Consider the following 57,450-nt stretch of genomic DNA (forward strand, 5'->3'; position numbering starts at 1 on the left):
GGCGATCAAACAGGTGCAGCCCGCTTCGACCGTGCTCGTCGGTGGGATGGCACCGTCCGAGGACACGAACGGCAACATCGCGGGCACGTCGTTCCTGTCGAAGATGTACGCGCAAGGATCCAACAAGTACTTCGACGCCTTCAACGTGCATCCCTACACGTGGCCGTTCCTACCCAACGACCCCAGCACAGCGTCATGGAACACCGCCATGAAGATGTGGTCGATGCGAGACACCATGGTTGCCGGCGGTGACAGTGGCAAACAGATCTGGATCACCGAATTCGGCGCACCGACCGGGACCAACCCCAACAGCGTCAGCGAGCAGGTGCAATCGGACAGCATCGGGATCGTCCTCGACGCCGTCCTCGGCAACGATTGGCTCGGACCGGCTTACGTCTACAGTCTCCGAGACGCCGGGTCCGACACCGCCGACACCGAACAGAACTTCGGCTTGGTTCGCAGAGACTGGACCCCCAAGATCGCCTACGGTCGCGTCGATGCCTACGCCGCGGAACATTCGGCACCGTAGAACGATCGATTCCGCTGCCGGTGTTCGTGGGCTATTGTTCGCCCATGAATTCGCAGCCGGGGGGCGCGGTCCCTGATCGCAAGGACATCACGTTCGACTCGAACGGCGTCGACTGTGCGGCATGGCTGTACCTGCCCGACGGCACCGAGCCGGCCCCGGTGATCGTCATGGCGCACGGTCTCGGCGGAACCCGGGGAATGCGACTCGACGCCTACGCAGAACGATTTCGCGCCGAGGGCTACGCGTGCCTGGTGTTCGACTATCGGTACTTCGGAGACAGTGGCGGGCGACCGCGACAATTGCTCGATATCGAGTCCCAGTTGCAGGACTGGGCGGCAGCGATCGCGTGCGCCCGGGGTCGGCAGGACGTGGACGGTTCGCGAATCGTGTTGTGGGGCTCGTCGTTCGGCGGTGGTCACGTCATCGTCGCGGCAGCACGGGATCAGCGTGTCGCCGCGGTGGTCGCGCAGTGTCCGTTCACCGACGGCATCGCCTCCGGGCTCGCATCGAACACATGGACCTCGGTCAAACTGTCCGTGCGGGCCGTGCGCGATCTGCTGGGATCGGTGATCGGGCGGCCGCCGGTGATGGTGGCGACCGCCGGGCGACCGGGGACTACCGCATTGATGACGTCACCCGACAGTTACGACGGGTACCTCGCGCTCGCTCCGGACTCCGACGAGTCGTTCCACAATCGGGTGGCCGCCCGCTTCGCGCTGCAGATCGTGCGCCATCGGCCCGGACGTCGAGCGAAGGACGTCCGCTGCCCGATACTCTTCGTCGTCTGCAACACAGATTCTGTGGCACCGGCGAAGGCCACACTGCGATACGCCCGGACAGCCCCGCTCGGGGAGATCGAAACCTACGACGCAGGCCATTTCGACATCTATCTCGGTGCTGACTTCGAGCAGGTGGTCGCAGACCAAATCGCCTTCCTTCTGCGTACCGTCCCGCCGATGGTGGCTGCGGATCAGTAGACGTCGCGCACGTACCGCTTCTCAGCAGCGAGAGCCTTGACGTACGCCTCGGCACTGCTCGGGGCCAGTTTCCCGTGCTGTGCGACCACGCCTTTCAGGGCCGCATCCACGTCTTTGGCCATTCTCGACGCGTCGCCACAGACATAGAAGTGGGCACCGCGGTGAATCCAGTTCCACAGCTCGCTGCCGTGTTCACGCATGCGATCCTGCACGTAGACCTTGTCCTTCTGATCCCGGGAAAAGGCGACGTCGAGACGGTCGAGCGACCCGTCGCTCAGCATCGCGGTGAGTTCGTCGCGGTAGTAGAAGTCGGTGTCCGCGTGCTGTTCGCCGAAGAAGAGCCAGTTCGGGCCGGTGTGCCCGAGCGCGCGCCGCTCGTGCAGGAACGCCCGGAACGGTGCAATGCCGGTGCCGGGACCGACCATGATCATCGGCGTGGTGGGATCCTCGGGCGGTTTGAAATGGGTCGATTTCTGTACGAATATCCCGATGTCATGGTTGGCGGCATGGTCGGCCAGATACGTCGAGCACACCCCGCGTCGAGCGACACCGTGCACGTTGTATCGCACAGCCGAGACGGTCACCTGCACCTCCTCGGGATTCTCCTTCGGGCTCGACGAGATGGAATACAGACGCGGCTGCAACGGCTTGAGAACGCCGAGCCAATCGTCCACCGACGCGCGAACCGGATGTGCGGCAAGTACATCGATCGATTGCCGTCCCCACATCCAGTCGGTGAGCGTGTGTCTGTTGTCCGGATGCAACATGGCCTCGAGGTCGTCGTCCGCGGTACGCCGGTGCACGAACTTCAACAGATCCGGTGTGGCACGGGCGATCTCGAGGTGCCGACCCAACGCCGTACGGAGCGGCATTTCTCCGTGGTCGGCCAGGTCGACGACGGCGTCGCCGTCGAGTCCGGTGGCACCGAGCCACTCCTGCACGTACTTCTCGCTGTTGCGCGGCCAGACCCCGAGTGCGTCACCCACCTCGTATTCGAGGGTGCCCGCAGGAAGGTGGAATCCGAGTTGACGGACGTCCTTGAGCGATCCGCGTGCGGTGAGCACTCGATTCCGAACGAGGGTGGTCACGAGGGGCGACTTCTTGCTGTACCGCGGTTCTACGTCAGCGGCCGCAGGCCGACGTGCGGGTGCCGCAGGCGCGGTGGCGGGGTCGGACGTTGGCGAGTCACCTGCCAGCAGCGCGCTCACCGAGTCGAGCCACTCGGCGGCCTCGTTCTCGTAGTCGGGCTCGAGGTCGACCCTGCCGAGTAGTCGCCGCGCACCGAGTTGCTCGAGGCGTTCGTCGATCTTGCGGCCGTGCCCGCAGAAGTCTGCGTAACTCGAGTCGCCGAAGGCCAGCACGGCGTAACGGATTCCGTCCAGTGCGGGTACCGAATCGGTTGTCAGGCTCTCCCAGAAGGTTGCGCCGTTGTCGGGTGCTTCGCCGTCCCCGGTGGTACTGCTGACGATCAACACGTCGGCCTCGGCCGGTAGTCGGTCTGCGGTGAACGAGTCCATGGAGTGTTCGGTGACGGCAGACCCAGCAGCTCGCAGATGAGAAACACTGGACTGGGCGAACTCCTCGGCAGTTCCCGTCTGCGAGGCCCACAGCAGGAGCAGTGGTCTGCCCGCTGCCGACGAGGTGTCCCCGGCGGTTGCTTCGGTGCCCGGCGAGGGAGTGCGCGAGAACAGGCCTGCGAGAACACCGTCGAGCCACGCGTGCGTCTCGGGAGTCAGCGGGGTCCGTTCGGGCAACGAGGGGATTCCCGGCGCGGAGCGACCTGCGTCGGTCCGAAGTCCCTCCAGCAGGCCTGCCATGTAACTTTGCTCGATGACGGTGAAAGGTTCTGCGGGTCGGCTCGGGCGGCCGACCACCATGGCGAGAGCGTCGACCGGATCGTGCACGTCCTCGGACGTATCGGGCGAATCAAATTGAGCAGCAGATACTTTCGTCAGCGACACGGCGCAGGCCTTGAATTCGGGTTGCTGCGAGTAGGGATCGACGGCGTCATTGGTCACCGCGTTGATCGCCAGGGATTCACCGAACTCGTCGCTCCAGTGGAACGGTGCGAAGCAGCCGCCGGGCAAGACGCGATCGGTGACCACGGCGGGCAGTACCGCACGGCCTCGACGCGACGACAGTTCGACGGTATCGCCGTCGGACAGATCGAGCCGGCCCGCATCGGTCGGGTGTATTTCCACGAACGGGCCGGGGTTCAGCTTGTTCAGCTTCGCGACTTTCCCGGTCTTGGTCATGGTGTGCCACTGATGGGGAAGTCGCCCCGTGTTGAGCAGGAACGGATAGTCGTCGTCCGGCATTTCGGCCGGTGCCATGGCGGGTCGGGCGAGAAACTGCGCTCGACCGCTGGCGGTGGGGAACGACAGGGCAGGAATCGAGCCGTCCTCCGATATCCGCAGGGTTTGGCTGATTCCGTCGTTGAGGTACCGGATGGGGTGTCTGGTGGTAGTCGACTCGGGCGGGCACGGCCACTGAATCGAACCCTCGCGGAGTCCGTCGTAGGTGACGCCGCGAATGTCGTAACCGGTGGAGGGGTTCGAGAACTGCTTGATCTCCTCGAAGATCTCTTCGGCACTGGAGTAGGTGAACGACTCGGAATAGCCGAGGGCGCAGGCCATGTCGGCGATGATCTTCCAGTCGGGGAGTGCTCCGCCGGGTGCTTCGACAGCCGGCTGGAACAGCGTGAGGTTCCGCTCGGAGTTGACCATGACACCATGGGCCTCGGTCCACAGCGCGGCGGGCAGCATGACATCGGCGTATCGGTTGGTCTCGGTGTCGGCGAAGGCGTCTTGGGTGATCACCAGTTCGGCACGTTCGAGACCGTCGATCACGGTTGTTCGATTAGCCACGGACGCAACAGGATTGGTGCAGATGATCCAGCACGCTTTGATGTCGCCCGCAGCCAACTTCGAGAACATCTCGATGGTTCCACCACTTACGTCGGTGCGCAGTGTTCCGGGCGGGATTTTCCAGGCCTGCTCGACGAACGCGCGGTCGGTGTCGTTGGTGACCGCCCGTTGGCCCGGCAGTCCGGGGCCCATGTATCCCATTTCCCGGCCACCCATCGCGTTCGGCTGACCGGTCAACGAGAAGGGGCCGCTTCCGGTCCGGCAGATAGCACCCGTTGCCAGGTGGAGATTGCACAGTGCGTTGGTGTTCCAGGTGCCGTGGGTGGACTGATTGAGTCCCATCGTCCAACAGCTCATCCAGTTCTCTGCAGTCCCGATCATCTCCGCTGCGGCCCGCAGATCTTCCTCGGCGAGACCGGTTGCAGCGCAGACTTTCTCGGGCGTGTAGTCGCGAAGAAACTCCGGCATCGCGTCCCAGCCGTCGGTGAACTGGGCGATGAAGTCAGGGTCTGTGTTTCCGCTGTCGACGATCAGAGCCAAAAGACCGTTGAGCAGCGCCAGATCGGATCCCGGTTCGAGCGCGAGGTGCAGGTGCGCCTTGTCGGCGGTGGAGGTACGCCGAGGATCGACCACGATCAGTTTCGCACCGGCCTTGACCCGGTCCATCATTCGTAGAAACAGGATGGGGTGACAGTCGGCCATGTTGGAGCCGATGACGAGGAACACGTCGGCGTTGTCGAAGTCTTCGTACGAGCCCGGAGGACCGTCGGCTCCCAGTGACTGCTTGTAGCCGGTCCCCGCGCTGGCCATGCACAATCGTGAGTTGGATTCGATCTGATTGGTACCGATGAACCCTTTGGCCAGTTTGTTCGACAGGTACTGAGCCTCGATCGACATTTGCCCCGATACGTACAGCGCAACGGAGTCGGGTCCGTGTTCGTCGAGGATCGTGCGGAGCCTGCGGGCAGCATCGGTGATGGCCACCGAGGTGTCCGTACTCTCCGGCCGGTCACCGCGCCGGTGGCGAATCCGAGCCTTGTCGAGGCGGCCCGGCGCGGCAAGCATGTCCGCGGTGGTGCTTCCCTTCGTGCACAGCCGGCCGAAGTTCGCCGGGTGGGTCTTGTCGCCGACCGACTTGGTGATCGTGGGCCCGATCGGCAGCGTCGACCGGGACGTCGACTGGGACGGCGTCGCCGACGGTCCACCGACCTCGAGCACCATGCCGCATCCCACGCCGCAGTATGCGCAGAGTGTCTTCACCGTGGTGACCATGGCTTCCACAGTGCCCGGTGCAGTGTGCGCGGCCATTACACATCGGTTAGCCGGATATGACGTTGTCCTCACCGGGCGTCGAACGAGGCGGTGATGTGCCGTCGGGGCACCGCCTTGTGCGGCAGGGAGGTAACACCAACTTTCTGCAGTGCGATTGGTACTCGAACGTTATTCATCGAACGGGCTGTCGAGTGGAATGTGTGGATTCTGCGCTGGCAGAATCGTCCGGGTCAGGCTCGAAGTGGGAAAGTGGTGTGTTCATGAGGGTGTCTCGAGGATTCGTACTCGCCGCGGTGGGAGTTGTCGCTTCGGTGGCGGTGCTGTCCGGGTGCAGCTCGCAGACGGACATCTCCGAACCCTCCGTTCCGATCGATTCCAATCCGATGACCGAACTGATGAAGCCCAAGCTGACCGCGAGCGTGCTCGACGGAGCAGTCGGATTCTCACCGGCGGACCCGGTGACCGTCTCGGTTGCCGACGGCAAATTGTCCTCCGTGACGATGCTCAACCCCGACGGCGAGCCGGTGTCGGGGGCCATTGCTCCGGACGGGCTGTCGTGGACCAACACCGAACCCCTCGGCTACAACCGTGAGTATCGAGTGCAGGCCGACGCGTACGGACTCGGAGGATCGTCGAGCACGGTGTCGAGCTTCACCACGAGCCAGCCGGGCAATTTCACCAAGCCCTACGTTCTGCCGAACCCGGGCGACGTGGTGGGTATCGGGCAGCCTGTCGCGGTCCAGTTCGACGAGGCGATCACCGACAAGCTTGCTGCCCAGAACGCGATCACGGTCACCACGACGCCGGCCGTGGAAGGCGCGTTCTACTGGGTGAACAACAAAGAGGTTCGCTGGCGACCACAGAACTACTGGGCACCGGGCACCAAGGTCGACGTGGCCGTCAATGTGTACGGGCGTGATCTCGGTGACGACATCTACGGCCAGGAGAATGCGACGACGTCGTTCACGATCGGCGACGCGGTCATTGCCACTGCCGACGACAACACCAAGCAGGTGACGTTCAACGTCAACGGCCAGGACGTGATCACTATGCCGACGTCGATGGGCAAGGATTCCACCCCGACGGACAACGGCGTCTACATCATCGGTGATCGATTCGAGCATCTCGTCATGGACTCGTCGACCTACGGTGTGCCGGTCAATTCGTCCACCGGGTACCGCACTCCGGTCGACTGGGCGACGCGAATGTCCTACAGCGGCATCTTCTTTCATTCCGCACCGTGGTCGGTGGGGCAGCAGGGCTACTCCAACGCCTCGCACGGGTGTCTGAACCTCAGTCCGACCAACGCCAAGTGGGTCTACGACAACACCAAACGCGGTGACATCGTCGTGGTGAAGAACACGGTCGGTGGAACGTTGTCGGGCACCGATGGTCTCGGCGACTGGAACATTCCCTGGGACGAGTGGAAAGCGGGCAACGCCACCACGGTCTGATCGATATCGATCGGGTGGATCAGCTTCGATCGCGGGTCTGGTAGAGCGAAGGATCGATCCCGAGTGTCTTCAGGTACGCGACCGGTTCGATGCTCGAGCCGTTGTTGCGGACCTCGAAGTGCAGATGCGGTCCCGTCGAATTTCCGGTGCTGCCGACCGCCCCGAGGACATCTCCCGGTGCCACCTCGTCACCGACCGCGACGGCAATGCTGGACTGATGGCCGTAGTAGGTCTCGGTATTGCCGCTCTTGACCCGAACGAGCTTGCCGTAGCCGTCGCCCGCGTCTCCGGCCTGAACGACGGTTCCGCCGGTTACCGCATGGATCGGGGTGCCGCTGTCGGCAGCCAGGTCCACGCCCTGGTGGTACTGAGCACCGTTCCCGGTCGGATTGTTGCGTCCGCCGTAACCCGAGGTGATGCGGTATTTGCCGGCGTCGATCGGCAGTACGGCACCGCCGAGCCCCACCGTGGGCGGCGCACTGGGAAGTTCGATCTCGGGCACATCCGCGGGAGTTGCAGTATCCGGCACCGACAGCACGTCGCCGTCGAGAACGATTGCCGCCACCTGGTTGATGAGCACGCCGGTGGCATCCAACACGGCCGCGAGAATCGCGGCTCGCTGCTGGGCGTCGGGCTGGGGGATCGGGATCTGAGGTAGTTCGATCGTGGGTTGAGCGGTGGCCACCGCCGGGCTGAGCATGCCGGTTGTGCCGATGCACAGTGCTGCCGACAAGATCGAACCCGCTATGACTCTGTGCATTCTGCGACCCACGAAAAGCCTCCTCGTCTGCGTCCACCGGGCACCCGTCGGATGGGTGCCCGCAGGGCGAAAGAACATGTTCGGTGACGCTTCGGGGCACGCTGAACTCACGTAGCAAAAAACACATGAATCACATTGGTACTTTTCTTCCCCAAAAGTGCCATTGGTAACCGTACGTCACAGAAACCCCATAGGAAACTCGAAAAGTGAATTACAACAACGTAATTCGAGGTCAGGGTGGGTACGCACTGTCCGCTCGAACACCCTTGCGAAGGGTGGAGTGAATACACAAAAAGGCCGGCCTCGCGAGGAGACCGGCCTTCTTCGTATGGGGTGAGCGACGGGACTCGAACCCGCGACATCCAGGATCACAACCTGGTGCTCTACCAGCTGAACTACGCCCACCATGTCTGCATCAGTAGAACCGTTTCGGGCTCTCCATCAGCAGCGTCGACAATACTAGCGGGTTGAATCCCGGGTTGCTAATCCGACCCCTGCTGCGTGTCGAGATCCTGAACGACCGCCGCGATATCGCTGGTCGACGGCCCCGGGGGCGCGACGAAGGCGGTACGACGGTAGTACTGCAACTCCTTGATCGACTCCTTGATGTCGGCCAGAGCGCGGTGCGCCAAGCCCTTGGGAGGCTGCCCGTAGTAAATCCGCGGGTACCACCGTCTCGAGAGCTCCTTGATCGAGCTGACATCGATCATGCGGTAATGCAGGTACCTGTCGAGCGCGGTCATGTCCCGGGAAATGAACCCGCGATCGGTCGCAATCGAATTCCCGGCCAGAGGGACCGTCCCGGACACCGGGACGTGCTCCTTGATGTACGCGAGCACGCGCTGTTCGGCTTCCTCCAGGCTCACCGTCGACGCGCGCACCTCGTCGGTCAAGCCCGACTTGGCGTGCATGTCGGTGACGACGGCCGGCATGTTCGCCAACGCGTCGTCGTCGGCGTGGATGACGATGTCGACACCCTCCCCGAGGATGTTGAGCTCACTGTCGGTCACCAACGCCGCGATTTCGATCAGCTTGTCCTTGCTCAAATCCAAGCCGGTCATTTCACAGTCGATCCACACGAGTTTGTCCTGCACTCGCTCCACAGTAGTGCGCGCACCACAGCCACTAGGGTTTGCGGTGGCGATCGACCCCGTTCAGCGTCGACGCACGTTCACGAAAGGATGCGGACATGACAGGCGACCCGACTCAGCCGGCACCCACACTCAGTCCTGCCGAGAAGGCGAAGGCGGCCAAAGCGGCGGCCGTGGAAGCCGCACGGGTGGCTGCCGAAGCTCTGGCTGCAGCCGACGCTGCCGAGGCCGAGGCGCTTGCCGCGGAACACGGGTCGGCACCGGCGGCGCACGGTAAGGCAGGCGAGATCGCCGCCGGATACGTATCGGCAGGTGCAGCATTGGAACTGGGAACCGTCGTTCTGGACGGTGTCACCGACGCCGCTGCCCGCATTCGAATCCCGTTGGCGACGTTGAACAGGCACGGTCTCGTTGCCGGGGCAACCGGAACCGGTAAGACGAAGACACTCCAGGGGATAGCCGAACAGCTCTCTGCCGCAGGGGTTCCCGTCGTCATGGCCGACGTCAAAGGCGACCTGTCGGGCTTGTCCGAACCGGGCGAGGAGAACGAGAAGATCCGCAGCCGCGCTGCGGACACCGGCCTCACGGACTGGGCTCCCGCCGGACACCCGGTGGAATTTCTCTCGCTCGGGACCGAGGGGATCGGGGTACCGGTCCGCGCCACCATCACCGCGTTCGGACCGATTCTGCTCAGCAAGGTGTTGGGGCTGAACAACACTCAAGAATCGACCTTGGGACTGATCTTCCACTGGGCCGATTCCCAGGGCCTCGCCCTGCTCGACCTCAAAGACCTGCGGTCGGTGATCATGCATCTGACCAGTGACGAGGGCAAGACCGACCTGAAAGGTATCGGCGGCGTCTCGTCGGCGACCGCCGGGGTCATCCTGCGTGCCCTGGCCAATCTCGAGGCCGACGGCGGCGACACGTTCTTCGGCGAACCGGAACTCGAGACCGAGGACCTGCTCCGCGTCGGACCGGACGGAAAAGGCGTCATCACCCTGTTCGAGCTCGGCGCTCAGGCATCACGTCCGGTGATGTTCTCCACCTTCCTGATGTGGGTACTGGCCGACCTGTTCCAGACGTTGCCCGAGGTCGGTGACGTGGACAAGCCCAAGCTCGTGTTCATCTTCGACGAGGCACACCTGCTCTTCGCCGACGCGTCGAAAGCCTTTCTGCAGCAGGTGGAACAGACCGTCAAGCTCATCCGCTCGAAGGGCGTCGGAGTCTTCTTCTGCACCCAGCTGCCCACCGATGTCCCCAACGACGTGCTCTCGCAACTGGGCGCTCGTATTCAGCATGCTCTGCGCGCCTTCACGCCCGATGACCAGAAGGCGTTGAACAAGACGGTGCGCACGTACCCCAAGACTGACGCGTACGACCTCGAAAAAGCACTGACGTCGCTGGGGACCGGCGAAGCAATCGTGACGGTGCTCTCGGAGACAGGCGCGCCGACACCGGTGGCGTGGACGAAGATTCGTCCGCCCCGCTCACTGATGGACACCATCGGCAACGACGCCATCGCGGTGGCCGCGTCGTCGAGCACTCTGTCTGTGAAGTACCGGGAGACCATCGACCGCGAGTCCGCCTACGAGCGCATGAACGCACGGGTGGCGGATGCGCCCGCTCCGGTCGAGAAGTTCGACATTCCGCCTCTGCCCGCCGATCTGCCGGACCTGCCGCCGAATGAGCCGGACGGGCCGTCGGCCGCGGAGCGCATCATGGGCAACCCGGCAGTCAAGAGCTTCCTACGATCGGCTGCCTCGGCGGCCGGCCGCGAGATCTCGCGCAGCATCTTCGGAACCGGTCGGCGTCGGAGGCGCTGAGCGTGCTCAGTCGGGAGTGGAGCCCGCGGAACGACCAGGATTCGGGTACTAGTTGCCGAGCTTCTTGTAGAAGCTGCCGATGATCGGTGCCGAAATGCTGCGCGGGCTGTACTGCCCGGCTACCGACATGCCCTTGCTCAGCAGGCCGGGAACGACGCGCATCTTGTTCTTCGCCAGGCCGTCGAGGGACAGCTTCGCGGTGTAGGCGCTGTCGATCCACAGGAAGTCGGGAACCATCTTGTCCACGATCGACGCATCGGCCGGGTCGGGTGTCTCGGTGCGGACGGGGCCCGGAGCGAGCAGTGTGACGTTGACGCCGGTGCCCGCGAGCTCGCCGCGCAGTGACTCCGAGAACGTGTTGACGAAGGCCTTGGTTGCCGCGTACGTCGCGTTGTTGGGGATGGCCATGTTGCCCGCCGCAGATCCGGTGATGAGGATGCCGCCGGCTCCGCGACCGATCATGCCGGGCATGACGGCGAGCGTGAGGTCGTGTACGGCAACGGCATTGAGCTCCACCTGATCGCGCTCGTACGCAGGATCGAGTCCGGCCACCGGTCCGAACGTCGCGATGCCTGCGTTGTTGCACAGGATCGAGATCTCACGCTCGGACAGTTCGGTGACCAGCTCCTGGCGCTGCTCGCGGTTGGAAAGATCCGACGCCCGCACCTCGACGGCAACGCCGTGCTCGGCCGTGAGCTTCGCGGCCAGAGCCTCGAGCAGTTCGCCGCGTCGGGCCACCACGATCAGCGAGTGACCACGGGCGGCGAGTTCGGTGGCCAGAGCTTCACCGATACCGGAAGAGGCTCCGGTGACAACGGCGCGGGCATCGGGGTTGGGCTTGGGCAGGCTCACGGTGAGACAGGCTAGCGGACAGATCAGATCGTGGCCGCGAGCCGGGTGCCTTGCTCTATCGCCCGTTTGGCGTCCAACTCGGCCGCGACGTCCGCACCGCCGATGATGTGCGTGGTGGTACCCGCGGCCTTCAGCTCGTCGACCAGATCGCGAACCGATTCCTGGCCCGCGCAGATCACGATGGTGTCGACCTCGAGCAAGCGTGGGCGCTCGTGCTTCTCACCGAACGAGATGTGCAGGCCCGCATCGTCGATCTTCTCGTAGTTCACCCCCGAAAGCTGATGCACGCCCTTGGCTTTCAACGCTGCGCGATGAACCCACCCGGTGGTCTTCGCGAGACCGGCCCCGATACGTCCCGGCTTGCGTTGCAGGAGGTAGACCTCCCGAGGAGATGCGGCCGGCACCGGAGTCGTCAACGCCCCTGGCGCGGCCTCGGGCTCGGTGACTCCCCACTCCTGCTTCCATTCCTTCAGGTCCAAAGTGGGGGAGGCGTCGGTGGTGAGGAACTCGGAGATGTCGATGCCGATACCGCCGGCACCGATGACCGCGACCCGATCGCCGACGGCCCTGCCGTCGCGCACCAGTTCCGCATACGAGAGCACGGACGGGTGATCGATTCCGGGTATCTGCGGCATCCGGGGAGTGACACCTGTGGCCAGGACCACCTCGTCGAATTCGCCCGCGGCGAGTTCTGCGGCGGTAACCCGGGTATCGAGGTGTACCGCAACATCCGCGTCGCGCAGAGCGGTGGAGAAGTAGCGAATGGTCTCGGCGAACTCTTCCTTGCCGGGAATGAGACGGGCGATACCGAATTGGCCGCCGATCTCGCTCCTGGCCTCGAACAGGCTGACGGCGTGTCCGCGTTGCGCAAGGGTGAGCGCCGCAGACAGTCCGGCGGGCCCCGCCCCGACGACTGCCACCTTCTTGGTCTTCTTCGTCGGCAACAACTGCAGGTCGATCTCACGGCCCGCACGGGGATTGACCAGGCACGAGACCTTCTTGTGGACGAAGGCGTGGTCGAGGCAGGCCTGATTGCAGGCGATGCAGGTGTTGATTCGATCCGCGGAATCGGAAGCAGCTTTCTCGACCCAGAACGGATCGGCCAGCATCGGCCTGGCCATCGCGATCAGCTGGGCGTCGCCTCGGGCCAGGATGTTCTCGGCGATCTCGGGCATGTTGATGCGGTTGGACGCGGCGACGGGGATGCTCACGTATTTTTCGAGCTTGCCGGTGATGTCTGCGAATGCTGCTCGCGGAACCGAGGTGACGATGGTCGGCACCCGCGATTCGTGCCAGCCGATGTCGGTGTTGATGATGTTCGCGCCTGCGGCTTCGACGTTCTCGGCGAGCGCGACGATGTCGTTCCAGCTCTGGCCCTCCTCGACGAGGTCGGCCATCGACAGCCGGAACACGATGAGAAAGTCGGATCCGACGGCGGCACGGATTTGCTGCACGATCTCGACGGCCATTCGGCGACGGTTCTCCGCCGAACCACCCCACTCGTCACGCCGCTTGTTGGTGCGCTCGGAGAGGAACTGATTGATGAAGTAGCCCTCGCCGCCCATGATCTCGACGCCGTCGTAGCCGGCGCTCTGCGCGAGCCGGGCGCAGCGTACGTAGTTTCGGATCTGCCAGCGGACGCCCCTCGACGTCAACCGCCGCGGCCGAAAAGGATTGATGGGAGCCTTGATCGACGAGGCCGACACGCTCAGCGGCTGGTAGGAATAACGTCCGGCATGGAGGATCTGGAGCGCGATCTTGCCGCCTTCACGGTGCACGGCGGCGGTGATCCTGCGGTGCCGACGGGCCTCGATGCGGTTGGTCAGCTTGGCCCCGAACGGCAGCAGCCACCCGGTGCGATTGGGGGCGTAACCCCCGGTGATGATGAGTGCGACTCCGCCGCGGGCACGCTCGGCGAAGTAGGCAGCCAGGCGGCCGGTGTCGCGGGCGCGATCTTCGAGGCCGGTGTGAATCGATCCCATGATCACGCGGTTCTTCAACGTGGTTGCGCCGACGTCCAACGGCGACAACAGAATCGGGTACGGGCCAGTGGTCTGCTCGGTCTTCACAGTTTCTCCAATACCTCGGTGCACCATTCGGTGAATCCTTCTTCGACACGAATCCCGCCGCGGAGCACCAGGTATTGATGCAGCGCGGTACCGGTCAGGGCAGCGGGGGCCGGAAAGTCCTGCTTCTCGATCAGTCGATACACGTCGAGACGAGTGGCATGTACGTCGCGGTGGCGGGCGACCTCGACCTTGAGGGCGTCGACATCGCCGTTGGCCGCGCCGCGAATCTTCACTGCGAGTTCTTCGCGAAGCTGCGAGGGATCGCTCGGTGCAGCAATCCATCGATCGAGTTCGGCTCGGCCGGCAGCGCTGACCGAGTACACGGTTTTATCGGGTCGGCCGTCCTGTGCGACTGCCTCGCCGGTGATCCAGCCCGCTCCATCCATCCGCGTCAGAGTGCGGTAGATATGCTGATGAGTTGCACTCCAGAAGAAGCCGATGGACTTGTCGAACCGTCGGGCGAGCTCGTACCCCGAGCCGCTGAGCTCGGTGAGGGAGACCAGAATCGCGTGTTCCAAAGCCACACCCGAGAGTATGTATGCAACGTGGTGACTATGCAACTAGGTGCACTCAAGTCTGGGCCCGTCGCGGGCTAGTGTTGGCAACCATGGGAACCCAGCCGGAGGCCGCTGTCGTCGGAGTCGCCACAACGCGTAAGCAGGTCACCGCCTGGGGGTTCTGGGACTGGGGATCGGCCGCGTTCAATGCCGTCATTCTCACGTTCGTGTTCTCGGTGTATCTCACCGATGCCGTCGGTGACGACCTACCCGGATCCATCTCGGCGACCACGTGGTTCAGCTGGTCGATCGCCGCGTCCAGCGTCGTCATCGCACTCCTCGCCCCGGTCTGCGGGCAGTACTTCGACGCGCGCGGCAAGCGCAAATGGCTGCTGGGGCTATTGACCGCGTTGACGGTCGTGGCCATGGCCGGCTTGTTCTTCGTACAAGACGACTACCACTATCTGTGGCTCGGGCTGCTGCTGCTCGGTCTCGGATCCATCATGTTCGAGCTGGCCAGTATTCCGTACAACTCGATGCTGCGGCAGGTCTCCACCCCGGCCAATATCGGACGCGTGTCCGGATTCGGTTGGGCAATGGGCTATTTCGGCGGAATCGTCCTACTTCTCCTGTGCTACCTGGGCTTCATCGTCGGCGACGGAGACACTCGGGGCCTGCTGGGGCTGACCACCGACGGTGGGCTCAACATCAGGCTCGTCGCAGTACTCGCGGCCGTCTGGTTCGCCGTCTCGGCCATCCCCGTGATGTTCGCGGTTCCCGAAGTACCCAGAGCCGTCGCCGATCCCACGGCTGCTCGAGCCGGGTTCGCGGAGTCCTATCGAGTTCTCTTTCGTGATGTGCGCGAGTTGTGGAGCGCAGACCGGCGTGCCGTCTACTACCTGATCGCCAGCGCACTGTTCCGAGACGGACTGGCGGGCGTGTTCACCTTCGGGGCCGTTCTCGCCGTCAGCGTCTACGGCATCGGCGCGGCGGACGTACTGCTGTTCGGCGTCGCCGCCAATGTCATCGCAGGCCTCGGTGCCATCGTCGCCGGGCGGTTCGACGACAGAATCGGACCCAAGAAGGTCATCGTCTTCTCGCTCACGTCCATGATCGCGGCCGGAACCATTCTGCTGTTCGTGTCGGGACCGACGATGTTCTGGATCTTCGGGCTGATCCTGTGCCTGTTCGTGGGGCCCGCGCAATCGTCTGCGCGCACCTTCCTGGCGCGACTGGCACCTCCCGGGCGCGAAGGTCAGTTCTTCGGCCTGTTCGCGACCACGGGTCGTGCCGCGTCGTTCCTCGCGCCGTCCCTGTTCGGTCTGTTCGTGTGGATGTTCGACGCCGACCGCGCAGGTATTGCCGGGCTGATCATCGTCCTCGCCGCCGGGCTGCTGGCATTGCTGAAAGTTCGCGCTCCGGAACAGGGTTAGACCGACCCGATACGATCCAGAATCTCGGTTGTGAGTTTCTCGGGAGCTTCCTCGGGGATCCAATGGGAGATGCCGTCGAGTTCGACGAATCGGTACGGCGCATCGACGAATTCACCGCAGCGCTCGGCACCGGCTCGGCCGATGGCGGTGTCGCCGTTGCTCCACACGTAGGTGGTCGGCACCGTCACTGCGGGTAGGTTCGCGAACTCCCGCGTCATCGCGGCATACCAACTGGACGCAGCCGTCAGTGCTCCCGGCACCGTCAGATGCCGAACGTATTCGTCGTCCAGGCTCTCGGCCCCGAACATCGCGCGGAGCCGTTGCGCGTCGTTCTCGGTCAGCACTCGTTCGGCCTTCTCCGGTTCGCGAAGCAAACCGAAGTACTGCGACCGCTGTTGCTGGTCCGGGTCCTCGCGAATGGCCCAGTTGAACGCCGCGGAATGCGGAACGGATGCGGCAGTGAGGCTTCGGACTCGGTCGGGATGCTCGGCAGCGACATGCCAGGCGACCACAGCACCCCAGTCGTGACCCACCAGGTGCGCCGAGTTCAGGTCGAAGGCGTCGAGCAGACCGAGGACGTCCTCGGTGAGACGCTCGATGCGGTAGTGCTCGACGCCGATCGGTCGGGCACCGGGGGAGTAGCCCCGCTGGTTGGGAGCGATCACGCGACAACCCGCGGCGACGAGTCCAGGTGTCACGCTGGTCCACGACGCGTTGGTTTGCGGAAAGCCGTGCAGCGCAACAACCGGAACTCCATCCGAGGGGCCCGCCACCGCAACTTCGAATACGTACTCGCCGATAGTTACCTCGGACATGGACTTCCTTTCGTGGACGTATTCTTCGCGAACGGTCAGGCCCGTCGCGGTTCCCACTTGCTCATCCCCAGCATGATCATCCGGATCTGCTTCTCGGTGCGTTCGATGAGGTCTTTCTCGTTCTGACTACCCGGTCGGTCGACTTCCAACAGGCCGACCACCGCCGTCAGCATCGTCGAGACCAGCAGGTCGGCCGTCATCTCGAGATCGGCGATGTCCCACTGTTCGAGACCGGGCATTCGGGAGAGATCGATGGTCAGCTCGCTGACGAACAGCCGAAGCTCGGTGGCGAACGCGCGACGCACCTCGGTGACTCCGCCGTAGCGCTCACGGCTGAGGAAGCGGAACTGATCCTCGTGGCTGCGGACCTGGCGAACCAGGATGCCGAAGGATTCGGTGGCCGTCTTGGTGCTCGGGTTGCGCCTCGCGTCGCGCAACATCTGGCGCAGCATGCGCATGCTGTCCTCGACCAACGCCACCCCGAGGTCTTCCATGGACGCAAAGTGTCGATAGAACGCGGTGGGGACGATGCCGGCCGACCGCGCGACCTCACGCAGGCTGACGCTCGCGAACGAACGTTCGCGAAGCAGATCGAGTGTGCCGTCGATCAAGGCCTGCCGCGTGCGCTCCTTGCGCTCCGCGCGGGTACCCGGTTCTGTCACGGCGTCCAGTTTATGGGCGGGCACTCTGTGATCTCCCCTCCGGTTGCTTCCGCGGTCCCCGTGAACTTCGCATGAGGTCTGTAATGGCGGTCACATAAACGTTGACAGGTACCGGTGTCGCTCTGTCACACTCATGTTAGTGCACAATCGTTCACTGAATGGGTCGTAGGGTTCGATCCGGTTAGGGAGGATGGAATGACGCTTCAAGAACGTCCGACGCGACCCACGGGTTCGCGCAAGTTCTCGCTTCTTTCCCTGTTCGAGGCCATGGCCACGCCCCACGCGCTCGATCGGTACCTGGAGCTGGTCGACCCCATGACGACCGTTCGTGATCTGCGCGGCGAAGTGACCGAGATACACCGGTCCACCGAAGATTCGCTGACGCTCACCATCCGCCCCACCCGACAGTGGAAGGGCTTTCAGGCCGGCCAGTTCGTTCAGGTCGGGGTGGTCATCGACGGCGTACGTCAGACTCGCTGCTACTCGCCGGCCTGTTCGCAGTACCGCAAGGACGGCCGAATCGAGCTGACGATCAAGGCGCACCCCGAGGGGCTGGTCTCGCAGTATCTGCACAAGAACGCCCACGTCGGCCTCGTCGTCAGCCTGTCGCAGGCGGACGGCACCTTCAAGCTTCCCCAGCCACGCCCGGCGCGCACGCTGCTGATCAGCGGCGGCAGCGGCATCACGCCCGTGCTGTCCATGCTCAGGTCGCTGCTGGACGAGGGGTACAGCAGCGACCTGACCTTCCTGCACTACGCGTACACGGAGAACGACGTCGCGTACAAGCAGGAGCTCGAGAAGATCGCCGCCGAGCACGACAACGTGAACCTCGTCTTCGCGTACACCGAGCAGACGACCGGCGGGGACCTGCACGGGTTCTTCGGCAAAGAGCATCTCGACGCCGTGGCACCGTGGTTCGCAGACGCGGACACCTTCCTGTGCGGTCCGCCCGGGCTGATGAAGGGCGTGACGTCGTTCTTCGACGACGCAGGGCTCGGCGACCGACTGCACCTCGAGGAATTCACTCCGTCCTTCGCCACCGTGAGCGACGACGTCACCGGAACCACCACGTTCTCCGGAAGTGACGTCGCCGCCGAGAACGACGGTGCCACGTTGCTCGAACAAGCAGAAGGAGCCGGTCTGTCGCCGGCCAACGGGTGCCGAATGGGCATCTGCTTCACCTGCACCTCGGTGAAGAAATCCGGCTGCACCAAGAACATCAAGACCGGTGAGACCGACACCGAATCCGACAAGAAGATCCAGCTCTGTGTGTCCGTTGCCGTCGGCGACGTCGACATCGACATCTAGTCCCGGAGCTCCCGCCCACCACCCGATCGAATTGGAGATCAGCAGATGCTCGGAACGATTCTCTCGATCCTGCCCACCGCCGTCATCCCCTTCCGACGCAACGAAACGCTGCCCGACGAGCCGACCGTACTGACGTACGAACAGGTCGAAGAGCTCGGCCGCGAACTCGACGACCTGCGCGCCCGCACCGTCGCGAAGCTCGGCGACGAGGACCGCGAATACATCTACAAGATCATCAAGGCGCAGCGCGGGCTCGAGATCACCGGACGCGCACTGATGTACCTGCCTTTCGTCCCGCCGGCATGGCTTGCCGGTGTCGGCGCGCTCGGCGTCGCGAAGATCCTCGACAACATGGAGATCGGCCACAACGTCATGCACGGCCAGTACGACTGGATGCGTGAGCCGGGCCTCAACTCCGAGGTGTTCGAGTGGGACACCGTCTGCCCGGCAGACCAGTGGAAGCACTCGCACAACTACATGCACCACACCTTCACCAACATCGTCGGCATGGACCGCGACATCGGGTACGGCATCCTGCGGATGGATCAGGACCAGAAGTGGAACCCGTACTACCTCGGCAACCCCGTGTACGCATTCCTGCTCATGACGTTCTTCGAGTGGGGCGTCATGCTGCACGACCTCGAGACCGAGAACATCGTCGCCGGTAAGCGCAAGTGGCACGACGTCAAGCCGTTGCTGCAGGGCATGTGGCGCAAGGCGGGCAAGCAGGCGCTCAAGGATTACGTCATCTTCCCCGCTCTGACCGGGCCGTTCTTCGCCTCGACCGTGGTCGGCAACGTCGCTGCGAACCTGATTCGCAACGTGTGGACGTACTCGATCATCTTCTGCGGCCACTTCCCTACGGGGGTGCAGACCTTCAGCCAGGAAGAGACCGCCGACGAGAGCCGGGGCGAATGGTACGTCCGTCAGATGCTCGGATCGGCCAACATCGAGGGCTCGCCGCTGTTCCACATCATGTCCGGCAATCTCTCCCACCAGATCGAGCATCACTTGTTCCCGGATCTGCCCGCGCACCGGTACCCGCAGATCGCACCCGAGGTCAAGGCTCTGTGCCAGAAGTACGACCTGCCGTACAACACCGGCGGCTTCTTCCACCAGATCGGCACCGTGTGGGGCAAGATCTTCAAGCTCGCTCTGCCCAACTCGCTCACCGGATCGGCGGCCCCGGCCAGTGTTATCGTCGAGCGTAAGAAGACCGACGCAGCGTGACGACTTCGAAGGGGGCGGTCCTGGTGGTGGGAAGGTTCGAGCGCAACAAGGACACCGTGCAGGATTTCACCGAGTCTGCGGCGACACACGTCGGCAGAATCGTGGTGATCATCGCCGGAGCGGTCCGTGACGTCACTCGCGAGATCGGTGATCTGATCACCGATGGAATCGAAATGCGCGAGGCCGCGAAGAAGGCCGAGCGTGACGCGCCGCTGGGCACCGTGATCAACGGGGAGTTCGAGACCCGCGACCGGCACTGACTCACCGCACGATCGACGAAGCCGCCCGAGCACTGCTCGGGCGGCTTTCTCGTGTCGCGGGCGCAGATGGCTAGCGGCGGCGCAGTCTCCACAGCGATGTGGTCTCGCGCGACCTGGCCTCGTGCAGAACATCGGAGGCGTCGGTCGCTCGAGAATGCGATGGCACGGTGTCCATCCGGTCGACGACGGTCAGGCCGGCCTTGTCGATCGACGCGAGAAGGTCTGTGCGCGTGACCAATCCGAGCAACTCAGCGAGGTCGGACAACACCAACCAGGCCTCGCCGTCGGGCGTCAGATGCCCGCCGAGGCGGCTGAGGAACGATTTCAGCATGCGAGAACCGGGATCGTAGACGGCATGCTCGATCCCCGACGTCGGCTTGGTGGGGATCCACGGCGGGTTGCAGACGATCAATCCCGCGCGGCCGCTCGGGAAGATGTCGGTCTGCACCACCTCGACCCGATCGCTGTACCCGAGTGCGTCGAGATTGGCGCGGGCGCACGCGACCGATCGGGGGTCCTTGTCGGTCGCCACCACCGCAGGTACGCCCCGGCGCGCGAGTACCGCAGCCAGCACACCCGAGCCCGTCCCGATGTCGAAAGCCCGGCCCGTGGCAGGTAGCGGTGCGTCGGCGACGAGCTGGATGTACTCACCGCGGACAGGCGAGAACACTCCGTAGTGGGGATGAACGGACGCGTCCAGCGCCGGCACGAACACTCCCTTGCGGCGCCACTCGTGTGCGCCGATGATCCCGAGCAGTTCCCGTAGTGACAGGACGCAGGCCGAGGCATCGGGACCCAGTGCTTCTGCTACGGCCGATCGCACCTCCGGCGCTCGGCCGAGATCGAGCCGCAGATCCGAATCGAGTTGCACCAGAAGCATTCCCAATACCCGTGCGCGCCGCGCCTGGTACTGACGATGCAGGTGGAACCGCTCGGCGGGCGACGCGTTCTCGGGCTGTGTGGCCGGTGGTACCCGCCGCGTCATGGCCGACAGGAGCTGGCGCGCGTTGTTGTAATCGCCACGCCACAGCAGGGACTCGCCGATCGTCGCCAGCTTGTAGGCCACGTCCGCCGTCGTCGCGTCGTCGACGATCCGTATCACCCGCGGTGGCGGCGCACCGTTCTCCGACTGCCATCGCGCGGACCGTTCGATGCCGTCCTCGACCCACGTGACGCTCATGCTGCAGTGTGCGGGTACTCCGCACTGCGATGTTGGAAGGCAAGGATATTGGGGTTCACGATGACACCCTCCCTGATTTCGATGGAACGCTCGATGGTGGCGTCCTCATTCCACGCCGCGGGCCCGTCGAGAACCACGCGAAGGTAAGGCAGCAACGATTCGCTGATCTCCCACGTCGCCGAATTCCACAGATAGGACGGGCTGTGGTCGACGGCGTAATAGTGCACGTTGTCACCGACGGTGAACATCGGGTCGGCGAACGACGTGGGCCGAGCCCATTCGAATCCCATTCCCTCGTCACACGAGACGTCCACGACCAGGGTGCCCGGCGTCAATGTGGGCAGGTCCTCGTTCGTCAGGAACGTCAGTGGTGAGTTTGTATCCTGTAGAACGCAATTGACGATCACGTCGTGGTCGGACAGGAACTGCGAGAGTGGGATTCGACCGTCGGGAGTCAGCGCTCGGCTCTGGCGGGGATCGGCGTCGTCGAGATCGAAGTTGACGATGTTGGCCGAGTGGATCGGCGAACCCACCGCCGTGACCCCACGCTGAGTGAGGACATCGACGTCGTGAATCCCGTGTGCACTGAGCGCGGTGACCGCGCCGCGAGCCGTGGCCCCGAAACCGATAACGGCGGCCCGCAACCTGCGGCCGTAGTCCCCGGTGGAACCGATCAGCTGCAATGCGTGCAGCACCGAGCAGTACCCGGCCAATTCGTTGTTCTTGTGGAACACATGAAGATTGAACCAGCCGTCCTGCGTCCAGTGGTTCATGGCCTCGAAGGCGATCAGCGTGAGCTTGCGATCGACGGCGATCTGGGTGAGCCTTTCGTCCTGCACACAGTGCGGCCAACCCCAGAGCGTCTGGCCGGGTCGAAGAGACTCGAGATCTTCGGCCTGAGGCTTCGGCAGCAGAATCACGTCGCACCGAGCAATGAGCTCGGCGCGGGTGCCGATGCCCGCGACCTGCGTGGCCAGGTGCTCGTCGGAGATTCCGAACGGTTCGCCGTAGCCGGATTCGAGGAACATTCGGCTTCGAATGTCGGCGTCGATGCGATCGAAATGAAGAGGATGAATCGGTAGTCGACGCTCATCGGGCTTGCGCGAACGTGAGAGGACTCCGAGAGTGAGCTGATGCACGTGTAACCCTTCGTTACGCGAAGTCAACCACAGTAACGCGGGTCGGCCGGCGTCAGCGCTGGTCAGAGGGTGCCCCCGGCAGGATTCGAACCTGCGACCAAGGGATTAGAAGTCCCATACACGTATTCCTAACATAGGCGCTGGTTGAGCGTCAACCGTCAGGAAATAACCGCTGTACAGGCAACATCTACGGAGTCCTCGATAGAAACGGATCGGAACGGTTGGGAGCGGATCAGAATCGCCCTTGCCCCAGTTTTGCCCCAGTTTTTAGACAGTTTGCCCCACAAACGCCTACGATGAGTCCATGCCGTGGGCCGAGCAGCTTGAGTCTGGACGCTGGCGTGCCGTCTACCGGGACGGTGCTGGCCGAAAGAAGTCGGCCGGCACATTCCCCCGCAAGACCGACGCAGTATCCGCAGCGCACAAGGCCGCCTTGTCGAACCAACCGGCAAGTTCGGCAATGAAGTGGGGCGACTGGGAACCCCAGTGGCACGAAACTCGGACGGTGGAGAAGTCCACGAGAGTCACCGAGGAATCGAAACTACGGGTCCATGTGCGCCCACGGTGGGGCAATGTGCCGCTGGGGCAGATCACGCGTGACGATGTGCAGCGGTGGGTTGTCGAACTTGGCATACCGAAAGTCGATGGCGGTAAGGGTCTGTCGCCGTCGACTGTGCAGAAGCTCTATCGACTGTTGTCGGGTTCTTTGCGAGCAGCAGTGAACGCAGAGCTGATCGCGCGTAACCCGTGTTCCGATATTTCGTTGCCGAGGATTGGGCCTACGCCTGACAGGTTCCTTGAAGCGGATGAGGTCGAGGCTGTCCGCGCACCGCTTGATGCTGCCGACAGGTTCGTGATGGACGTGTTGGTTGGAACTGGCCTGCGTTGGGGTGAGGCTGTCGGGCTTCACTGGGAGCATGTGGACCTCGCTCGGACGGTTATCAGCGTGGAGTGGGCGTACAGCCGTGAGACGGGGGAGATGAAGCCGCCGAAGGATCACCAGCGGCGTTCGGTTCCTATCGGTGACGCACTTGCTGCCGAGCTGTCACGCAGGGTTGAAGATTCGGGTTGGGGTGTGCCAGCTCCGTTGCCTTACCGGGAGGGCCGGCGCGTCCGTTCGGGGTTGGTGTTGGCGCATTCGGATTCGCGCCCGCCGGATGGCTCTAATTTCTCGAAGCGCTTTGAAGCTGCGTGCCGTGTCGCTTGGGTCGGTAAGGGCAAGGCGCGCAGGACTGTGGGGCACGTTCGCGTTCACGATTTGAGGCACACGTATGCGAGCCGCCTATTGCGGGCGGGTGTGTCCTTGGAGCAGGTATCGAAGTTGCTTGGTCATGCGTCGTTGTTGACTACTCAGCGTTATGCGCATTTGGCGCAGGCTCAGTGGAACCAGGTTCGGGACGCGCTCAATTAGCGTGCAAGTGCGCGGTGTCAGTATTGACACTCACCGTCACTGCTGAACTGCAACAACGTGTTCGAGTGCAAAATTACGCAGTCAGCGGCCTTGCTTGCGCGTCCATGGAGCCGTAATCTCGCACTCCAGGTCGAACCTGTGTTCGATAAACGATCTAGGTCGTTACCCGACGACGCAAAAGTCGCAACTTCCGCTTCAAATTCTCGACCCTGGCGTTTGTCCGCGCTGGGGCAATTACGCACGTTAGGAAACGTGGTGCCCACAGACAGGCTAGAACAACTCCGTCAGCGCCCAATCCTCGCCCTGACCGGCGAAGATTTGAGAGACCTTGCCGAGCGCGGATACGTCTACGTAGGCGCGTTCGAACGGTGGATCAGGCGACCCGGCTACACCGATGGATGGATCGTGCGTCAGGCAATGGACGCAACGGCAGACGAATGGGACGGCATGCCAGTTCACGAGTGGTGCGTGCGCAACTACTGGCGGCTTGACCGTGACGACTTCCGCGTGCAGCTTGCCCGTCGTCAGCGGATCGCTGAGTTGGTGGCGTCCTGATGGCCGAAATCACTATCACACGAAAGACGGTGGTTCGGCCTGGACGCAGAACCGCCTACAAGTTCCACATTGCCCGATTACAGGACAGTGGCCGCTACGTGCGGCTTGACCTATCCCCTAAAGCTTTGCGCGCGCTGGCCGACCAGATTTACGACGCGCTCACTACTCACGAAGAGGAAACCCGCAACGATGCCGGAACCACGCAAGACGACTGAACGAATTTTCGAGGTCAAGCGCCACGGACTGCCACTACCGGGGGAATCGGGATACGTGAAGGTTTGGAACAACTTTCTGCGCTCCACCCTCTCGCCTAGGGGTGCCAAGATCGTGGGCTACCTGCTGTCCCAAACGGATGGATACAAGCCACAAAAGAAGCACATGGCCAGCACTATGGAGATGAACGGACGGACGGTGAACGGTGGGATTAATGATGCCGAGGCATCCGGCTACTTGGTCAAGCAGCCCGTGATTGGGCGCGGAGGCAAGGTAGTGAACACGGTCTATCACGTGTCACAAACAGTGTTCGCGGCAGCCGAGCGGGCCGCACTATCCGCACCCATCGTGGCAAACGTCGCGTCAACCGGAGTGCAGAATGTGCAGTCCGAAAGTGCAGAATGCGCAGTCAGCGGAGTGCAGAATGTGCAGTACATAGAAGAACAAGAGAAGACTAAAGAAGAACCCCCTACCCCCAGGACCGAAGAACCTATGCACGAACCTGCCCAAGGCGGTTGTGGACGAATAGACGAACTAAAGTCCCGACCCGTCACGACCCTCTCGAAAGATGAACTAGACGAACTAGCCGAGGCCGGTTGGAAGTACCTGCCGATGGTCGACAGGTGGGTGCGTAGGCCAGCCAGCGAACCCCGCCCGTTCGATGCATTGACGCAAGTTCCGAACTGGGTAGGGGCGGATATACGCGCCACAGCCGACCTCAAAAATGTCCCGACAATCGAAGTCGCCAGGAAAGCCCTCAGTGTAGAACGCGACCCTACCGTGAATCGTAAGGAAAGTGTTCTGCGGTCGTGGGTTGAGCGGGAGGCTGTGCGTCCCGCTCTGACCGCTGTCCGTCGAGGCGTCTATCAGGCCGACTGATGGCGGTTTGGCTGGATAGATACGACGCGGAACGGCTCACGAGTCGGAGTGGTCGCACGCTCCGAGATTGGTCGCGCTTGGGGTTGGTACGTACAGGCAAGCGTGGCGGTCGAATCGTCTACGAACGAGCCAGTTTGAGGGTCGCTCAGCGGGAGGCGGCGCGGCGGTACAGGGATCGTCCCGTTGTTGCCGGCCCCGGCAGGGGGCGTGTCGCTGGTGACCCGGTGAACGATCTGACGTTGTTCTGAACCCAAAACGTCACTGCCGCTCGGGTGGGTACTGTTGATGATGTGAGGTTGTTGAGCGTTCACCCCCCGTTCCCATGGGCGCTCCAACCTCACCTCTAACTTTTGCTCGAAAACCTCTGCCAACTTGGCAGCGCTTTATCTGCCGAGGAGGTGGAACAGATGGACTTAGTTCGTTGGGTCACGGAACGTGAAGCCGCCGAGCTGGTAAACCGTAGCCCGCGCACACTACGAGTGTGGCGGCAACGCGGACAAGTGAACGCATTCCGGCAGGTCGGTATTCGCGGTCTGATTCTGTACGAAAAGGACAGTGTTCGTGAATGCGCGGCGGCGCAGGCGATGAGGTTGCATCAGAGCCCTGGGCGACCACCTACTGAATAACAGAATGCCGATTGCAAGCCCTCAGTTAAACACTGGGGGCTTTTTTCATGCCCGAAAGAGGAACGTGTGACAACCACGCTAGAAAAGCCGCTCACAGACGAAATGCGAACCCACATCGAATCCATAGTCGACACGGCACCACCGCTCACCGAAGAACGACGCAGCCGAATCACTGCCCTCTTTCGCGCAGGAGCCGCCAAATGACAATCCGCCTCAAGCTGCTCGACTTGCAAACGCTGATCGAGGAAGCCGCCACCTTCACGTCTCCCGATGCGTCATTACCCATCTCCGGCGTTCTGTTCGAGCGCAGCGGTGACCACCTCATCGCGGTATCGACCGATCGGTTCCGGCTTTGCGTATCCCGAATCGAAGCCGAATTCGAGGGAGGACGCGAACACGCACCGTTCGTCCTCGCGAGCCCTGAACTGCAATCGCTGCGGGCAGCGGTCAAGGTCGCCCGCTCAGCGCTACGCACACTCCACGCACGCAAATCCGCTGTAGTCGAGCTGAGCGCAGTCGGAATCGGCCTGGTGGTCGAACTGCCCGCGTCAAGCTTCACCGCAGCAACAGCCATAGCAGACGACTGGCCCGACTGGCGCGCCCTGTTCCAGCGCTACACGTACGGCAACGTCCGAACGCACGCCAAAACTAATGCGTCCTATTTGGCCGACTTCCGCAAGCCCGCACGAGACAAGGCGAACGCAATGCTGATCGAGTTCGCGGACGCCAAAGACGGCCCAATGCGAATCACCATCGGAGACCATTTCGTTGGCCTGCTTATGCCAAACAATGAAGCTAGCGGTTTTCCGTTGACTATTCACGACGATTTGAGACTGCAATGAGAATTAGCGAGAAAGATTGGCAACGCGCCGTAGCGGCCGTGCACGCCGTTAAGCGCGGCGACCTGAAAGCCTACAACGGACAGGTGAACGCCTCTATCCGTGACGGCGGGTGGCTCAGATTCACCTACGCGCTAGCCGAACTCGGTGAGGCCAAAGAATGAGCCCCAGAGGCAGGTGGAGCATTGCCAGGACGCATCGAAATCCCGGCACGAGCACCAGCGGTAGACGCTTTGCAATCTTTCAAGGGTGCAACTGGACTAATGGTACCTACACTCCCGGCAAGCTTCGCCGTATGGCGGACGCAATGCAGGATGCGGTTGACGGCAATTACGGCCAGACCCATGAATGGGACGTGAGTCCAGGAAATGAAACTACGCGCATGGTCGACAACGGGCGACTGAATATCGCGGTTTCGGTCGCTGAGTTCGAGCGGCTTGTCGAATTGATCGACAATCTTTTAGAGGAATAGTGAATGAATTCTGAACGGTTCACCAATAAGCCTTTCCGGCCCCGCAAATACGGCGGCGCAATCATCGAAAACGGGCAACGGATTGCGTACCGGAGTCAAACCACCACCAGCGTCGGAACCGACGCACCCACCAACCCGAAGGACGAAAACAATGACCGACCTTACTGAACTCACCACCGCCGAGCTGGCCGAAAAGGTGACCGTTCTCGAATCCCGCCTCGAACTACTGCTGAGCTGCTACCAAGAGCTTGCCGAAGACCTCGATTCCAATGTCGAAGACGTGGACACGCTCACTGACCGCCTGGCCGCTGCGGCACACGTCCTGATCGGCGGTGGCGAAGTTGAGTGACCTGATCGAAACCGAGGTCGAGCCGGTGGTGACCGATCTTGACAAACAGCTCACCGAACCCGAGGTCAATCCCGAAATGGAGACGTTGCGGCGTGACCTCGAAGCGGCACAGCTCGAACTCGAAACCACGAAGAACACGCTGACTGCTACCGCGACCGAGCGGGATCGACTGTTGCTGTCTCAGCTCAAAGCCGAGGTAGCCCGTGAGAACGGGTTGCCTGCCGGGGTGCTGGCCGGCAATGACCGCGCCGAGCTAGAGGCCCACGCGGAGACGTTGAAGGAATGGCAGAAGGCGCAGCCGACGCGAACCGGACCCGCGCGCCAATCCCGAAGCGGACTCGCAGGCGGCTACATGCCGACGCTGAGCGGCAGGGAACGCGCCGCCCAAGCTCTCCGAAACTCCTGACACACGAAAGAACCACGATGACCGAATCAGAATCCACCAGCGCCCGCCTCGCAGCGGACTACGCACCGTACGTCGATATGGCTGGGGTGGCGGCACTCAAGGCATCCCACCTCGAAGCGATCCGCGATATCGAAGCCGATACACGTCTCAGCGAAGACGGTAAGAAGATCGAGCTTGCCAAGGCGTACCAGGAAAATCAGGCGGCTATGGACGGTTACCGGGCTAGGTTCGAGGCCGAGACCGACAAGGCCAGCGTGACTGCCGGCAGACGCCTGTTTGGTCCTACCTCAGGCGACTCCGCGTCGTTGCTGTCCCATCGTGACGCCCTGGACCGCGCGGAAAAGATCACCACCGAGGATGACGCCCGCGATCAGATCGACCGTGCCCGCTACTCCGGTGACGAATCAATGGTCCGAGCACTCACAATGCAAGCCCACCGCAAGGGGTGGGACTCAGTACTGGGCGAGGTTGAGAAGGCGGCACCGGGCACCAAGGCGAAGCTGGACGCCTACCGGGCAATCCCAGGCGGCAACAAGCTGACCGTGGCGACGGTGTTCAGGGTGAGCGTCCCGAGCCAGTTCCGTAGCGGCGCAGACGGTGCAACCGATACAGCAAGCTTGCGCATGTGGGCACGGAAGTGAGCGGCGACTGATGGCAACCAAACCAAAGCCGCAAGGGCTAGTAGAGGCCGCTGCATCAGGGGACACAGCGGCCACGTTGACGGCGCTGCGTGATCTCTTGGCACGAACCATCGTTGATACCGGGTCAGCACGCGAGCTTGCCTCACTCTCACGCCAATTCGTGCACGTGCTCGGGGAACTCGAAGTCCACAAGCCACCAGTGAAGACAGCGCCCACGGGGCTGGACCAGCTAGCCGACCGACGCAAAGCACGCGGCGACACAGGCCCACGAGTCCAGCCACGACGTGATGCACGAAACGCAGACAAATCGTCGTACCAACCGTAGGCAGAACCAGGGCTACGAACACGCCCTCAGATCGTCTCCAACTACACCCACACGCCGACCCACCCGCAAGGTCACGAGCCACCCAAACGGGGCTCAGCGTTGCGCTCAAGGGGTGGGGGGTGACCCCCTCTCGACCCTGCGGAAGCCCCTCAGGCTTTGCTTCCCGTATACCCCCGAGCACATTTCCTCCAACCGAATAACTCACGCGAAATGGGTTCTAGACATGGACCGTTGCTCGCCACGGGGCCACAGCACGAAGCAAGAGAAGGAGACGGATGGAAACGGTGACGCGCACGCACCGGGCGACTACCATTCGGGTGGAGCGCCGGGTCGAAACCGTCTGCGGGACTCATGGCGACCCGGCCCGGAAGGCCGTCGCTCAGGCGACAGCGAAAGGTTCGGCCTATCTGTGATGATCGACACATTTGAGGGGCTTGGAGCGACCGTCTTGTCGGGACCACATGCAAAGATTCGGAAATGACAACACTCCAACTAGTGCGGGCACAGCACTATGCGGTTGTCAAAAACCCGCAGGCTGACGCACCCGCGACATTTGCACGCGGTGCCACATTGCCAGTGCTGTTGGGTTCCCAAGACCTTGTAAAGATCGCAATCCTCCTTCGAGGCGTGTCGTTCATCCCTGCCCGTCTAAGCCTGGTCGACCGTACTTTCACTGCACTGGACAGTGATACATACGAAGAAGAGCAAGGCGTCCTACTTCGGCTAATTCGCAGAGCTGACGAGCTCGCGATTACCAACTATCTATGGAACGAGCTTAGTGGGTTTTACATCGCCGGGATTGACTTCATCAACGAGAACAACCCCATCATGCGTATTAGCGTTCGCCAAAAAGGCGTGCTCAACGCCTCAGACTATCAAACTGGAGAAAATTTCGCAAATATTTTAAACTCCGCGAGATTTAATGAGTGACAGTTCAGGCTCCGGTCACACGTTCGTCGGATGGTTGCTCGAAGCCGTAAAATTCTCTGTATCGGTTGCGATATACCTGCTGGGGGATGGTCTGTACTCGGCTGCAGTAGGAGAGGTGAAGCCGGGCGGGCTGCCCGGCGAGGTCATCTCAACACTTGCCATCGCACTCCTGTCTGGTCTCACCGCGGCGGTGATGCTTGAATTTACTGTCGGGCGGCCTCGAATTCTGGTTTCGTGGTCATTGGACTCGTGGGACAACCCCAGCAGGTGCCCTGTCATCGACTTTGTTTCGACGTCCGACCGCGGGATGAAGCTGGTAGTCGCTTGTCGCGGACGCTCGATTCTTGGATTTATTGTTCATCTAGTCGCGCGCGGGTCGGATGTTAAATGCAACATCGCGTTGTCACCCCCGAGTCGGGTGACATACACCGGGCAGGTTGTGTATCCCGAAGCGACAGTATCGAGCGATGGGGTGTTGTTCAGGCTGCCAGGGTTCCACAAGGGGCGGCAATATGGGTGTGAAATCTCGCTCGGCTGTACGGGCGCGTCGCGAGTTCCGATAGAACTTGACTGCCATATAGATGTGTCGTCACCCAATGCATGGCGCACCCTGGTATACCGTCTCATCAAGATCGAGTCTAACGTCGACGGTTTCACCGTGAGGAGCACCTAGTGGGCGTTCTGTCCAAAGGCCGCGTGCAGTTGACACCTGTACGCTTCAAGTCGTCACATTCTTTGGATGCCATCGCGGACGCCGCAGCTGCAGCCTCGTATCCTGAACCAGCCGAGGCTGGCGGCAAAGGGTGGGGCAGCACCAGGGACGAAGCCGACTACGTCGGGAATCAAGTACCCGCACGGTTGAAGGTCGCACACCCGTCGGTGCTCGAACCAACGAACTACCTTCCGCGCCGTCTGCGGCTCCGTTATTACTGGCACACGCTTGAACCCAAAGCGCTTAGGTTCGAATCCGGCCGGGACGATTGGCGTGTGTCGCACACCTTAAGCGCTGCGGATGTAATCCTTTTTGAGGCGGAAGAGGGCGAATCTTCCGCAACTGGATTGATAAGCATTCGGGATACAAAGATACTTAAGAGTCACGTTTTCGGGCCATTGGCTGATCTCATTCGAAATAGTAGCGGGATTGGTAGCATAGAGACTGACAGCCTGCCGGAAGCGCTCAATCCCGATTTTTTCAAGTGGCTATTACATAGGACCCAGGCGACACCGGATTTGGGTGGCGGATTGGGTGTATCATCAATGACTTCCCTCGACACGTCAGGCGATTCCGGTGGTACAAAGTTCACTGAAGAGACTGCGTTAGAGCGGATTGAATTAGCTGCTGCAGTTGCAATTGGTCGCCGTGAATTTGGCCCAGCGAAAGTGGCGGTAAGTCAGACTGGAATTGGTAATTATCTACTGCTTGACTTGTTTCGCGATGGTGGTTTTGCGATAAAGAAAGACAGTATGTACGACTCGCCACCAGACCTTCCGGACGAAGACGCTGGTTTTTGGCTCGCTGAGCATATTTGGTCCGTCGTGCTGCCAGCACTGCGAGCTGCGTACGCCTCGGATACCAAATGGGCGGCCGACGGTGCTAAGAATTTCGAGTCGCAAGCGATCGACATTATTTGTCAGATTCTAATCAAACTTGGGCGTACGACGCTGATGGCACCTCAGGCTCCCAGCAAATCCTGAATCTATTTTGGTCTGATTCGGACAGCCTTCATCTTCAAAGAGCGAAACGCGCGGAACTCGAAGCGAAGTCGCTGGGATCGGCACCATTACAGGGCAATCGTGACAGCTACATGCGGCAAAGGTCTACCTTGGCTGATGACCGCAGAGGCGACTAGCTTGTCAAACGCGTGCGTCAATCAGGTATGCAATGGGGATTGAAGGCAGCAAGCCCGCGTGACCCGTGGTCGTATTCCGAGGTTTAGTCCACCTGGCCGCGCCGACCTATGGCAACATCAGACCCGGTGGTCGGGAACCACGCAACCTAAAGCAGCAACCATGCGCAAGACCGCAACCGCCGTGCTCGCCGCCGCAACCGCGATACCACTCGCATTGTCGGTTGCAGCGCCGGCTTGGGCCGTAGCCGGCGGCACCACAGCCGTGTTCACCACTACCGTCAACGAGAACGGCAGCAATACGGTGACCGGCGTCTTCAAAGCCCCGGAAGGCGACCGCTTGATGGGGTGCGCGATGGGTGACTTTACATTTGGCACTGATTCAGGGATTCCACTGTACGACGACGACATTCTCTTCGGTTCTTCAACGCCTACTCTCACGCTAATTGACACGGACGTACCTGACGGTACCTACGTGATCGATTGGACCTGCTTCCAGGAGAACGGAATCTACGAGGGGTCGACGAACTACGACCCGGATGGCGTTGCGCCCACAATTCTCGTCGTGCCTGAGTCGGTGGAACCCGAACTGCCGGTCGAGCCGGGAACGCCGGAATCAGGCTGCACGGGCTCCGTTTGCTTACCTTCAGGATCGTTCGGCCTCTGACCTGCCCTCGGTTGAGGGTAGGCGAATGCTGTACGAGCAGCTGGGCCATAGCCCACAATTGCGCAGTTACGCGCTCTGCGGGTAACGTGCAGGTCAGTGACCGTGGTCGGTTACATTGAAAGTGGACGAGACGCTGCGCCAACAGCGTCCCGCCCGATGGACCATCAGTTGTTAAAACAACTGAGCCGCTTCAATCAAGGCCCTGGTTAGTTGGATGAGTAGCTTTGCTATCTCCGCCACCCTGACCAGGGTCTTCCCATTTTGGCTTGTCTTCGGCACAGTCCATCACCTCCCTTCCGGGCTCCCATCGGCGTAAATCCGATCGAGACCCCGGCGAGGTAGGTAGTGCTAATCGTAAGGGTTGTCTGGACATATGCCGGAATTACACGAGGTCAACCGGGTTTAGCCCCCGCTCTCCAAAGGAGGGCGGGGGCCTTTTCTGCGTTACGACTACCGAATCTCGATGGTGAGCCGGTACACGCTCACGCCGTCCTCGACTGCAATCAAGCCGCCTGCCGGGTCGGGTTCAGCGGTCCAGCTTTCGGCTATGAGCCAGTTGACCAGTTCGGCCAGGGCTTCCGATTCGGTGGCGTAATTCTCCCCCTCTGTCTCCACACCGTCTGCGGTCAGTGGGTGGGCAAGCACTGTGTACATGAGCGGGTCCGTTCTGGTGGCTGTGCGGGCGACTGGGGGCGGGCCGATCACCCGCCCCCTGGTTGGGCTACTTGATGATCGCGGCGAAGACCTGCACGCCGTCACTGTGGCGTTCGACGTAGTAGCCGGTCATGGTGGCGTCCGATTCGGGATCGTGGCGCAAGCTCATGTTGTTCGCTACGGCGAAGTCGTACAGGTAGCTGAACGCGTCGTGTTCGTCCGTGCCGTTGCCGGTGAAGGTGAACTCTGCGAAGTCGCCGGAGTCGGTAGTGGGGTAAAGAGCGAGGGTGGTGGTAGCGATGGCGAGTGGCGTTGCGGTGGTGGTCATTTCGTCTCCCGAGGTTCTTGGTGTGATACGAGACTAGCGCGCTAGACTCGCTCAGTGCAACCCATGGCCGCAACTCTTTCCAGCCCGCTAGACTGACCTGCATGGGAACACTGGACGACCTGCGGAATCAGAGAGCGGAACGCGCGGAACTCGAAGCGAAAATCGCTGAGGTAGACGCTCGCACAAGGGAATCCGTGGCGGCTGCATTCGACGCGGGGTTGCACTGGGAGGCCATCGCTGAGGCGACTGGGTTCTCCAAAGCGCGAGTGTATCAAGTGCGCAAGGGAACTCGGCAGTAGTCGGGCAGGCTCACCAGAGGTTTGCGGCTATCCCTCAAGTTGGGCGGCGTGCCGCCTGCGGACAGAAACCGCGAGAGTGAACGAAACCAGAACCACGAAACACGCCAGGATGACCGTGTTGCCGGCCAGGTAGGCCGACACGATGCCAAGCATGATCCCGAGGTAAGCGAGTAACGCCGGGACGTTGAGGGGCCTCTGCATGGTCGTCGCCTTCCTATCGCACACGCCCGATTCTAGCGTGCGCCGGTCATCCAACTCTCAACGTCCTCGACCTTGAATCGCCACGACCCGTGCGGAGCGCAGCGCTGGTAACCGAAGTTCGCCCGCGCGTGCTGCCAACAGCACGGTCTGCGTGTGACACCTTGCGTGCTCTGCTACCTCGCGGGTTGTCAACCATGCGGTCACGGCAGCCAGGATGCGGCCATGGCGTTAGTGGCGCAACCGGTAGGGGAACCTGAGACCTACTCTCTAGCAGAGGGATTGGTAGTCCTCCGACGCTTGGGGGGGTGCGTGTCGGTCAGTCTGCGTTTGCGCAAAAGAGGGCTTAGTACACCGCTATTGCCTTCACGACTAACAGAGGTCCGGTGAGAACCACTTCGTCCATGGAGACTGTCCGACCCATGATCTTGTGTGCGTTCTCCAACAACTCTTCGATCTGGAAAGCTCTGCGTGCAGCTCTGTTTACGCCGGACAGAAAAAACTTATCTAACGAGTATGTCTGATCCTCGCCCTTGAACGACTCGACCTGGCCGAAAACGGCAACCTCACCTTCGAGGTCGTCCACCGTGTAACCCTTGACTAAGTGCGCGGGGTTGAGCAGGGCAATCGCTCGCGGGTGGTCGCTAGTCGCTTTCGAGTCAAGGACAACGGGTCCAGTCGGTTTATCCTGGTTAAGGAAGCTTCCGATGAACTCGTTGGGAACGCTTGGCCCGTCAAACATAGCCGGATTTTCCCCCAAGCCGCGAATCATCGCCGAGAAGATGTTGGCCACGTCAGTTGCCGGCGAAATTTCCCACTCACGTTCAAGCTCGACTAGTTGGCGTTTGCGACCGAGACTAGCGTTCGTCTCAAGTGAGCGCCGTTCCTCTAGCGTGTCGATGAGCCGATTCAGAGCACCAGACGGGTGATCAGAGATTTTTCGGCTCTGCGTCACTTCGGTCGAACTACCTTTGGATGCGTTTGCTTCGAGTGAGGGACTGCCGGGTATCGGAACACTGATCTTTCCACCCGCGCCTTTAGCGCGTTCGGAGCTGTCTCGCTGGGTAAACTCAACGTCCGTCATAACGTCGATATCGTGGTAGTTCGCGAGTGGTACGAGTTCATCGGTATTTAGATACTTAGGTGATCGGAACAGTTGCATCGTGGCCCTCGGTTCGTCTCGGTGAATCAACGAGTCTGGTTGGTTTTGTGAGCGACGCTAGCAGTGGGCACCGACAAAAGCCGCTGATCGCTGCAACGATCAGACCTACTGGGCGCTTTCGCGCATCTGCACCAGCAGAGCTTGCACGAACTCATCGCAACCAGGCACACGTGCGGCTTCATCTCGCTTAACGAGTGGGAACACAATCGGGTCGGTGGTGGTCGTGACCTCCCACTCAGTGACCGTATCGAGGCAGCCGGGGTCTGTATCCCACGCCTGCAATGCTGTGATTCCTACGGACTTGATCTGGTCAAAGCCGATGTGTTCCGCCGTGACTCGGGGGGTTTCGTTGCCTGCCAACGGGAAGCTGGTTTCTTGGCGATAGTTCCAAGGCCGATCACCGGATGATTTGCCGACCGCCGTCGCCACGACAAGGGCGTGCGGCAGCAGCAGTGCCCCTGCCCATGTTGTCGGACCGTTGGATTTGTACGCGAGGTCGACGTGGATGCTCAGAACTTCGCTTCCGCCCGTGAGGGAGTACAGGGCGGCGCGGAGGGCTCGCGGGGCGAGGTATCCCAATACGTCCCATGAGTCGTTGGGCTGGTTCAGGGTCTTGCTGTCGATTTCCATGAGTCGACTTTATTGAGTGGGTCCGACAACATGAACAGACCGAACGCGAATGCCCGTCCAGATCGGTAGGCGGAGGCATCGCGCTGTCCGTGACTAGGTGTGACGACTCAGGCGGCTTCGATTGCTGCTACCGACTTGTTGAGAATCTCGATCAGTTCCTTTGCTTCCGCAGTTGTCAGGTCGAGCCGTGGGTCATCGCCTGAAACGCGAACGATGTCCTGGAGGTCGATTCGCACCAGGTTGATGTCTTCCAGCTTGGCGCTGAGAGTTGCGAGGTTGACGAGTGCATCGGCACCGACTGTGACGATGAAGTGCTGCCCCCCATCGGTTCCTATCGATCCCATGTACTGCCCCGAGATTTCGTAGGTGGGTGCTGCGGTGTTGTTGTCATGGTGGTGCCTTTCGTGTTGTTGGGTGGAGCGGATTGGGTGAAACGGTATGGGTCATTCGCAGTAAACATCAACGCGCTAAACGCCTTTCGAACGATTGTGTCGTCATCACCGCAGCTCAATGAGTAGACGGAGGGTCATAAGTGACACTCTCGGGGGCTTTGGCCGGAACGGGCACCTACGGCGGCGGTGCTTCACCAGACGGAGCTTCGCCCTGTGTCTTGATGCCCCAGTGCGGGGTGCCCCAGTGTTGCCCGCTGACCACTCATCCCATGCCTTTTAGCCGCTCACGCTTGAGTGCGTGAGCGGCTGTCAGGTGACCTCACTGTCGGGGATCAGTCGGCGGTGAAGCTCCCACGCCCCGGAACGCAGGATTGTCAGCACATGCAACGGGGGCAGCTGGTTAACGTCGGGCGTGCCTGAGAACGACGTGGAGCGACTAGCGCGAAGGGTCTGGTGTGACGGGCTAAAGGCTGAGCAGGCCGTTCAGGCGCGGGTCCAGTTCGCCCTCAAGGTCTTCCAGCACCGTGACGGCGCGGGCGACACTGTGTAGGAGCGCGCGTGCGGTGGTCGCGGTGAGTTCTTCACCTGCGTCCACATACAACCGGGACACGTTGCCGGCGTCGTGCCATGTGGAAACTTCGACAACGATGGGGTCGCCCTCAGGCTGTGTGATGGTTTCGGAGAAATGGTTGGTGCAGTTCGACATTTGGTGTTCGCTTTCGTTCGGGGGAGTGCGCGGGCACGACAAATAGGGGGGCCAGTGAGAACTGACCCCCTTGCGGGTTATCGGGTTTTGCAGATGGTGCAGGTGACGGGTACGGGTGGTGTCGGAGCGGTCACGGTCACCAGGAAGGCGCGGCACGATGCGCAGAAGAGCTCTACTCGTTCGGGATTGTTCATGCGTGCCAGCCGAGCGCGAGAGCTACGTGGCAGATGCCGACGAACGCAGGGTAGATGCTGAGGCCAGCGAGGATGGTGAGGACATGAGCGCGGGTGGCACTCGTGTTGCTGAGTGCCACCCGACTTGTGCCCCCGGCAGGATTCGAACCTGCGACCGTCGGATTAGAAGGCCGATGCTCTATCCCCTGAGCTACGGAGGCGGCACGGGTGATCGTAACGGACGCAGGAGTTAGGGCCGAAACGTTGCCCTTGCTTTGCCCCAGGGAGAAAGTGTTTGCGCTGGTTGCTCCGCTATGCGAAGGCTTTAGAAGGCCCTTGCTCTATCCCCTGAGCTACGGAGGCTGGCACGCGCGGACAGGCCCGCTTGAGCACGGTTGACGAGTGTACCTTTCCGCCTACGGCGGCGACACCGGCATGGGTTGAGGGAGCTGTGCAGTGGGAAGCCTGTGATGTCGTAGACGTTCCGGCCGGCACCGAAGGAGGTTCGATGCACGACATTCTGGACGAGCTGCTGCACGCCTGGCAGACCGGCGACGCGGTCGCGGTGGCAACGGTCGTGCGGACGTTCGACTCCGCGCCGCGTCCTGTGGGTGCGTCGATGATGGTCGGCCAGGACGGTGCGGTCGCCGGTTCGGTGTCCGGCGGCTGCGTCGAGGGTGCCGTGTACGAGTCGGCGCAGGACGTGATGCAGTCCGGCACCCCGATACTCACTCGATACGGGGTGTCGGACGACGACGCATTCGCAGTCGGGCTCACGTGCGGGGGAACGCTGGACGTGTTCGTGCAGGCGGTGTCGAAGCACACCTTTCCCGAGTTCGGCGACGTCGTGGCGAACGTGCGCCGCAACGACCCGGTGGCAGTGGCTACCGTGATCGCTCATGCCGACGCAACACGGGTCGGTCGGAGAGCAGTTCTGACGGAGTCGGGTATTCGCGGTTCCCTCGGCAGCTCGCGGGCGGACGCGGCCGTTGCCGACGACGCGAAAGGGCTACTCGCAGCGGGTCGTTCGGCTGTTCTGACGTACGGAACCGACGGCCAGCGCCGCGGTCAGGGAATGCAGGTGTTCGTGTCCAGTCATGCGCCGTCGCCGAGAATGCTCGTGTTCGGTGCCATCGACTTCGCTGCGGCGGTTGCGCAGCAGGGTGCGTTTCTGGGCTACCGCGTCACCGTCTGTGACGCCCGTTCCGTCTTTGCGACCCCGCAGCGCTTTCCTGCTGCCGAGCAGGTGGTGGTCGCGTGGCCGCACGACTACCTGAACCAACAGTGGGCGGCGGGGGAGTTGGACGAACGGACCGTGGTCTGTGTGTTGACTCACGACCCGAAGTTCGATGTGCCGCTGCTCGAAGTGGCGTTGCGGATTCCGGCCCTGGCCTTCGTCGGAGCAATGGGCTCGCGTCGAACCCATGACGACCGCATCGCCCGGTTACGGGCGGCAGGAGTGACCGAGACCGAACTCGCGCGATTGTCGAGCCCGATCGGACTCGACCTGGGTGCACGCACGCCGCAGGAGACCGCGGTGTCCATTGCGGCGGAGATCATCGCCCAGAGATGGGGCGGGAGCGGCACGCCTCTCCGGCAGCAGCACGGACGCATCCACCACGACTCGCTGGACGCCGAAGACGGTGCAAAGTACGACGCTGTGTAGGACTCGCGTTTCGACTACTGCCGAACACCTCTTACTCTGGTGGTATGGCCACACCGGATCTCGACAAGACCGACCCGTCGCACGCCGGGGACTCCACCGGCGATGTGCGGTCGGACGAGGGTACGGGCAGTGCAGATCCCCGCTCGACAACCACGTCGGTGTTCGTCACTGCCGGCGTCATCGCCGGTGTCGTCGCTGCCCTGATCGTCATGCTGTCCGCGTCGGACGCGTTGGTCCTGCTCGGTATACCTGATCCCGGCCCGGCCACCACCTACGGACTGCCCGCCCTGCGTGCGATCGGTGAGATCGCAGCGGTCATCGCGGTCGGCTCGTTCCTGCTGGCGGCGTTCCTGGTTCCGCCGCAGAAGAACGGCGTCCTCGACGTGGACGGTTACCGGGCGGTTCGCACCGGCTCGGTCGCATCCATCGTCTGGGCCGTATGTGCGCTTCTCCTCGTGCCGTTGACGCTGTCCGACACCTCCGGCCAGCCGTTCGCCGAGGCCGTGAAGCCGGCGAATCTGTGGATCGCGCTGGATCAGGTGGAGATCGCCAGTGCATGGCGGTGGACGGCCATCATGGCCGTCGTGGTCGCCGTTGCCTCGCGGACTGTACTGCGGTGGTCCTGGACGCCTGCGCTGCTCGGATTCTCGCTGGCCACTCTGCTGCCCATTGCGCTCAGTGGTCACTCCTCGGCGGGCGGATCGCACGACATCGCGACCAACTCGCTGATCCTGCACCTCGGTGCCGCGTCGTTGTGGGCGGGCGGGCTGTTCGCACTGCTTGCACATGTCCGCAGACGCGGCGCGCACACCGACGTCGCTGCTCGGCGGTTCTCCACGATCGCCGGCGTCTGCTTCGTCGTCATGGGCATCAGCGGAGTCATCAACGCCCTGGTTCGGGTGTCCCTCGCCGACCTGTTCACCACGACGTACGGCCTGCTGATCGTGGGCAAGATTCTCGCGTTGATCGTGCTCGGCGGATTCGGCTGGATGCAGCGGCGCCGCGCTCTGCCCGCACTGATCGCCGATCCCACCGCCCGTGGACCGCTGCTCCGGTTCGCCGGGGCCGAGGTGCTCGTTCTCGCCGCGACCGTCGGTCTGGCCGTCGGCCTCGGGCGAACACCACCGCCCGCCGAGATCGACCCGAACCTGACGCCGACCGAGGCCGCGCTCGGATACGACCTCAGCGGACCGCCGACGTTCGCTCGTATGGCTTTCGACTGGCGCTTCGACCTGATCTTCGGCACCGCCGCGATCGTGATGGCCGTGGTGTATCTGATCGGGGTCCGTCGGCTGCGACTGCGCGGCGACGCGTGGCCCGTCGGTCGCACCGTCGCCTGGGTCCTGGGCTGCCTCACACTGCTGATCAGTACGTCTTCGGGCATCGGACGCTATTCCACGGCAGTGTTCAGCGTGCACATGACCGGACACATGATGCTGTCGATGCTCGCGCCGGTTCTGCTCGCGCTCGGCGGTGCACTGACATTGGCGTTGCGTGTCCTGCCCGCAGCGGGCAAGGACGGCGTCCCGGGGATGCGCGAGTGGCTGCTGATGGGCCTGCACAGTCGACTTTCGCAGTTCGTCACCCACCCGCTCGTCGCGGCGCTGATCTTCGTGGGCGGCTTCTACGTGCTCTACCTCGGCGGAATCTTCGGGGCCGTACTGGACAGTCACGGAGCTCATCTGTTGATGAACCTGCACTTCGTGCTCAGCGGATACCTGTTCTACTGGACCGTCATCGGCGTCGATCCGTCTCCGCGCAAGATTGCCCCGGTCACCAAACTCGCCGTGGTGTTCGGCTCACTGCCGTTCCACGCGTTCTTCGGTGTGGCGCTGATGAGCATGAACACCGTCATGGGTGCCTGGTTCTACCGCACGCTCGGCCTCGACTGGAACTCCGACCTACTGGGGGACCAGAAGCTCGGCGGCGGCATCGCGTGGGCAACCGGTGAGGTGCCTCTCGTGCTGGTCATGCTCGCACTGCTGATTCAGTGGTCTCGCAGCGACGATCGCGACGCCAGGCGCGGCGACAGAGCAGCCGAGCGTGACCACGACGCCGACCTGGCCGCGCACAACGCGATGTTCGCCGAGCTGGCTCGTCGCGATCGCGACGGCGGGCAGTAGCGTCGTTTCAGTCGCTGCCGGCGATCTTGTGCAGAAGTCGGTCGAGCTCGGTGCGTTCGGCCGGCTCGAGGCCGTCGAACATGTCCGCGGACACCTGACGTCGTGCCTCGTCGACGCGGTCGAGCAGGGCGCGGCCTGCGTCGGTCAGCTCGACCAGAACTGCGCGTCGATCACTCGGGTCCGGCGCTCGCGTCACCAGTTCTGCCGCTTCGAGTGAGTCGACGATGTCGGTGGCCGATCGCGCGACGATGCGGAGGTGCTCGGCCAGATCACGCAATCGGACCGATTCTCGTTCGCGGGCCAAGACGTGCATGGCCCTGCTCTGCGACGGGTTGAGTCCGAACGGTTCCAGCGCAGTCATGTGGCTTCGCCGAATTCTTCGGGCAACGGCCATGAACGAATCGCTCAGGTTGGGCGAGTGTCCGGTGTCCATAGGACGGATCATAGCGAGGCTTGCTCGCAACCTCATAGTGAGGTAACCTCTGCATATTACTTCAGCTACCACGGAGGTCTACTTGGAAAGCCGTCCCGAACGCGTACCACTCGCTTCCGATCCAGCGCCCGTCCGACGAGTCCTGGCTCTGTTCACGCCCTACCGGCGCAAGATCGCTGTCGTCAGCGCGATCATCGTGGCCAGCGCCATCATTGCGCTCGCCTCTCCGCTACTTCTTCGCGAACTCCTCGATCATGCAATTCCCGACCGCGACGTCACGCTCGTCAGCCTCATCGCGGTCGGCATGATCGCTGTTGCAGTCGCCACCAACACTCTCGGCGTGGTGCAGACCTGGATGTCCAACGGAGTCGGTCAGCAACTCATGCACGATCTGCGCGTGCAGGTCTATTCGCACCTGCAGAGGCAGTCCCTCGGATTCTTCGCGCGAACGCGCACCGGTGAGGTGCAATCGCGTATCGCGAACGACATCGGCGGCATGCAATCCGTCGTCACCAACACCGCTACGTCCATCGCGCAGAACGCCACGACGGTCGCTGCGACCGTGGTCGCGCTCTTCCTGCTCGATTGGAAGCTCGCCACGTTCTCGCTGATCATCCTGCCGATCTTCGTGCGAGTCGCTCGACGTATCGGCGACGAGCGTCGCAAGATCTCGACCAAGCGGCAGAAATTGCTCAGCGATCTGTCCGTCCAGATCGAGGAATCACTGTCCGTCAGTGGAATTCTTCTGGGCAAGACGACCGGTTCCGCCCAAGCGTTGACCGACAAATTCGCCGACCGGTCGCACGAGGTGGCGGGTGTCGAACTGGCCGCGATGATGGCGGGCAAGTGGCGGATGGCGACAATTCAGATCAGCTTCGCCGTGATGCCCGCTCTGGTGTACTGGTTCGCCGGCATCACCATCGGTCAGGGGAGTGCATTGACCATCGGCACCCTGGTCGCGTTCACCGCATTGCAGACCCAATTGTTCCGGCCCACCATGCAATTGCTCAACACCGGCGTTGAAGTACAGGCATCCTTGGCGTTGTTCGGCAGAGTCTTCGAGTATCTCGATCTGCCCATCGATGTCGCCGAACCCGAGCACCCGATCACACTCTCGCGAGAGAGCGTGCGCGGCGATGTCGCTTTCCGCGGCGTCGACTTCACGTATGCCGCCGCGACTGTCCCGACGTTGTGCAACATCGATCTCGACGTACCGGCCGGGAGCACGCTCGCGCTCGTCGGCGCAACCGGATCGGGCAAGACCACGCTGGGATACCTCGTTGCCCGCCTGCATGATCCGACAGCCGGATCGGTGACCATCGACGGTGTCGACTTGCGGCACCTGGCGTCGGAGAACATTGCCGACCTGGTGGGCGTCGTCTCTCAGGAGACCTACCTGTTCCACGCCACCATCAGGGAGAACCTGCGGTTCGCCAAACCCGACGCCACCGACGACGAGATCGTTGCCGCCGCTCGGACTGCCCAGATTCACGACTTCATCGACGGCCTCGACGACGGCTACGACACGATGGTCGGCGAGCGCGGCTACCGATTCTCCGGCGGTGAGAAGCAGCGCATCGCAATCGCCCGAACTGTCCTGCGCAACCCGCCGATTCTGGTGCTCGACGAGGCGACGAGCGCCCTGGACAATCGCACCGAACGCGCAGTGCAGACAGCGCTCGACGGTTTGATGCACGGCCGTACCACCATTCTGATCGCCCATCGCCTGTCCACCGTGCGAGCAGCAGACGCCATCGCGGTACTCGATCACGGCATCGTGCGCGAGGTCGGAAGCCACGAGGCTCTGCTCGCCGAAGACGGTATGTACGCCCAATTGGTCCGTGCCGCAGACGATGTCGTGGACAGCGTTGCTGCATGATCAGGGCTGTTCAATGAGCTGGGCTGCCGCGTGAGCGAGCTTCGAACGATCGCCGGCCGGGTAGAGTGCGAGACCGAGGTCAAGAGATCGCGGTTCGTCACCGTGGTGGACAGGGCGAGCACCGAGGCCGACGCTCGCGCGGTCATCGCTGCGGCACGGAAAGCGGATCCGACTGCCGGACATCACTGTTCGGCATTCATCGTCGAATCCTCGGCTGCAGGCATCGTTACCGTCCACGAAGACAAGGCCCACCGCATCGAGCGATCCAACGACGACGGCGAACCCAGCGGCACGGCAGGAACGCCGATGCTCGAGGTGCTGCGTGGTCACCGGTTGACCAACGTGGTCGCGGTGGTCGGCCGATATTTCGGCGGCACCAAACTCGGTACCGGCGGATTGGCCAGGGCGTACGGCGGTGCGGTCACCGAGGCGCTGACCCAGGCCCTGTTTCTCACCCGAGAGCGACGCGACGTGCTGACGCTCGAACTCGACCACGCCGAGGTGGGACGGCTCGAATCGGAGCTACGCGGACACGGGGCGTCGGTGCTCGATACCGCCTACGCTGCACGAGCCGTGCTCACCGTCGCCGTCGCAGACGCCGATTCGACTGCAGCGCTGGTGGCTGCGCTCACCGCCGGACGGGTGGTGCCGGCTCTCGGTGGGCACGTCTACGTAGAGACAGCCGAGTAGCACACCGGTCCGACAGAAGTGGCGTCATGACTCGCCGATTCCGGACGTTGATCCACAGGCTCAGCGGTTGTCCACATTTCGCGAACCGGTCCGTCACGGGCCGCTCCGGCGTAGCAGTGTCGATCTCGATCGCAATCACGCGACCTTCATCGAGAGGAAGACACCATGTACGAAGCTCAGTGCGCTGTTGTGGGCACCGTCATCACCAATCCCGTCAAGCGCTCCACACCCACCGGCGACGAGGTCCTCAGCTTCCGGATGGCGAGCAACGCCCGCCGGCAGGACCGCAACACCGGTGAATGGACCGACGGCGGCACGCTCTATCTCACGGTCACGTGCTGGCGTCGACTCGTGCGCGGCGTCGGCGCATCGTTGATGAAGGGCGATCCGATCATCGCCTACGGACAGCTGCGCACCAACGAATACACCAATCGCGACGGCGTCGAACGATCCGACCTCGAGATGCGGGCCAGCGCCGTCGGTCCGGACCTTGCGCGCTGCAACGTGGCAATCCATCGGACCAGGACGGTCGCGCCCGAAGTACCTGCAGACGAGGCACTCACCGACGACGATCGGGGTGCCGCCGAACCACCGGAGCACGAGCCGGATCGCGATCGAATCGGTGACGACATCCGCGAGGCGGTACCCGCCTGACGGCCCGCCGACATCCGTCGTCCCCGGTGGATGCAGCCCGCGCGCGACCGCGGACGACGGATGTGGGCTCGGCGCGGACTCGGTCGATGGTGTTCCGACGCGCCCGCACCGATAAGCTGGGCGGCATGGCTGAATTCATTTACACCATGAAGAAGGTGCGCAAGGCGCACGGCGACAAAGTCATCCTCGACGACGTGACGATGAGCTTCTACCCGGGAGCGAAGATCGGCGTCGTCGGCCCGAACGGCGCCGGTAAGTCCAGCATCCTCAAGATCATGGCGGGAATCGATCAGCCCGGAAACGGTGAGGCGTTCCTCGCTCCCGGTGCCTCGGTCGGCATTCTCATGCAGGAGCCGATTCTCGACGACACCAAGACCGTTCGCGAGAACGTCGAGGACGGACTCGGTGAGACGATGGTCCAGCTCAAGCGCTACAACGAGATCGCCGAGCTGATGGCAACCGACTACTCCGACGAGCTCATGGAGGAGATGGGCGAGCTGCAGGAAAAGCTCGACCACGCCGACGCCTGGGAGATCGACTCGCAGCTCGAACAGGCGATGGACGCGCTGCGCTGCCCGCCGCCCGAGTCCCCGGTCACCAACCTCTCCGGTGGTGAGAAGCGCCGCGTGGCCCTGTGCAAGCTGCTGCTGAGCAAGCCCGACCTGTTGCTGCTCGACGAACCGACCAACCACCTCGACGCCGAGAGTGTCCTGTGGCTCGAGCAGCACTTGGCCGCCTACGCCGGTGCCATTCTCGCCGTGACTCACGACCGGTACTTCCTCGACCACGTCGCGCAGTGGATCGCCGAGGTCGATCGCGGACACCTGTACCCGTACGAGGGCAACTACTCGACCTACCTGGAGAAGAAGGCCGAGCGTCTCGAAGTCTCGGGCAAGAAGGACCAGAAGCTGCAGAAGCGCCTCAAGGACGAACTCGCCTGGGTTCGCTCCGGTGCCAAGGCTCGCCAGGCCAAGAGCAAGTCTCGTCTGGCTCGCTACGACGAGATGGTGGCCGAGGCCGAGAAGACCAGGAAGCTCGACTTCGACGAGATCCAGATCCCCAACCCGCCGCGCCTCGGCGACGTCGTAGTCGAGGTCAAGAGCCTGGACAAGGGCTTCGACGGCCGCGTGCTGATCAAGGATCTGTCGTTCACGTTGCCGCGCAACGGAATCGTCGGCGTCATCGGACCCAACGGTGTCGGTAAGACGACGCTGTTCAAGACCATCGTCGGGCTCGAGGAGCCGGACGGCGGCGAGGTGAAGATCGGGCAGACCGTCAAGCTCAGCTACGTCGACCAGAACCGCTCGGGCATCGACTCGAAGAAGACGGTCTGGGAAACGGTCTCCGACGGCCTGGACTTCATCACCGTGGGCAACTCGGAATTCCCGTCGCGCGCGTACATCAGCTCGTTCGGGTTCAAGGGCCACGATCAGCAGAAGCCGGCCGGAGTGCTCTCCGGCGGTGAGCGGAACCGTCTGAACCTGGCGATGACGCTCAAGCAGGGCGGCAACCTGATCCTGCTCGACGAGCCGACCAACGACCTCGACGTCGAGACACTCGGATCGCTCGAGAACGCGCTCGAGGAATTCCCCGGTTGCGCCGTGGTCATCTCGCACGACCGGTGGTTCCTTGACCGCACTTGCACCCACATCCTGGCGTGGGAAGGCGGCTTCGGAGACAACGAAGCTGCCTGGTACTGGTACGAGGGCAACTTCGAGGGCTACGAGGCCAACAAGGTCGAGCGTCTCGGGCCCGACGCAGCACGTCCGCATCGCGTCACGCACCGGAAGCTGACCAGAGACTGACATGTCGGCACAGACCTTCACCTGCACACTTCAGGTGCGGTGGGGTGATTCCGACCGCCTCGGGCACGTCAACAACACCCGGTTCGTCGAGTACCTCCAGGAAGGCCGCGTTCAGTTTCTGAACGTGGCGCTGGGGGGCTCGGAAAATCGCGGCGCGGTGGTGGTTCGTACGTTGACCACCAACTTCCTGCATCCGATTCTCGACGACTCCGGCCCGCTGGTGATCGAGCTGTGGATCACTCGCATCGGAACCACGTCGTACGGCGTCCGGCACGTCGTCACCGATCGAAACGGAACGGTGTGCGCAGACGCGGAGGCACTGATGGTGGCCTTCGACCTCGACACGTCCTCGTCCAGGCCGCTGCGCGAACACGAACGAACTGCACTGAGCGAGTATCTCCACAGCGATTCGCCGTGACTGCCGGATCGGCCTGACGCGCTGGTTCTCGAGATCTCTGCGCTTGCGGGGTCACCCGCACTAGGGTCGAGGGGTCATCGACGACCGGCGATCGGCGGGCGTCGGGAAATCCTCACGAGGGAGTACTCGAAAACAATGTCACGCTCGCTTGACCTGACCGACGACGACTGGGCCGACGGGCTCGACGACAGGCTTGTGGCCGAGTTGGCGACATTGCGTACGGAGTATTTCGAGCACACCGACGCCACGGCGCTCGCAGTGTCCGCGCATACCCCCGACATCACCACTTTTCGGCGGCATGTTCGGCTCGCCGCACAGCGGCTGCCGGGGACGGCAAACGTGGCGGTCCATCGACCGAACGAGTCTGCAGCACAGCAGGCAGCGGGAAGTTACCTACAGATCGTCACCGACGACATGCCGTTGCTGGTCGAGTCGATCATGTCGCTGCTCTCGCGTCTCGGCATCGAATACACCGACGTGGTTCATCCCATCCTCTCGGTCGATCGCAACGCAGAGGGAGTGCTCACCGGGCTGAGCTCTGCCGGCATTGCGGAATCCTGGATACACGTGCAGCTGCACCCGTCCACATCCGACGGTGCCGTCGCGCAGCTGGAAGGGGAGACGAGTCGAGTACTTGGCGATGTGCGTCAGGTCGTCGGTGACACCGACGAGATGCGTCGCGTGCAGGCTGCCGTGGCCGATCGGTTGGACGGTGTCGCTGCAGCGTCCGGCGACACCGACTCCGAACCAGCCGTCGCACACCGGGATGCGGCTGCCTTGCTGCGTTGGCTGGGCGACGGCCATTACACCTTGCTGGGTTACCGCCGATACACGATCGACGGTAGCGACGGTGACCGAACCGCAACCGGTGTGGAATCCAGCAGCCTGGGTGTCCTTCGCGATGCCGGCCAACATGGAGACGGACCCGAACCGGTCGGTGAACGCGATCTGGTTGCTCTGACGCAAGGTCCGAACCCGGCCACGGTTCATCGTGCTGTCTACCCCTATTTCGTCAGTGTGATCGACGCCGACGACTCCGCCGAGCATCGGTTCGTCGGCGTCTTCACCGTCACCGCGCTGCACGAGAACGTCCTCGACATTCCGGTGATCGAGCGTCGAGTGCGGTCGGTGATCGCCAGGGCCGGTCATGATCTCGGGTCCTTCTCCGGTCAGGCCATGCTCGAGGTGCTGCAGTCGATGCCGCGGTCGGAACTGTTCGCAACCTCTGCCTCGTGGCTTTTCGAGACGGCGAGTGCTGTTCTGGCGCTGGGTCGCCGGCGCAAGGTCAAGCTGTTCGTTCGACCCGATGCGAGTGGGTCCTTCGTCAGTGCTCTGGTGTATCTGCCGCGAGATCGCTACACCACTCGCGTCCGACTCGCGATCCAGGACCGACTGCTCCGGGAGCTCGGTGGTACCTCGCTCGACTACACCGCACGCGTCACCGAATCGGATCTAGCGCTGCTGCACGTGACGGTGCGCCGAGCACCGGGCACCGCGTCTCCCCACCTGTCCGCCGACGACATCGCCCGGATCGAAGCGGCGCTGACCGAGACCACCCGAACGTGGGAGGACTCGTTGGGGGACGCCGTTTCTCTCGACCGAGCCGTCGACCCGGCGCGAATTCAGCGCTACACCGAGGCATTTCCCGAGGCGTACAAGCAGGATTTCAGTCCGGCCAGAGCTGTCACGGACATCGCCCGCCTCGAAGCACTGGGCGACGAAGCGATCGACATGCAGCTCTACCGCAACGAGCGGTCGGCCGTGGGTAGCTGGCGCTTCTCGCTGTACATCGGCGGTGCCGGCGTATCGCTGTCCCAGGTGCTGCCCATTCTGCAGAGTCTCGGTGTCGAGGTCGACGACGAGCGACCGTACCCGGTGGTCCGCCCGGATGGAATGTCCTGCTGGATATACGATTTCGGTCTCTCCGCCTCACGTGAGATGTTGCGCTCCGCCATCGACGGTGACCTCGACGCCGAGCTGTCCGAGGCAGGCACGGCCGATCGCGAGAGCCGGGTCCAGCATCGATTCACCGACGCATTCGCGGCGGTGTGGAGCGGCGCGGCAGAAGCGGATCGTTTCAACGAACTGGTGATGCGTGCAGGTCTGCACTGGCGGCAGGCCGTGGTGTTGCGTGCCTACGCGAAGTACCTGCGGCAGGCGGGTTTTCCCTACAGTCAGTTCAACATCGAGGGCGTCCTCCTGGCGCATCCGCGCACCGCTCGGCTGCTCGTCGGGCTGTTCGAGGCGCAGTTCGACCCCGAGACCAGTGCCGAAGCGGACGCGCAGGCCATCGGCACTCAGCTCGGCGAGCTGATCGACGAGGTCGTCAGCCTCGATGCCGACCGCATTCTGCGCAGCATGTTCGAGCTCATCCGAGCGACGTTGCGCACCAACCACTTCGTGGTGGGATCCGACGGTGCACATCGCCCGTACCTCTCGCTCAAGTTCGACCCGCAATCCATCGCGGAGCTACCCAAACCGAAGCCCACGTTCGAGATCTTCGTGTACTCCCCGCGCGTCGAGGGGGTCCATCTCAGGTTCGGTGCGGTGGCCCGAGGCGGGTTGCGCTGGTCCGATCGGCGGGAGGACTTCCGGACGGAGATTCTCGGGCTCGCCAAGGCTCAGATGGTCAAGAACGCAGTCATCGTGCCCGTCGGGGCCAAGGGTGGATTCGTCGTCAAGCGTCCTCCGGTGACCACAGGTGAAGCCGACCGAGATCGACAGGCATACGCCGAGGAAGGCAAAGCCTGCTACCGACTGTTCATCGCCGGGTTGCTCGACATCACCGACAATCTCGACCGCGCTACCGGGTCGGTATCGGTACCTACCGGGGTGGTGCGCCGCGACGGAGACGACACCTACCTCGTCGTCGCGGCGGACAAGGGCACCGCGACCTTCTCCGACATGGCCAACGGCATCGCTGCCGAGTACGGATTCTGGCTCGGTGACGCGTTCGCGTCCGGTGGATCCGCCGGATACGACCACAAAGCCATGGGAATCACCGCCAAGGGTGCGTGGGAGAGCGTCAAGCGGCACTTCCGTGAGCTCGGAATCGACACGCAGAGTCAGGATTTCACGGTCGTCGGCGTCGGCGACATGAGCGGAGACGTATTCGGTAACGGCATGCTGCTGAGCCGACACATTCGCTTGCTCGCGGCGTTCGACCACCGGCACATCTTTCTCGACCCCGATCCCGATCGGGAGTCGTCGTTCGCCGAGCGGGAGCGCTTGTTCGCCCTGCCGCGGTCGTCGTGGGCGGACTACGACACCTCGCTCATCAGTGCCGGCGGAGGGGTGTGGGAGCGGACCCGCAAATCTGTACCCATCAGCGCCGCAGCACGGTCGGCCCTCGGGTTGGACGAATCGGTTGCTGCACTGTCACCACCCGAGTTGGTGAACGCGATCCTGAAGGCCCCCGCCGATCTGCTGTGGAACGGCGGAATCGGCACCTACATCAAGGCATCCAGTGAGAGCAACGCCGAAGTCGGCGACAAGGCCAACGACGCGGTGCGGGTCGACGGCCTGGATGTGCGAGCGGCCGTGGTGGGGGAGGGCGGAAACCTCGGTGCCACCGCACTGGGCAGAATCGAGTACGCCGCAGCCGGCGGCAAGATCAACACCGACGCCGTCGACAACTCGGCGGGCGTCGACTGCTCCGATCACGAAGTCAACATCAAGATCCTGCTCGAGACAGCCATCACCAACGGAAACCTGGCGCGCGAAGACCGCGACGAGCTGCTTGCGTCCATGACCGACGAGGTCGGGCGATTGGTGTTGTGGGACAACATCATGCAGAACGAGTTGCTCGGAACGTCCAGATTCGACGCACCACATCTGGTGACGGTGCACAGCCGGGTGATCGAGGATCTGGAGACGCGTCGAGGGCTCGACCGGGAGCTCGAGGCTCTGCCCACCGAGGCCGATCTCCGTCGTCGCAAGCAAGACGGTCGTGGACTGACGTCGCCGGAACTCGCGACGTTGATGGCGCACGTGAAATTGGCATTGGAAGCGGAACTGCTCGACAGCGAGCTTCCCGACAGCGACGTCTTCGCCCCCCGGCTACCCAAGTATTTCCCCGAGCCACTGCGGGATCCGTATGCAGATGCCATCAAGGCGCATCCGCTACGGCGTCAACTGGTGGCGACGACGCTCGCCAACGAGGCCATCGACTGCGGCGGAATCACCTACCCGTATCGCTTGACCGAGGACTCCGGTGCCGCAGGCACCGACGCCATCCGCGCGTTCGCCGCTGCCACCGAGATCTTCGGCCTCGACGAGGTGTGGGATTCGATTCGCGCGGCCGACGTACCCACCGCAGTGTCGGCCGAGCTGCTGCTCGAATCGCGTCGCATGCTCGATCGAGTATCCCGGTGGCTGTTGGCCAATCGGCCGCAGCCGCTGGCGGTCGGGGCCGAGATCAGTCGCTATGCCGGGCAGGTTCGCGCGCTGCAGCCGCGGGTCGCGTCATGGATCTCCGGTCACCAGGCGGTCGATCTGGACCGGCGCTCGGGGGCCGCGATGGAACGAGGTGCTCCGGCCGAGCTGGCACGTCGGATCTACGGCCTGCTCGACGTCTACTGCCTGCTCGACATCATCGATATCGCCGACATCGTCGACCGGGACGGAGCGGAGGTGGCCGAGCTGTACTTCGCGCTCGACGCGCACATCGGCATCGACTGGTTGCTCACCGCGGTCTCGAAGCTGGCCCGCGGCGATCGATGGCATTCGTTGGCGCGCTTGGCTCTTCGTGACGATCTGTACGCCTCCCTTCGCGGAATCACCAAGGCCGTGTTGGCCGCAGGCGAACCGGACGAGTCGGTCACGGAGAAGATCGCCGAATGGGAATCGACCAATTCGTCGCGGTTGGCCCGCTCGCGCGCAGCGCTCACCGAGATCGCCGAGACGGGCACGCTGGACTTGGCGACACTCTCGGTTGCCGCTCGACAGGTGAGAAACATGGTTCCCTGACACCATGGAACTTCCGTTCGATCGAGAAGAGGTAGCAACCGCGTGAGTGTGCCCGACGACCATCTGTCCGACAAGAGACCCGCCACCGAGCGGGTGGGCTTTCACGCCGCTGTGGATGTGCGGTGGTCGGATATGGATGTGTATCAACACATCAACCACGCGCGGATGGTGACGTTGCTCGAAGAGGCGCGGATCCCGTGGCTGCTGGTGGACGGTAGGCCGACTGCGAATCTGCGTCACGGTGCCGTCATTGCCGACCTGCACGTGAAGTATCGCGGGCAGCTGCGACACGAGGACGGACCCCTCGACGTCTTCATGTGGATCGATGCGGTCCGCGCGGTGGACTTCGTCGTGGGGTACGAGGTGCGGGCACGCGGGGCATCGCTGGATATGCCGGCAGCGGTGGTGGCGTCGACGCAGATCGCGGCGTTCGACATCGATGCGCAGCGACTGCGTCGACTCACCCCCGCCGAGCGCGAGTTCCTGGTGAGTTGGCAGCGTGTATGAGCGCGTTCTGACCGTTCCCGAAGCGGTCGAGCGGGAGAACCTCCAGACGTTCTGCAGTAGGGCATTGCGCTTGGACGAGGCTGCTGTCGTTCGGTTGCGTACTCGGGCCGTCGGAGGCGTGTCGTGTTGGGCGGCAACCGGTTTCGATGCGCTCGCTGCGCGCGTGATAGCGGGAACCATCGTGCCCGACGACACCAGTGCGGGTGCCGATGTGTTGGTGTCCGCACTGCAGAACGCGGACGACGGCGTGATCGACCCGGGTTTCTCGATGGACTCCGCGTGGCGTGGCACCCTTCCTCCCGACAGCGGATTCGAGCATCTCGACGACGTCCCCGCCCGGGTGCTCATCGGACTCGCACAGCGCGGTGCCGCATTGGCGAAGGAACACGGCAGCAGTCACGGGCCGCCGAGCTCACTGCTCGAACAGCAGGTGTTGCACGTGACCGGTGACGGCGACGACGTCTCGGTCACCATGCGCACCGTATTCGCTTTGACCGCAATGGGTTTCGTGCCGCACGACGGCAACGATCCGTTGACGATCGACGTCGACCCGGAGAGGATCGCCGCCGCAGAGGTGGTACGAGTACGTGCCACGAAGGTGTGGTTGCGTCTCGATGCCAGGTTCGGGTCGGTGTTCGTTCGCCGCCCGGGCCGACAGTTGTCGCTCACTGTCGAACGCTGAGCGTGGCCGGTCGGCCGGTTCGGACGAGCCGGCCGGCCGGCTCAGACGAGCCAGGCGGCCGCGTTCGCGGGAAGCATCCCGTCGACCAGCGGAGTGCTGGTCAGCAACACTTCGCCGGGTGGGAGTGGGATCGACTCGTCGGAGGCGTTGAGGGCGCAGATCAAGCCCCCGCGGCGCCGGAAGGCCAGGCACCCGGGAGGGGCTCCGTACCAATCGATTTCGCCGCCGGTGAACTCCGGCCGCAGGGTGCGCAACTCGAACGCCGTGCGGTACAGGCTGAGCATCGAATCGACCTCTTCGAGCTGCGCCTCGGCGGTCAGACCCTTCCACTCCGGCGGCATCGGCAACCAGGTGCGATCGGTGGAGAACCCGAACGGCGGGGCATCGCCCTCCCACGGCATGGGGACTCGGCAGCCGTCGCGTCCGCGCTCGGTGTGCCCGGATCGCTCCCATACCGGGTCCTGCAGGGCACTGTCGGGCAGCTGCACGTTCGGTAGCCCGAGCTCGGCACCGTTGTAGACGAAAATTGTGCCAGGAAGGGCCAATTCGACGAGAATCATGGCCCGGGCCCGGTGGTAGCCCAGGTCTCCGTCGCCGTACCTGGTGACCTCGCGTTCGACGTCGTGGTTCGACAGTGTCCACGTGGGGGTGCCCCCGACCAGTTCGACGGCCGCGAGCGAGTTGGAGATCGCATCGCGGATGGTCTCGGCGTCGAAATCGACACTGGCCAAGCGGAAGTTGAAGCCCAGGTGCAGCTCGTCGGGGCGGATGTATTCGGAGAACCGAACGTTGTCCTGAACCCAGATCTCGCCGACCGTCACCGCATGGGGGTATTCGTTCATGACGGCTCTGATGCGGCGGTGCAGTTCGTGGACTCGGGGGTTGTTGAACCGGGGATCGTCGTCGTCGTTCTTCATCAGTGCGTTGAACTCGAGGCTCATGTCGGCCAGCTCGGCAGGTTTTGCCATGCCGTGGGCGACGTCGAGTCGAAATCCGTCGACGCCTCGGTCCAGCCAGAACCGAAGTGTGCGCGCGAAGTCGTCGAAGACCTCGGGGTTGTCCCAGTTCAGGTCCGGTTGTTCGGGCGCGAAGATGTGCAGGTACCACTGACCGGGGGAGCCGTCCTTCTCGTCGACTCGCGTCCAGGCGGGACCGCCGAAGATGCTCGGCCAGTTGTTCGGCGGCTGCGAACCGTCGTCACCGAGCCCGTCTCGAAAGATGTAGCGCGCTCGCTCGGCGCTGCCACGAGGGGCGTTCAGAGCCGCCTGGAACCACCGGTGTTCGTTACTGGTGTGATTGGGCACCAGATCCATCGTGACCTTGATGTCGCGGGCGTGAGCCTCGTCGAGCAACGCGTCGAAGATCTCGAGACTGCCGAACATGGGGTCGATGTCGCGGGGGTCGGAAACGTCGTAGCCGTGATCGGCCATGGGCGACCGCGTGATCGGTCCGATCCAGATGGCATCGATACCGAGCAATTCGAGGTACCCGAGCTTGTCTCTGATGCCGTCGAGATCACCGATACCGTCACCGTTCGCATCTGCGAACGACCGGGGATAGATCTGGTAGAAGACGGCGTCCTGCCACCACGACAACTCGGTGCTTTCGATCGGATCGGTCACAACTGGCAATAGTGCCAAACGAATGGGCTGCGAACGATTCGAGGGCGCTGGCGTGCACCCGGCAATGCAATGGCGGTCGATCCGAAGGTAAAGGATTGTGCTCATTCACATGACCGACACGTATCCGCACGTTTGGAAAGTGTTGTATGTTCTGCAACGTAAAACGTGCAGCGGCCGGTGCCGCGCCCGACGGTGAGGACGCGACGACACCATGAGAACCTCGACCATAGAAGCCGTGCGGCTGGAAGATGTTTCGCTCTCCGACAGTCCCATCGAACCCACCTGGATCCTCGAGGGAAACCCGCGGGCTCGCGTCGCGGAGTGGTCCAGGAGTACCGACGGCACCACGACCACCAATGTGTGGGATTGCACGGCCGGACGCTTTCGGTGGTACTTCGCGGTCGACGAGATCGTCCACATCATGGACGGGTCGGTCGTCGTGTCCAGTGAAGATCACGCGCCCCGGACTCTCGTCGCCGGCGACGCGGCGTTGTTCCGCGCCGGCACCTGGTCGGAATGGCGAGTCGACAACTACGTCCGTAAGCACGCTATCCTGCGGCAGCACCTGCCCGCGCCGCTGAGCTTCGTGCTCGGGGTAGCCGGCTCACTTCGCCGTCGGCTCGGCCGCCTCAGAGGTGGCGCAGCGGGCCCTCGGCGGGGCGCGTCGCTGTAGAAGATGACGTCGTAGGCAGGAACGCCGTAGCTATCAGATTGCCGAGTTCATCATCGAATTGGCAGCCATCTCCATGTAGTCGACGAGTTGCGTTCGGTGCGCAGAATCCAGGACGGCCGGGTCGATCGAAGCGATCGCGATGTGCATGCATCGAAGCCAGGCGTCACGTTCGAGCGGCCCGATCCGAAACGGATTGTGACGCATCCGCAATCGTGGATGACCCCGTTCGTCGGAGTACGTACGAGGCCCGCCCCAGTACTGCTCGAGGAACATTCGCATCCGCCGTTCGGCCGGTGCCAGGTCCTCCTCGGGATACAGGGGCCGCACGATCTCGTCCTTGGCCACTTCTTCGTAGAACTTCGCCGTGAGCAACCGGAATGTCTCCGCACCGCCGACCGCGTCGTAGAACGTCTGCTGCGGTTCGGTCATCACACTCTCTCTGTTCGTTCCTCGTCGGCGTCGGTCACACTCATTGTCCCTCAGCTGCTGCTCTCGACTGCAACCCCACCCGGACGACCCAGCGCATACGGGGCTTTGATACCGGCATCGTCGAACGACTGCAGGATGTCGCGGTGGAGGCGGCGCTGCACTGCCCATTGGCGGCCGGGTCGGGTCTTGATCGTGATCCGGATGGTCACGGTATCGGCGCTGACGGCATTGACGCCGAGCATCTCCGGGGGCTCGAGGATGTCACCGTCGAAGTCGCCGGAGTCCACGACCCCGGTGGTGGTTCTCTCGGCCACCGCGCAGGCCTCGTCGATGTTGGCCGTGTGGGAGACAGGGAGGTCGAGGACAGCTACCGCGAACCCTTGGCTCATGTTGCCCACCCGCAGAACTTCACCGTTTCGGCAGTACCACACGGTGCCGTTGACATCTCGGATCGTGGTGACTCGCAATCCCACGCTTTCGACCGTGCCGATCGCCTCACCGAGATCGACGACGTCACCGACCCCGTATTGATCCTCGAGAAGCATGAAGATTCCGGACAGGAAGTCACGGACCAGGTTTTGCGCACCGAAACCGAGGGCGACACCGACGATCCCCGCCGACGCGATGAACGGGGCGACGTTCACACCCACGACGTCGAGCACCGACAGCACGAACCAGGTCAGGATCATGACCGACACCGCAGATCGGAGCACCGAACCGATCGTGTTGGCCCGCTGTCTGCGCCGTTCGTTGAGTATCTCGCCCTTCACCGTTCCCGAGGACCGGTCGCGTAACGGCCGGAGAAGTGCAGGTGATCGGCCGGAGTCGTGTCGAGTGAAGCGGTCGATCATTCGGTGCAACACGAGCCTCAGCACGATCGCCAGAACCAGATAGCCGAGGATCTGCAACGGACGGTCGACCAGCCAGTCGCGTCCGGTGTCGGTCAGTTCGAATGCTCGGGTGTCGAGCTCTCGCAGCAGCGAAGGTTCGGGTAACGGCGATACGGACAGAAGGGTTGATACAGCCACCCGAAAAGTCTACGGAGACACAGAAATCTTGCCAGTCACGCAGCGCATAGCGGTATCGATCCTCGAACTCGCTGATCGGAAACCGGAATGTTCACCGATCGGCAACAGAAAATGCGCAGAAAAAGGCTGTGCGCGGGCGGTGTATTCGTGTTCCACTGTGAACCGTGTTCCACGCAAGCCATGCGCGGGCGCCGACACTCCCTGGAGTAATGCATGAAGAACTCTCAACACCGCCACCGACAACTCCCGCCCACTGAGGGCCGCACCACGCATGACCAGCGTGAGACGGCCTCGGGGGCTTCTCCGCTGCGCGTGGTGCCGACGGCCCACAACGCCACGGGCGACGACGCCGTGCCGGCGTGGGTCAAGCGCCGTGTGCTGCTCCTCAACGCAACTTTCGAACCACTGACCGCGCTTCCGATGCGCCGGGCGGTGGTTCTTCTCGTTTGCGGCAAGGCCGACGTGATCCACGACGATCCGGAGGGGCCGTTCATCCGGTCGGCCGATTACTCCGTCCAGGTGCCGTCGGTGATTCGGTTGCGGACGTTCGTCCGCGTTCCCTATCGGGCGCGGGTGCCGATGACCCGCGCGGCACTGATGCATCGCGACAGATTTCGGTGCGCGTATTGCGGTAGCAAGGCCGAGACCGTCGATCACGTCGTGCCTCGCAGCCGCGGCGGCGGCCACTCGTGGGAGAACTGCGTTGCGTGCTGCGCCTCCTGCAACCACCGCAAGGCGGACAAGCTGCTCAGTGAGATCGGGTGGACGCTGCGAGCCCAGCTCGTACCGCCGAAGGGCCCGCACTGGCGTCTGCTGGCGACCACGAAGGAGTTGGACCCGAGCTGGTTGGCATACCTCGGCGAAGGCGCTGCCTGACTGTCGGCCGTTGGCTCTTTTCGGTCACAACACCAGCCCCGACGTGGTCCGACGGGCAATTGTCGACTAACGTCACA

General features: G+C 62.9%; 54 protein-coding genes and 3 tRNA genes (1 of these 57 cut by a window edge). 34 read left to right on the forward strand and 23 right to left on the reverse strand.

The annotated features are described in order from the left end of the window. On the forward strand, window positions 1–529 hold the 3' portion of the coding sequence (locus QM588_RS04995) for a cellulase family glycosylhydrolase (RefSeq protein ID WP_283311981.1). Its footprint begins 581 nt before the window's first position; 529 of the gene's 1,110 nt are visible here — the last part of the coding sequence; its start codon lies off the left edge, out of view; its stop codon occupies window positions 527–529. Between the two features lie 44 nt (window positions 530–573). Beyond that, window positions 574–1,506: an alpha/beta hydrolase gene (locus QM588_RS05000; RefSeq protein ID WP_283311982.1), complete on the forward strand. Its 933-nt coding sequence runs from the start codon at window positions 574–576 to the stop codon at window positions 1,504–1,506. Here the strand turns inward: QM588_RS05000 and QM588_RS05005 are convergent. Further along, on the reverse strand, window positions 1,500–5,681 hold the full coding sequence (locus QM588_RS05005) for a bifunctional nitrate reductase/sulfite reductase flavoprotein subunit alpha (RefSeq protein WP_283311984.1): 4,182 nt from the start codon (window positions 5,679–5,681) through the stop codon (window positions 1,500–1,502). The two genes, QM588_RS05000 and QM588_RS05005, sit on opposite strands and share 7 nt — an antisense overlap. 224 nt (window positions 5,682–5,905) lie before the next feature. Between QM588_RS05005 and QM588_RS05010 the strand changes: the two genes are divergently transcribed. Continuing rightward, a complete protein-coding gene (locus tag QM588_RS05010) occupies window positions 5,906–7,099 on the forward strand; it encodes a L,D-transpeptidase (RefSeq protein WP_032370364.1) in 1,194 nt (397 codons plus the stop codon). A gap of 19 nt (window positions 7,100–7,118) precedes the next feature. On the opposite strand, the gene QM588_RS05015 is transcribed toward QM588_RS05010, so the two are convergent. The 3 genes from QM588_RS05015 to orn all read right to left on the reverse strand — a co-directional run bounded on the left by QM588_RS05015 (window position 7,119) and on the right by orn (window position 8,953). Further along, window positions 7,119–7,871: a M23 family metallopeptidase gene (locus QM588_RS05015; RefSeq protein ID WP_283311987.1), complete on the reverse strand. Its 753-nt coding sequence runs from the start codon at window positions 7,869–7,871 to the stop codon at window positions 7,119–7,121. Window positions 7,872–8,188: 317 nt separating this feature from the next. Further along, window positions 8,189–8,264 (reverse strand) — tRNA-His (locus tag QM588_RS05020). Between the two features lie 77 nt (window positions 8,265–8,341). Beyond that, window positions 8,342–8,953: an oligoribonuclease gene (gene orn / locus QM588_RS05025; RefSeq protein WP_283311989.1), complete on the reverse strand. Its 612-nt coding sequence runs from the start codon at window positions 8,951–8,953 to the stop codon at window positions 8,342–8,344. A gap of 95 nt (window positions 8,954–9,048) precedes the next feature. On the opposite strand from orn, the gene QM588_RS05030 reads away from it, so the two are divergent. After that, entirely contained in the window at window positions 9,049–10,773 is a 1,725-nt protein-coding gene (locus QM588_RS05030) for a helicase HerA-like domain-containing protein (protein ID WP_283311990.1), read from the forward strand. Between the two features lie 48 nt (window positions 10,774–10,821). Here QM588_RS05030 and cmrA read toward each other — a convergent pair whose 3' ends face one another. From cmrA to QM588_RS05045, 3 genes are read right to left on the reverse strand one after another with little or no spacing between them, the layout of a single operon-like run. Continuing rightward, window positions 10,822–11,625, reverse strand: a complete 804-nt coding sequence (cmrA, locus tag QM588_RS05035; protein WP_283311991.1) for a mycolate reductase — start codon at window positions 11,623–11,625, stop codon at window positions 10,822–10,824. Between the two features lie 23 nt (window positions 11,626–11,648). Beyond that, on the reverse strand, window positions 11,649–13,694 hold the full coding sequence (locus QM588_RS05040; RefSeq protein WP_283311993.1) for an NADPH-dependent 2,4-dienoyl-CoA reductase: 2,046 nt from the start codon (window positions 13,692–13,694) through the stop codon (window positions 11,649–11,651). Continuing rightward, window positions 13,691–14,218, reverse strand: a complete 528-nt coding sequence (locus tag QM588_RS05045) for a PadR family transcriptional regulator (protein WP_283311995.1) — start codon at window positions 14,216–14,218, stop codon at window positions 13,691–13,693. The genes QM588_RS05040 and QM588_RS05045 overlap by 4 nt, the downstream gene beginning before the upstream one ends. An 83-nt stretch (window positions 14,219–14,301) precedes the next feature. On the opposite strand from QM588_RS05045, the gene QM588_RS05050 reads away from it, so the two are divergent. Next, the gene (locus QM588_RS05050) at window positions 14,302–15,624 is read left to right on the forward strand and encodes an MFS transporter (RefSeq protein ID WP_283311997.1); all 1,323 of its coding nucleotides are present in this window, start codon (window positions 14,302–14,304) and stop codon (window positions 15,622–15,624) included. On the opposite strand, the gene QM588_RS05055 is transcribed toward QM588_RS05050, so the two are convergent. Together QM588_RS05055 and QM588_RS05060 are read right to left on the reverse strand one after the other, a co-directional pair. Next, window positions 15,621–16,439 carry an alpha/beta fold hydrolase gene (locus QM588_RS05055; protein WP_283311998.1) on the reverse strand — a complete coding sequence of 273 codons (819 nt, stop codon included), beginning with the start codon at window positions 16,437–16,439 and terminating at the stop codon, window positions 15,621–15,623. The two genes, QM588_RS05050 and QM588_RS05055, sit on opposite strands and share 4 nt — an antisense overlap. A 35-nt stretch (window positions 16,440–16,474) precedes the next feature. Next, a complete protein-coding gene (locus QM588_RS05060) occupies window positions 16,475–17,101 on the reverse strand; it encodes a TetR family transcriptional regulator (protein ID WP_283312000.1) in 627 nt (208 codons plus the stop codon). 195 nt (window positions 17,102–17,296) lie between these two features. On the opposite strand from QM588_RS05060, the gene QM588_RS05065 reads away from it, so the two are divergent. The 3 genes from QM588_RS05065 to QM588_RS05075 are packed head-to-tail and all read left to right on the forward strand — an operon-like array spanning window position 17,297 to window position 19,899. Then, window positions 17,297–18,409 carry a ferredoxin reductase gene (locus QM588_RS05065; RefSeq protein ID WP_032368224.1) on the forward strand — a complete coding sequence of 371 codons (1,113 nt, stop codon included), beginning with the start codon at window positions 17,297–17,299 and terminating at the stop codon, window positions 18,407–18,409. 45 nt (window positions 18,410–18,454) lie between these two features. After that, the gene (locus QM588_RS05070; RefSeq protein WP_032368223.1) at window positions 18,455–19,639 is read left to right on the forward strand and encodes a fatty acid desaturase family protein; all 1,185 of its coding nucleotides are present in this window, start codon (window positions 18,455–18,457) and stop codon (window positions 19,637–19,639) included. Window positions 19,640–19,662: 23 nt separating this feature from the next. Beyond that, the gene (locus QM588_RS05075; protein ID WP_027497606.1) at window positions 19,663–19,899 is read left to right on the forward strand and encodes a hypothetical protein; all 237 of its coding nucleotides are present in this window, start codon (window positions 19,663–19,665) and stop codon (window positions 19,897–19,899) included. Between the two features lie 70 nt (window positions 19,900–19,969). On the opposite strand, the gene QM588_RS05080 is transcribed toward QM588_RS05075, so the two are convergent. The 3 genes from QM588_RS05080 to QM588_RS05090 form a co-directional block, all read right to left on the reverse strand. After that, window positions 19,970–21,079 (reverse strand): methyltransferase, encoded by a 1,110-nt coding sequence (locus QM588_RS05080; RefSeq protein ID WP_222089077.1) that lies wholly within the window; start codon window positions 21,077–21,079, stop codon window positions 19,970–19,972. Beyond that, entirely contained in the window at window positions 21,076–22,218 is a 1,143-nt protein-coding gene (locus tag QM588_RS05085; protein ID WP_283312003.1) for a N(5)-(carboxyethyl)ornithine synthase, read from the reverse strand. The genes QM588_RS05080 and QM588_RS05085 overlap by 4 nt, the downstream gene beginning before the upstream one ends. 70 nt (window positions 22,219–22,288) lie before the next feature. Next, window positions 22,289–22,400 (reverse strand) — tRNA-Arg (locus QM588_RS05090). A gap of 122 nt (window positions 22,401–22,522) precedes the next feature. Between QM588_RS05090 and QM588_RS05095 the strand changes: the two genes are divergently transcribed. The 14 genes from QM588_RS05095 (at window position 22,523) to QM588_RS05155 (ending at window position 32,378) form a co-directional block, all read left to right on the forward strand. Next, window positions 22,523–23,629, forward strand: coding sequence for a tyrosine-type recombinase/integrase (locus QM588_RS05095; RefSeq protein ID WP_283312005.1), 1,107 nt, complete (start codon window positions 22,523–22,525; stop codon window positions 23,627–23,629). A 255-nt stretch (window positions 23,630–23,884) separates the two neighbouring features. Further along, the gene (locus tag QM588_RS05100) at window positions 23,885–24,184 is read left to right on the forward strand and encodes a hypothetical protein (RefSeq protein WP_283312007.1); all 300 of its coding nucleotides are present in this window, start codon (window positions 23,885–23,887) and stop codon (window positions 24,182–24,184) included. Beyond that, window positions 24,184–24,399 carry a hypothetical protein gene (locus QM588_RS05105; protein ID WP_283312008.1) on the forward strand — a complete coding sequence of 72 codons (216 nt, stop codon included), beginning with the start codon at window positions 24,184–24,186 and terminating at the stop codon, window positions 24,397–24,399. The genes QM588_RS05100 and QM588_RS05105 overlap by 1 nt, the downstream gene beginning before the upstream one ends. Further along, window positions 24,374–25,276, forward strand: a complete 903-nt coding sequence (locus tag QM588_RS05110) for a hypothetical protein (protein WP_283312009.1) — start codon at window positions 24,374–24,376, stop codon at window positions 25,274–25,276. The genes QM588_RS05105 and QM588_RS05110 overlap by 26 nt, the downstream gene beginning before the upstream one ends. A 407-nt stretch (window positions 25,277–25,683) precedes the next feature. After that, the gene (locus QM588_RS25790; protein WP_442972869.1) at window positions 25,684–25,902 is read left to right on the forward strand and encodes a helix-turn-helix domain-containing protein; all 219 of its coding nucleotides are present in this window, start codon (window positions 25,684–25,686) and stop codon (window positions 25,900–25,902) included. A gap of 200 nt (window positions 25,903–26,102) precedes the next feature. Continuing rightward, entirely contained in the window at window positions 26,103–26,744 is a 642-nt protein-coding gene (locus QM588_RS05115) for a hypothetical protein (RefSeq protein ID WP_283312011.1), read from the forward strand. Further along, window positions 26,741–26,905 (forward strand): hypothetical protein, encoded by a 165-nt coding sequence (locus tag QM588_RS05120; protein WP_283312012.1) that lies wholly within the window; start codon window positions 26,741–26,743, stop codon window positions 26,903–26,905. Before QM588_RS05115 ends, QM588_RS05120 begins: the two co-directional genes overlap by 4 nt. 131 nt (window positions 26,906–27,036) lie before the next feature. Continuing rightward, entirely contained in the window at window positions 27,037–27,213 is a 177-nt protein-coding gene (locus QM588_RS05125; RefSeq protein ID WP_283312014.1) for a hypothetical protein, read from the forward strand. A gap of 151 nt (window positions 27,214–27,364) precedes the next feature. After that, window positions 27,365–27,562 carry a hypothetical protein gene (locus QM588_RS05130; RefSeq protein ID WP_283312016.1) on the forward strand — a complete coding sequence of 66 codons (198 nt, stop codon included), beginning with the start codon at window positions 27,365–27,367 and terminating at the stop codon, window positions 27,560–27,562. After that, window positions 27,555–27,968, forward strand: coding sequence for a hypothetical protein (locus tag QM588_RS05135; protein WP_283312017.1), 414 nt, complete (start codon window positions 27,555–27,557; stop codon window positions 27,966–27,968). The genes QM588_RS05130 and QM588_RS05135 overlap by 8 nt, the downstream gene beginning before the upstream one ends. Window positions 27,969–27,985: 17 nt before the next feature. Next, window positions 27,986–28,609, forward strand: coding sequence for a hypothetical protein (locus QM588_RS05140; RefSeq protein WP_283312018.1), 624 nt, complete (start codon window positions 27,986–27,988; stop codon window positions 28,607–28,609). A gap of 802 nt (window positions 28,610–29,411) precedes the next feature. After that, entirely contained in the window at window positions 29,412–29,864 is a 453-nt protein-coding gene (locus QM588_RS05145; protein WP_283312019.1) for a hypothetical protein, read from the forward strand. A gap of 672 nt (window positions 29,865–30,536) precedes the next feature. Then, window positions 30,537–31,559: a hypothetical protein gene (locus tag QM588_RS05150; RefSeq protein WP_283312021.1), complete on the forward strand. Its 1,023-nt coding sequence runs from the start codon at window positions 30,537–30,539 to the stop codon at window positions 31,557–31,559. A 315-nt stretch (window positions 31,560–31,874) separates the two neighbouring features. After that, window positions 31,875–32,378, forward strand: coding sequence for a hypothetical protein (locus QM588_RS05155; protein ID WP_283312022.1), 504 nt, complete (start codon window positions 31,875–31,877; stop codon window positions 32,376–32,378). Window positions 32,379–32,828: 450 nt separating this feature from the next. On the opposite strand, the gene QM588_RS05160 is transcribed toward QM588_RS05155, so the two are convergent. From QM588_RS05160 to QM588_RS05190, 7 genes are all read right to left on the reverse strand, one after another. Further along, window positions 32,829–33,032 (reverse strand): hypothetical protein, encoded by a 204-nt coding sequence (locus tag QM588_RS05160; RefSeq protein WP_283312023.1) that lies wholly within the window; start codon window positions 33,030–33,032, stop codon window positions 32,829–32,831. Window positions 33,033–33,099: 67 nt separating this feature from the next. After that, the gene (locus QM588_RS05165) at window positions 33,100–33,360 is read right to left on the reverse strand and encodes a hypothetical protein (RefSeq protein WP_283312024.1); all 261 of its coding nucleotides are present in this window, start codon (window positions 33,358–33,360) and stop codon (window positions 33,100–33,102) included. Between the two features lie 843 nt (window positions 33,361–34,203). Beyond that, a complete protein-coding gene (locus tag QM588_RS05170; RefSeq protein WP_283312025.1) occupies window positions 34,204–35,019 on the reverse strand; it encodes a DUF6414 family protein in 816 nt (271 codons plus the stop codon). Window positions 35,020–35,124: 105 nt separating this feature from the next. Further along, window positions 35,125–35,649, reverse strand: coding sequence for a hypothetical protein (locus QM588_RS05175; protein WP_283312026.1), 525 nt, complete (start codon window positions 35,647–35,649; stop codon window positions 35,125–35,127). Between the two features lie 107 nt (window positions 35,650–35,756). Then, window positions 35,757–35,993, reverse strand: a complete 237-nt coding sequence (locus QM588_RS05180) for a hypothetical protein (RefSeq protein WP_283312028.1) — start codon at window positions 35,991–35,993, stop codon at window positions 35,757–35,759. Window positions 35,994–36,504: 511 nt separating this feature from the next. After that, the gene (locus QM588_RS05185) at window positions 36,505–36,747 is read right to left on the reverse strand and encodes a hypothetical protein (protein WP_283312029.1); all 243 of its coding nucleotides are present in this window, start codon (window positions 36,745–36,747) and stop codon (window positions 36,505–36,507) included. 321 nt (window positions 36,748–37,068) lie between these two features. After that, window positions 37,069–37,141, reverse strand: a tRNA-Arg gene (locus QM588_RS05190). A gap of 287 nt (window positions 37,142–37,428) precedes the next feature. On the opposite strand from QM588_RS05190, the gene QM588_RS05195 reads away from it, so the two are divergent. Further along, a complete protein-coding gene (locus QM588_RS05195; RefSeq protein ID WP_283312030.1) occupies window positions 37,429–38,586 on the forward strand; it encodes an XdhC family protein in 1,158 nt (385 codons plus the stop codon). A gap of 209 nt (window positions 38,587–38,795) precedes the next feature. After that, window positions 38,796–40,709, forward strand: coding sequence for a cytochrome c oxidase assembly protein (locus QM588_RS05200; RefSeq protein ID WP_442972873.1), 1,914 nt, complete (start codon window positions 38,796–38,798; stop codon window positions 40,707–40,709). 7 nt (window positions 40,710–40,716) lie between these two features. On the opposite strand, the gene QM588_RS05205 is transcribed toward QM588_RS05200, so the two are convergent. Continuing rightward, a complete protein-coding gene (locus tag QM588_RS05205; RefSeq protein ID WP_057473278.1) occupies window positions 40,717–41,142 on the reverse strand; it encodes a MarR family winged helix-turn-helix transcriptional regulator in 426 nt (141 codons plus the stop codon). An 82-nt stretch (window positions 41,143–41,224) separates the two neighbouring features. Here QM588_RS05205 and QM588_RS05210 point away from each other — a divergent pair, with 82 nt between their 5' ends. The 8 genes from QM588_RS05210 to QM588_RS05245 all read left to right on the forward strand — a co-directional run bounded on the left by QM588_RS05210 (window position 41,225) and on the right by QM588_RS05245 (window position 52,745). Beyond that, complete coding sequence (locus QM588_RS05210; RefSeq protein ID WP_204847539.1) at window positions 41,225–43,021, forward strand: ABC transporter ATP-binding protein; 1,797 nt, start codon at window positions 41,225–41,227, stop codon at window positions 43,019–43,021. A 30-nt stretch (window positions 43,022–43,051) separates the two neighbouring features. Next, window positions 43,052–43,711: an IMPACT family protein gene (locus tag QM588_RS05215; RefSeq protein WP_283312033.1), complete on the forward strand. Its 660-nt coding sequence runs from the start codon at window positions 43,052–43,054 to the stop codon at window positions 43,709–43,711. Between the two features lie 165 nt (window positions 43,712–43,876). After that, a complete protein-coding gene (gene ssb / locus QM588_RS05220; protein ID WP_283312035.1) occupies window positions 43,877–44,365 on the forward strand; it encodes a single-stranded DNA-binding protein in 489 nt (162 codons plus the stop codon). A 125-nt stretch (window positions 44,366–44,490) separates the two neighbouring features. Further along, complete coding sequence (ettA, locus tag QM588_RS05225; protein WP_027497597.1) at window positions 44,491–46,170, forward strand: energy-dependent translational throttle protein EttA; 1,680 nt, start codon at window positions 44,491–44,493, stop codon at window positions 46,168–46,170. Window position 46,171: 1 nt separating this feature from the next. Further along, on the forward strand, window positions 46,172–46,588 hold the full coding sequence (locus tag QM588_RS05230) for an acyl-CoA thioesterase (RefSeq protein ID WP_283312036.1): 417 nt from the start codon (window positions 46,172–46,174) through the stop codon (window positions 46,586–46,588). A 135-nt stretch (window positions 46,589–46,723) separates the two neighbouring features. Beyond that, window positions 46,724–51,556: an NAD-glutamate dehydrogenase gene (locus QM588_RS05235; protein ID WP_283312038.1), complete on the forward strand. Its 4,833-nt coding sequence runs from the start codon at window positions 46,724–46,726 to the stop codon at window positions 51,554–51,556. A 42-nt stretch (window positions 51,557–51,598) separates the two neighbouring features. Continuing rightward, window positions 51,599–52,063 (forward strand): acyl-CoA thioesterase, encoded by a 465-nt coding sequence (locus QM588_RS05240; RefSeq protein ID WP_283312040.1) that lies wholly within the window; start codon window positions 51,599–51,601, stop codon window positions 52,061–52,063. Continuing rightward, window positions 52,056–52,745, forward strand: coding sequence for a hypothetical protein (locus tag QM588_RS05245; protein WP_283312041.1), 690 nt, complete (start codon window positions 52,056–52,058; stop codon window positions 52,743–52,745). The genes QM588_RS05240 and QM588_RS05245 overlap by 8 nt, the downstream gene beginning before the upstream one ends. A gap of 41 nt (window positions 52,746–52,786) precedes the next feature. Here the strand turns inward: QM588_RS05245 and QM588_RS05250 are convergent, their stop codons facing one another. Beyond that, a complete protein-coding gene (locus tag QM588_RS05250; RefSeq protein WP_283312042.1) occupies window positions 52,787–54,367 on the reverse strand; it encodes a glycoside hydrolase family 13 protein in 1,581 nt (526 codons plus the stop codon). Window positions 54,368–54,578: 211 nt separating this feature from the next. On the opposite strand from QM588_RS05250, the gene QM588_RS05255 reads away from it, so the two are divergent. Beyond that, window positions 54,579–55,040 carry a cupin domain-containing protein gene (locus tag QM588_RS05255; protein WP_032370207.1) on the forward strand — a complete coding sequence of 154 codons (462 nt, stop codon included), beginning with the start codon at window positions 54,579–54,581 and terminating at the stop codon, window positions 55,038–55,040. Window positions 55,041–55,073: 33 nt separating this feature from the next. Here the strand turns inward: QM588_RS05255 and QM588_RS05260 are convergent, their stop codons facing one another. Then, the gene (locus QM588_RS05260) at window positions 55,074–55,469 is read right to left on the reverse strand and encodes a globin (protein WP_027497590.1); all 396 of its coding nucleotides are present in this window, start codon (window positions 55,467–55,469) and stop codon (window positions 55,074–55,076) included. Between the two features lie 50 nt (window positions 55,470–55,519). Then, window positions 55,520–56,479, reverse strand: coding sequence for a mechanosensitive ion channel family protein (locus tag QM588_RS05265; RefSeq protein WP_283312351.1), 960 nt, complete (start codon window positions 56,477–56,479; stop codon window positions 55,520–55,522). Window positions 56,480–56,710: 231 nt separating this feature from the next. On the opposite strand from QM588_RS05265, the gene QM588_RS05270 reads away from it, so the two are divergent. Beyond that, complete coding sequence (locus QM588_RS05270) at window positions 56,711–57,373, forward strand: HNH endonuclease (RefSeq protein ID WP_174557300.1); 663 nt, start codon at window positions 56,711–56,713, stop codon at window positions 57,371–57,373. The last annotated feature ends 77 nt before the right edge of the window (window positions 57,374–57,450 follow it).

It is taken from the genome of Rhodococcus sp. IEGM 1354, from assembly GCF_030056855.1.
Classification (GTDB): Bacteria; Actinomycetota; Actinomycetes; order Mycobacteriales; family Mycobacteriaceae; genus Rhodococcoides.

What these genes read in the sequence shown, in the direction of transcription:
- QM588_RS05255 (WP_032370207.1), top strand. Translation starts at nt 54,579, where the DNA reads ATGAGAACCTCGACCATAGAAGCCGTGCGGCTGGAAGATGTTTCGCTC.
- QM588_RS05230 (WP_283312036.1), top strand. Translation starts at nt 46,172, where the DNA reads ATGTCGGCACAGACCTTCACCTGCACACTTCAGGTGCGGTGGGGTGAT.
- QM588_RS05170 (WP_283312025.1), bottom strand. Translation starts at nt 35,019, where the DNA reads ATGCAACTGTTCCGATCACCTAAGTATCTAAATACCGATGAACTCGTA.
- QM588_RS05105 (WP_283312008.1), top strand. Translation starts at nt 24,184, where the DNA reads ATGGCCGAAATCACTATCACACGAAAGACGGTGGTTCGGCCTGGACGC.
- ssb (WP_283312035.1), top strand. Translation starts at nt 43,877, where the DNA reads ATGTACGAAGCTCAGTGCGCTGTTGTGGGCACCGTCATCACCAATCCC.
- QM588_RS05260 (WP_027497590.1), bottom strand. Translation starts at nt 55,469, where the DNA reads ATGACCGAACCGCAGCAGACGTTCTACGACGCGGTCGGCGGTGCGGAG.
- QM588_RS05120 (WP_283312012.1), top strand. Translation starts at nt 26,741, where the DNA reads ATGAGAATTAGCGAGAAAGATTGGCAACGCGCCGTAGCGGCCGTGCAC.
- QM588_RS05130 (WP_283312016.1), top strand. Translation starts at nt 27,365, where the DNA reads ATGACCGACCTTACTGAACTCACCACCGCCGAGCTGGCCGAAAAGGTG.
- QM588_RS05125 (WP_283312014.1), top strand. Translation starts at nt 27,037, where the DNA reads ATGGCGGACGCAATGCAGGATGCGGTTGACGGCAATTACGGCCAGACC.
- QM588_RS05270 (WP_174557300.1), top strand. Translation starts at nt 56,711, where the DNA reads ATGAAGAACTCTCAACACCGCCACCGACAACTCCCGCCCACTGAGGGC.
- QM588_RS05080 (WP_222089077.1), bottom strand. Translation starts at nt 21,079, where the DNA reads ATGAGCGTCACGTGGGTCGAGGACGGCATCGAACGGTCCGCGCGATGG.
- QM588_RS25790 (WP_442972869.1), top strand. Translation starts at nt 25,684, where the DNA reads ATGGACTTAGTTCGTTGGGTCACGGAACGTGAAGCCGCCGAGCTGGTA.
- QM588_RS05185 (WP_283312029.1), bottom strand. Translation starts at nt 36,747, where the DNA reads ATGTCGAACTGCACCAACCATTTCTCCGAAACCATCACACAGCCTGAG.
- QM588_RS05070 (WP_032368223.1), top strand. Translation starts at nt 18,455, where the DNA reads ATGCTCGGAACGATTCTCTCGATCCTGCCCACCGCCGTCATCCCCTTC.
- QM588_RS05055 (WP_283311998.1), bottom strand. Translation starts at nt 16,439, where the DNA reads ATGTCCGAGGTAACTATCGGCGAGTACGTATTCGAAGTTGCGGTGGCG.
- ettA (WP_027497597.1), top strand. Translation starts at nt 44,491, where the DNA reads ATGGCTGAATTCATTTACACCATGAAGAAGGTGCGCAAGGCGCACGGC.
- QM588_RS05010 (WP_032370364.1), top strand. Translation starts at nt 5,906, where the DNA reads ATGAGGGTGTCTCGAGGATTCGTACTCGCCGCGGTGGGAGTTGTCGCT.
- QM588_RS05175 (WP_283312026.1), bottom strand. Translation starts at nt 35,649, where the DNA reads ATGGAAATCGACAGCAAGACCCTGAACCAGCCCAACGACTCATGGGAC.
- QM588_RS05110 (WP_283312009.1), top strand. Translation starts at nt 24,374, where the DNA reads ATGCCGGAACCACGCAAGACGACTGAACGAATTTTCGAGGTCAAGCGC.
- QM588_RS05140 (WP_283312018.1), top strand. Translation starts at nt 27,986, where the DNA reads ATGACCGAATCAGAATCCACCAGCGCCCGCCTCGCAGCGGACTACGCA.
- QM588_RS05180 (WP_283312028.1), bottom strand. Translation starts at nt 35,993, where the DNA reads ATGGGATCGATAGGAACCGATGGGGGGCAGCACTTCATCGTCACAGTC.
- QM588_RS05145 (WP_283312019.1), top strand. Translation starts at nt 29,412, where the DNA reads ATGACAACACTCCAACTAGTGCGGGCACAGCACTATGCGGTTGTCAAA.
- QM588_RS05005 (WP_283311984.1), bottom strand. Translation starts at nt 5,681, where the DNA reads ATGGCCGCGCACACTGCACCGGGCACTGTGGAAGCCATGGTCACCACG.
- QM588_RS05115 (WP_283312011.1), top strand. Translation starts at nt 26,103, where the DNA reads ATGACAATCCGCCTCAAGCTGCTCGACTTGCAAACGCTGATCGAGGAA.
- QM588_RS05160 (WP_283312023.1), bottom strand. Translation starts at nt 33,032, where the DNA reads ATGTACACAGTGCTTGCCCACCCACTGACCGCAGACGGTGTGGAGACA.
- QM588_RS05030 (WP_283311990.1), top strand. Translation starts at nt 9,049, where the DNA reads ATGACAGGCGACCCGACTCAGCCGGCACCCACACTCAGTCCTGCCGAG.
- QM588_RS05165 (WP_283312024.1), bottom strand. Translation starts at nt 33,360, where the DNA reads ATGACCACCACCGCAACGCCACTCGCCATCGCTACCACCACCCTCGCT.
- QM588_RS05050 (WP_283311997.1), top strand. Translation starts at nt 14,302, where the DNA reads ATGGGAACCCAGCCGGAGGCCGCTGTCGTCGGAGTCGCCACAACGCGT.
- QM588_RS05095 (WP_283312005.1), top strand. Translation starts at nt 22,523, where the DNA reads ATGCCGTGGGCCGAGCAGCTTGAGTCTGGACGCTGGCGTGCCGTCTAC.
- QM588_RS05205 (WP_057473278.1), bottom strand. Translation starts at nt 41,142, where the DNA reads ATGGACACCGGACACTCGCCCAACCTGAGCGATTCGTTCATGGCCGTT.
- QM588_RS05065 (WP_032368224.1), top strand. Translation starts at nt 17,297, where the DNA reads ATGACGCTTCAAGAACGTCCGACGCGACCCACGGGTTCGCGCAAGTTC.
- QM588_RS05235 (WP_283312038.1), top strand. Translation starts at nt 46,724, where the DNA reads ATGTCACGCTCGCTTGACCTGACCGACGACGACTGGGCCGACGGGCTC.
- QM588_RS05155 (WP_283312022.1), top strand. Translation starts at nt 31,875, where the DNA reads ATGCGCAAGACCGCAACCGCCGTGCTCGCCGCCGCAACCGCGATACCA.
- QM588_RS05200 (WP_442972873.1), top strand. Translation starts at nt 38,796, where the DNA reads ATGCTGTCCGCGTCGGACGCGTTGGTCCTGCTCGGTATACCTGATCCC.
- QM588_RS05000 (WP_283311982.1), top strand. Translation starts at nt 574, where the DNA reads ATGAATTCGCAGCCGGGGGGCGCGGTCCCTGATCGCAAGGACATCACG.
- QM588_RS05195 (WP_283312030.1), top strand. Translation starts at nt 37,429, where the DNA reads ATGCACGACATTCTGGACGAGCTGCTGCACGCCTGGCAGACCGGCGAC.